This window comes from Collinsella sp. TF10-11AT (assembly GCF_003437565.1).
Lineage (GTDB): Bacteria > Actinomycetota > Coriobacteriia > Coriobacteriales > Coriobacteriaceae > Collinsella.
On sequence record NZ_QSQW01000011.1, the window covers coordinates 48,974 to 93,236 of the forward strand.

Consider the following 44,263-nt stretch of genomic DNA (forward strand, 5'->3'; position numbering starts at 1 on the left):
GCGCCCCATCTTTCATTCAGATCTATATTGCCCGTAACGGCAGCGCCGAGGTAACGCAGGCCCGAGGGCAACCTTCCTTTCCGGCGCACTCCGCAGGACGAAAGAACCTCCGCCGCACGAAGTGCGCTGCGGAGGTTCTTGCATGTCCGAGGACGCGCCGGAAAGGAAGGTTGCCCTCGGGCCGAACAGCTATGGCAGCTTACGCGACGGTGTAAACCCAGTCGTGCTTATCCTCGACAGCACCAGATTGGATGCCGGTCAGGGTCTCGCGGAGCTTCTTCATCACAGGACCGATCTCGGTGTAGCCAGCCGGGAAGGTCACGGTCTCGTCGGCTCCGTAGACCTTGTTGTCGATCTCGCCGACCGGGGAGATAACGGCAGCGGTGCCGCACAGGCCGCACTCAACAAAGGTGCCGGCCTTGACCTCGGCCCACTCGACGGGACGCTGGTCGACGGTCATGCCCAGGTCCTGAGCAACCTGAACGAGCGAACGGCGGGTGATGGAGGGCAGGATGGAGTCGGTGTGCGACTGCGGAACGACGAGGGTGCCATCCTCCTTCACGAACAGGACGTTAGCGCCACCGGTCTCCTCGACATAGGTGCGGGACTCGGAGTCGAGATACAGGTTCTCGGCATAACCCTCGCGGTGAGCCTCCATCGTGGGCTTCAGGGACATGGCGTAGTTGAGGCCGGCCTTGATGTTGCCGGTGCCGTGCGGTGCGGCGCGGTCGTACTCGGAAACGCGCAGCTTGACGGGCTTAAGGCCGCCCTTAAAGTACGGACCGACCGGGGTCACGAGAATGCGGAACGTGTACTCAGGAGCGGGAGCCACGCCGATTACGTCACCGGAGCCGATCATAAACGGACGCACATACAGGGTTGCGCCAGAGCCGAAGGGCGGAACCCATGCGGCATTGGCAGAGACGACCTGCTTGACGGCCTCGACAAACTTGTCCTTGGGGAACGGGGGCATCTCGAGGCGCTGCGCAGAGTTGTACATACGCTCAGCGTTCATGTCGGGACGGAAACAGACGATGCTGCCGTCCTCGGCGGTGTAGGCCTTCAGGCCCTCAAAGACCTCCTGGCAGTAGTGGAAGATACCACCGCACTCGGAGACATGCAGGGTGTGGTCGGTGGTCAGGCCACCCTCGTCCCACTCGCCATCCTTCCAATGAGCCTCGTAGCTGTAATCGGTCTTCATGTAGCCAAAGCCGAGGCTACCCCAATCGATATCCTTCTTCTCGACAGTCATATGTCGCTCCTTACATACACAGTTGCATACTCGCGAACCCGCACGCAAGGACCGGGGCCGACCGTGTCGCAACGTCACACGCCCGGAGCGTAGAGCCGGACGGGACACGCGGACGACATCGAAGCCGATGACACGTCGATTCGCATGCACGAGATTGTACTCCGCACACGCATCGGATAAAACGTTTTTCTTTAACTAACTAAAGTATTTTCATTTGACCGAAGCTAGAGAGGCCCGCCACCGTAAACGGTGACGGGCCTCAACGACACGATTTGTGCGCCGGCTCGAGCTACGCGTTCTTTTTGCCCAGCTTTGCCTTAACCAAACCGACCACGGTCGGAATAATCGACACGGCAACAATGCCCACGATCAGCAGCTCAAAGTGCTCCTGCACAAAGGGAATGCCGCCAAAGAAATAGCCCAGCAGTGTAAAGACCGTCGACCAGGTGATACCGCCCAGCACGTTATAGATGACAAAGTTGCGCCAGTGCATGCCGCCCATACCGGCGATGAAGGGCACAAAGGTGCGGATAAACGGGAAGAAGCGACCCAGGAAGATGGCCAGGTGGCCCCACTTGTCAAGGAAGTCCTCGGACTTTTTAATGCGCTCGGGCGTCATGGCCTTGACCTTGCCCGAGACGATGATCTTTCGGCCAAAGAAATGGCCGATCATAAAGTTGCACTGGTCGCCCAAGATGGCGGCCGTCCATGCGACGGCCAACAGGGCCACGATGTTAAAGCCGCCGTTGTGGGCAAAGAAGCCCGAAGCGAACAGCAGCGAATCGCCGGGAAGGAACGGGAAGAACACCACGCCCGTCTCGATAAAGATAATTAGGAACACGCAGCCGTAGGCCATAAGCGGGCCGGCGGCGATCCAACTGGCGATCGCGGTGCGCGGGTCCTTGAGCAGCTCGGCGATAAAGTTAATGAAACCCATGAAGTAAAACCTCTCAGTTGTGGGCGCGGACACGTCCAAGTTGACCAGTATACGGTTGCGGCGCCCCCTCGTGCGCAACCCCACAAAAGCATGACTCCATTACCAGCAAGTTTGCATAACTGACACTTGTCGCCCAAAGCAAAGCAAGATCGCCCTTCTTAATCCCTAGCGAATCGCTATACTTTATTGAATCGCATTGTCACGGCGCTGAGGGAGGGCGGCCAGTGAGCTTTATCAATACCATTCGCGAGGACATCAAGACCGTCCAAGCGCAGGACCCCGCCGCGCAAAACGGTCTGGTCATTTTTCTTTCGTACCCCGGCCTGCACGCCAAGTGGAACCACGTGCCCGAGCACTGGCTGTGGGAGCACGGCCATCGCTCGCTCGCCCGGGTGCTCTCGCAAATCACCCGCCACATCACCGGCGTCGAGATTCATCCCGCTGCACAGATCGGCAAACATTTCTTTATCGACCACGCCATGGGCGTTGTCATCGGCGAGACCACCATTGTGGGCGACAACTGCGTGCTCTACCAAGGCGTCACGCTCGGCGGTACCGGCAACGAGACCGGCAAACGCCATCCCACCCTGGGCAACAATGTCACGGTGGGCACGGGCGCCAAGGTGCTTGGCAACATCCACATTGGCGACAACGTCAAGATCGGCGGCAACTCGGTCGTCGTCAAGGACGTGCCCGACAACTGCACCGTCGTGGGCGTGCCCGGGCGCATCATCAAGCGCAACGGCTGCCGCGTGTTCGAGGAGAGCTTCGACGCCAAGCAGCATCGCGAGTACATGCCCGACGATGCCGCCGAGCAGAGCGCCCTCAACCGCCAGGGCATCAACGAAAACGCCCGTCGCGTCAAGGAACTCGAGCGAGAGGTGGCCGAGCTCAAAGCCCTCGTCGCCAAGCTCGTGGACGAGCGCTAGGGCCGTGGGCAGCCGCCACAGCATGAACGCCAGCACAAAAGGCGCGCCAGGGAATCAGCCCCCGGCGCGCCTTCTTTTCGATGCGACATGCGGGACTGCCCCTTTGTCACCTTATGCGAACTGGCTTAGGTAGAGGTCGGCGTAAGCGCCCTCGGCAGCCAGCAGCTCCTTGTGCGTACCCTGCTCGATGATATTGCCGTGATCCATGACCAGGATGAGGTCGGCATCAACAATCGTCGACAGACGGTGCGCGATCACAAAGCTCGTGCGCCCGCGCATGAGCGCGTCCATGGCGCGGCCGATGGCAAGCTCGGTGCGCGTGTCCACGCTCGACGTCGCCTCGTCCAGGATGAGGATCGCCGGGTTGTTGAGCAGCACGCGCGCGATGGTCAGCAGCTGACGTTGGCCCTGGCTGATGCTCTCGGCATCGTTAGCCACCCGTGTGTCGTAGCCCTGCGGCATAGTGCGCACAAAGAAGTCGACCTGAGCGGCACGTGCGGCCGCGACAATCTCCTCGCGCGTCGCCTCGGGACAGCCATAGGCGATGTTCTCGGCAATGGTGCCATCGAACAGCCAGGCGTCCTGCAACACCATGCCAAACTGCTGGCGCAGCTCGCCGCGGTCCATGCAGCTTGTGTCCACGCCGTCGAGCGTAATGCGGCCGCCGTCGATCTCGTAAAAGCGCATAAGCAGGTTGATGAGCGTGGTCTTACCCGCACCCGTGGTTCCCACCACGGCGATCTTTTGGCCCGGCTCGGCGGCAAACGACACGTCGCGCATAAGCGGCTTGTCGGGCGAATAACCAAAGCGCACGTGCTCAAAAGCGACGCGGCCCTCAATGCGACCCGGCAGCTTGGCGGCCTCGTCCGGCAGCGGATCGGCCTCCATCTCGGGCTCATCAAGCAGGTCGAACACGCGCTCCGCACTCGCCAGCGCGCTCTGCAGCGAGTTAAAAGTGAACGACAGCTGCGTCATGGGTTCGGACGCCTCGTAGATAAACTGGAAGAACGCCTGGAACACGCCGACGGTCATGTGACCGGCGACCAGCATGCTGCAGCCCACGAGCGCAATCACAATCTGCGCCAGGCGACCGATAAAGCGAACCGCGGGTCCGACGGCGTTAATCATAAAGTCGGCCTTGGTGCTCACGCGCGCCAGCTCGCCCGAGGCCTCGTGCACCTCGGCAGAGCTCTGGTGCTCGCGGTTGAATGCGCGAATCACCAAACGGCCCGAATAGCCTTCCTCGACCGCGCTCGTGATTTTGGACACCCACTCCTGACGCTCGCCCGTCACATCATGCGTACGGCGCGAAACCACCTTGGTCACCAGCAGCGACAACGCCGTAAAGAACAAAAAGACTAGCGTAAGCGGCACGCTAAACACGAACATCACGCCCACGGCGCCCACCACGGTGCCGATCGACACAAGCAGCTGCAGCAATCCGCGCTGCATGCTCTCGGACATCTTGTCCAAGTCGTTGGTCGCACGGCTGACGACCTCACCGGGACGATGCGCATCAAAGAAGGCAAGCGGCAGACGGTTGAGCTTTTGTGCGATGCGGTTGCGTAGACGCAGGTTGAGGCGTTCGGCCACGCTCGACATCAAAAAGCTCTGGAGCGCATAGAACGAGGCGGCGGCAGTCCAGATCATAAAGTAGACGAAGATGGTCTTGCCGCAGTTCTCCCAGGTGATGTTGAAGGTGGTTCCGTTGGCAAACGCCACCTGAATGTGGCCCCACAGCTCATCGATCACGCGGGCGCTATATGCCGGCGCGGCGGTGTTAAAGATGACATAGAACACAATGCTCGCAAACACGATATAGAAGCGCCAATGGTCGCCGGCAGCCTCGCTCCACAGGCGGCGCACCGTCGCCCAGGTATCACGGGGCGTCTCGTCTTCGTCTTCGTCATCCACGTCGCGCATGCGCTCTGCCTCGGCGCGGGCACGCTCATCCTCGGCTCGTTCGTTTTCCTCGTAAAGCGCTTGACGACGAGCCTCGCGCCCGGCCGCCGCCTTGGCGGCGTCATCCAGCTCGGTCGACGCGGCAGCCTGGTCGACCGTTTTATCGGCAGCGTCCGCAGCGGCGGCATCGACAAGGTCGCCCTGCTTCTTGAGCTCCTCGGTCATGCTACTCACCTCCCTTCATCTGCGATTCCGCGATGGCGCGGTACACCTCGCAGGTTTCCATAAGCTCGCCATGCGTGCCCAGGCCCACGACCTCGCCATCCTTGAGCACGACAATCTGGTCGGCGTGCAGAATCGTCGAGATGCGCTGCGCGATGATGAGCACCGCGGCGTCGCGCGTCTCGTCCTGCAGCGCATGGCGCAGGGCTGCATCGGTCTTAAAGTCCAGGGCCGAAAAACTATCGTCGAAGATATATAGATCGGCATGCTTCATGAGCGCACGGGCGATGGCCAGACGTTGGCGCTGGCCGCCCGAAAAGTTCGTACCGCCCTGCACCACCGGGGTATCGAGCCCCTGCGGCTGATCGAGCACAAAGGTGCTCTGGGCAACCTGCAGCGCATGAAGCATGTCCGCCTCGGTCGCGTCCTCGTTGCCAAAGCGCAGATTGCTTGCCACGGTACCCGAGAACAGCCACGCCTTCTGCGGCACATAGGCAATGCGCCCGCGAATCTCACCTTGCGAAAGCTCGCGCAGATCGACGCCGTCCAGGCGAATGATGCCCTTGGTGGCATCGTGGAAGCGCAGTAGAAGCTTTGCCACCGTCGACTTGCCCGAGCCCGTCGAGCCCACGATCGCGGTGGTCTGCCCGCGACGACAGGCAAAGCTCAGGTCGCACAGGGTGTCCTCGTCGGCATCGTCAAAGCGAAACGACATGTGATCGAACACGGCGACCGTATCGGCCCCGTCCTTTGAGTCGGACGCGGCCGCATCGAGCGTACGCTGGCCATCGACGATGCTCGGCTTAATCTCCAGCACCTGCTGTGCGCGGTTCAGACATGCGGCGGCACGCGGAAGCGTCAGCACCACCATCTGCGCCATCATCACAAAGAACAGGATCAGAAGCGCGTACTCCAGCACCGCCGAGATGCTCGCGATCTGCATGGCGTGGGCGCCCACGCGGTTGCCGCCCACCCACAGCACCGCCACCTCGGCAATGTTCATCAAAAAGAAGCTGGAGCTGTCGAGCCCCACAAAAAGGTGGTTGACCTTAATGGCGTTGTCCGCGTACTCGCTAAACACCTCGTCCAGGCGCTGCTCCTCGTGGCGCTCTTTATTAAAGGCGCGGATGACGCGAACGCCCACGATGTTCTCGCGCAGCACCACGTTCATGCGGTCGATAAAGCTCTGCAGGCGCATAAAAATCGGCGCGGCGTTAGCGACCGTAAAGACCGCCGCCACCAGCACGATCGCAACCACGACGCCCAGCAGCGTGCCCATGGCGGGATCGATAAACCAGGCGAAGATGATGCCCGCCACGGCCAAAAACGGCACCGGCAGCACCAGTTGAATCGTCTGCAGAATCGCCTGCTGGATCACGTTGATGTCGTTGAGCGAACGCGTGATCATCGAGCCCGTGCCAAAGCGCTCAAAGTCGCTGGCAGACAGCTCAAGCGACTTGTCGTAGACGGCGTTGCGGATATCGCAGGCCACGTTGGCGGCCAGGCGCGCCGAAAGATAGCAGCCCAGCACCGCGCCGCCGCTGGCCATGCCGGTCGCGATAAGCATGTAGAGGCCGTTGCGCAGGATGTAGTCGACATCGCCCGTGGTGATGCCGGTGTTGACCATGTTCGCCAGCATCGTGGGAACCAACAGCGTACCGACGTTGTCGATTAGCAGCACCAACAACGTCACCGCGACAAGCCTGCGATACGGCTTCATAAACCTCATTAAGAGTCGCACGACTCCCCCTCACCTTGATTCTCGGCCTGGCTCTCGGCAGCGATATGCTGCTTAAAGGCATCGCACTCATCGCCGAGCACCCGAGAGAATTTGCCGATCAAGCGCATAATCTCGCGCTGCTCACATGGCTCAAGCGCACCAAAGGCTCGCTGTTCGGCCTTGAGTGCCGGCAACGCATAACGCTCGGCAAACCGCATGCCCGCTTCGGTCAAACGCACAACCTTGTTCTTACGGCTGCCTTCGGCAAACTCCAACGTTGCGAAGCCCCGCGCCGTCAAGGTTTTAATTGCCGAGTTGATAGTCTGCTTGCTGTAGAACCATTCGCTTGTCAGACAGCTTACGGCAACACTGCCGCCCGCCGTGCTGGTATCGACGAGCATCCAGTAAGCGCAGTCCGAAAGACCGCAGGCGCGCGAGAACTCCGAATAGATATGGTCGAGTCCATTGAGCAACCGGTCGAAGTCGACCAGCGTAACCGCACTATTCATCTATCCCACCATTCGATTGTCCGATTTTTGACCAATTTTGTATCTCTAGATTAGTCCGAGTTTTGACTATCGTCAACAGGCTCTCCGCAAATGCTTGCACTTTTATGGCCTATCGGCAGAAAAAGACCGCCGGCGCGGGGGCAGCGCCAGCGGTCACGTGAAAATCGGGTTTTATTGCCCGTTAAGCGGCGACGGCCTCATAGACCGTAGCGCCCGAGAAGCTGTCATGCAGGCTCTTGCCGGCAATCCACGGCAGCTCGACGACCTCGCAGACTGTGTTGACCAGCTCGGAGCAGTCAGTAAAGTGGCCCTTGTCGTTGAGGGCCTCGCAATCCTGAACACGCCAATAGCCATCGGTGTGCGTGATGTAGTACTCGTGATCGTTGATCGACACGAAAGCGCGCGCCTTGGAACGCAGCAGCTTCAGAAATCCTTCGAAGTCGGTCTCGACGACATCTCCAGCCTGGAACATGATGTTACCTCCTGGCCCGGCGCCACCACGGCGCATTGATAAACGTTGGCACTCCTTTAGTAAAACCTTTATCAGAGGTTATGCGTTCGTCATTTAGGCAAGTGGTAAAAAACCGCAGGGTAGACGGGATAAAACGTTTGACCAACTCACTCGCTTCTCACATTTTGCCTGCGATTTTATGCAAACCTACTTTTCCAATTGGTAGCTAGCGTTATTTGAGGTTTCGCGCGCGATTACAGTTTTAGCTCGACGGGTAAGAACGGGGCATCTAAAACCAACGTCTGGAGGACCCATGGAGACCATCGAAGCGCTCATCCACCGCCGCAGCTGCCGCAAATACAGCGATCGTCCCGTCGAGGCCGAAAAGCTTGCACGCATTATCGAGGCTGGTCAGTATGCACCGAGCGGCATGGGGCGCCAGCCGGTTACGTTTGTCGCCGTTACCGACCCTGCAACCGTCGAGCGCCTCTCGCAGCTCAACGCCCAGGTTATGGGCAGCGACGGCGACCCCTTCTACGGCGCCAAGACCGTTGTGGTGGTGCTCGTCGATCGCAGCGTGCCCACACATCTGGAAGACGGGTCGCTTGCCATGGGCAATCTGCTCAACGCCGCCTATGCGCTGGGTGTCGATTCGTGCTGGATTCACCGCGCGCACGAGGTCTTTGACTCGCCCGAAGGCCTGGAACTGCTAGCCAACTGGGGCCTGCCAGCGGATGGCAGCCTGCGCGGTGTCGGTAATTGCATCCTAGGCTACGCCGAGGACACGCTCCCCGAAGCAAAACCGCGTCGCGACAACGTAGTGTACATCAGGTAGCTCAGGAACGTCCCCTTCTGCGGCCCTATTCAGTTGCGGTGAAATACGGACTGTTTTGGCTCTATATGAGCCCATTTAGTCCGTATTCCACCGCAACTTATCTTTATGTCTGGTTCGATGCGGCTTCGTTCTCCTGAGTCGCTTCGGTATCGTTGCCATGTTCGCTCTCGTCCTTTTGAGCATCGGCGATGGTGGAGGCCGCCGCAACGATACCACGCTGGGGCGCGACGCCCGTCTGGGTCTGAGCGCCCTCGACAACTTCTGTGCCCGCATGCGCGAGTTCGGGCGATTTAAACACTGCGTCCAAGTTGGCGCCACCGCCGGCGTAGCCAAGCGCAGCGAGTGCGATGACGATCGCCGCAACGACGGCCACAATCGGCACATAACGATGCCAACCAGCAGGATTGAGCCCACTGCGGCGAGCCGCCCCGCGGCTGATGTAACCGAGCGTTCCATCGTGCTTGAGCTTGGAGCCCACCACGCGCTTACGACCCCACAGCGACGACTCGGCCTGCATGGCCAAGCGGGCGCTTGCCGACGGATAGCCGTATTTCGTACGCTTAAATGAGCCATCGAACCCAGAGGCATGCTTGCCCCACGTCACCGATGTTGTGCGTCGGTTAACCGGCGCGGCACTCCGCCTTCTGCGGCTCGGTTTTGTAGTCTCAGCCATATGCCCTCGCACGCCGTAACCAAATCGAAACAATAACGCTTTGGACTGTAGCACACGCATCGCGCGCGGTCACGGGCGCCTCGCTCAACGGTCATCGTCCTTCAGCAAGCGCCACAGCGTTGTACGGCTTATGCCCAGCACCTCCGCCGCACGGGTTCGGTTGCCGTGGAGATGGCCTACGACCAGGTGCGCGATATCTCGTTCGGTATCGACCAGGGGTCGCAGGATATACAGATCGCTGTCGAGCGTCGGAGCGCCAAAGGTCGCGGTTTTGATCACGTCCTCTTGGGCGAGCACTTCCTCCGCCACTGCACGCTCAACCGTGCCTGCCCCCGCCAATATATACAGTCGTTCCGAGACCTCGCGAAGCTGCAGATAGTTCCGCGGCCAGCGGTAAGCATCGAGCATCTTCGCCGCCGCGGCGGACAGCGTGGGCGCTACCGTTCCAAACGCATCAGCGAGATATTCCAGATAGCGCGCAACCTTTGTCGACGCAGCTCCCTGTTCGGCAATCGCCGGCGCCACGCTCACCGCGCAGGCAAAACGATCGGACACAAAAGCAGCCTGATCGCTTTCGCTGCCGCCCGGCATGTCATTCGCCGTCAGCACCACATGACAGCGCGTCGCCAACGCGGTGTCGGCCATCGTGGAGACCAGCTCGCGGAGGCGCTGGGGGCCAACCGCATTCCAGCCCTCAATGCAAAGTGTCAGCCCCGTTTGGAACAGCGGCGATTCGGAGCTTTTGAGCACATGGCGCCAACCGCGATCGGTGAGTTCATCGAGCGCGACGGAAACAAAGGGCTGATCGGCAAAAGGACCGTCCAGATAGAGGCGCTTGGCGATCTCGATCTGGCCCGCGCCCAGCTCGCCCTCGAGCATAAGGGGCACGCCGCGCGCATAGCTCTCGGAAACCGGTGCAGCTACCGCAGCGGCACCCTCAACGATGCCGTACGCGCTCGATTCATAGCGGGCCTCAACTTCGTCGGCGTTGAGCCACTCGATGCCCGCATGCGCCGCGGCGCCGCGCACCTCGCGGACCACGACGACCCAAAGGCCCCCGCCCTCTTTGTCGGTGGGGCGAACGGTCAGGCTCAGGCGCGTACCCGCACGCCCCATAACCAGACGCGCGCCGTCTCCTATACGGTCGAGGCGCTCAGCGACAAAAGCCGCCACATCCCGCTCAAGAGCCGCGTCATTCATGGTCGAGATCGCGACGTCCCCACGCGCATCGATTGCCAATGCCGAGGCCCCGGCAGCAGCCAGGGCCTCGGTCAAGATGTTCAGCTTGGCATCGCTATCCATGATTTGCCCCTGTCCGCGGCGACATGCGGCCGCCGACGGTCGCACGACCGAGTGTTTCAAAATTGAACGATATTGCTCACCAAACACTATAGGGCAGAAAGCGCCGTCCTGCGAGTATAGGTGTTGCCCCGCATCGCCATCCTGGCGGGGCGATAAGAGCTCTTCGGGACTTATAAACCTGCGGACAAGCCATACCCGCAAGAGCTCCTATCGCTCCACCGTGAGAATGCGCCCACCAGCACGCAGCACGCAAACAAGCTACTTCTCTACCAGATTCCCAGTACGTGCTGCATTCCCAAACTCATGCACGCGATGCCAATCCAGCAGCAAAAGCCCAATGCGATGGGCTTGCCGCCCTTTTTGACCAGCTCGACGATATCGGTATTAAAACCAATAGCCGCCATGGCCATCACAATAAAGAACTTCGACAGCTCCTTGATGGGCGCCGTAAAGGACGCGGGAAGCTGAAACACCGTAGTGATCACGCTCGCCAGCACAAAGAACAGCACAAACAGGGGAAACGCGCGTTTGAGGGAGAACGTGCTTTTGGCGTCGCCGCCGGCCTTGCGCGCCAGATGCATCTGCCAGCAAGCAAGCGCCAGCGTGATGGGAATGATGGCCAGCGTCCTGGTGAGCTTGACCACCGTGGCGCTCTCGAGCACATTGGCGCCGGGATGCATGCTGTCCCAGGCGCTCGCCGCAGCCGTTACGGACGAGGTGTCGTTGATGGCGGTGCCGGCAAACAGGCCAAAGCCCTCGTTGGTCAGCCCGAGCATGCCGCCGAGCGTTGGAAACACGAGCGCCGCGATAACGTTAAACAGGAAGATGACCGAAATGGCCTGGGCAATCTCGCGATCGTCGGCATCGATGACGGGTGCGGTCGCGGCGATGGCAGAACCGCCGCAAATCGACGAACCCACACCCACAAGCGTCGCAATCTTGCCCGGCACGTTCATGACGCGGCAAAGAACAAAGGCGATGACGAGCGAGGTCGAGATCGTCGCCACGATAATCGGCAGCGACTGGGCGCCCTTGGACAGAATCTGGGAGAGGTTCATGCCAAAGCCAAGCAGGATGACCGCATACTGCAAGACTTTTTTGGACGTATAGGTGACGCCGGCGGCGAGCTGTTCGCGACGGTTCTTGGAAAAGACGAGCGCCAGGACCATGCCAAAGAGGATGGCGAATACCGGACCGCCGACCACCTCAACCTGCTTGCCGAGCAACGTTGCGGGGATGGCGATAATCAGACAGAACAGGACGCCTTTCCAGCGCTCACGTGCGATATTTGCCAGTTGCATATGGGATTCCTTCTTTCTATTTCACGTTTTCGACGGCTTATGATACGGCAACATTGAGCGCAGCCTTGCGCAAACACAGACTAAGATGCCGCAATAGTTCTCAGGCAACAGCCGAATTACCCACCGTGGAGAGCTGATTCGCGGCATAATTAACAACTGACATATGAGTTTGATAGAACAGTTGCGAGGCGCTATGGAAGAATCGATGCACGTCGGCGAGCAGGAAACGAGCCTACAGGACCAGTCCTACCACACCATTCGACGCAAAATCGTCTACCTGGACTACAAGCCGGGCGAAAAGCTGGGCGTCAAGCAACTTTGCGACGACCTGGATATGGGGCGCACCCCTGTGCGCGAGGCACTGGTGCGTCTGGCGCAAGAGGGCCTGGTGCGCACCGTGCCCCAGAGCGGTACCTACGTCTCACCCATCAACCTCACCCTTGCCGAGAGTGCCTGTTACATCCGCGAGCATCTGGAAAAGCAGGTGATTGTGGAGTGCTGTGCGCGCGCCACGTCGGCCGGCATCGAGCAGCTCGACCGCGCCATCGCGCTGCAGGAAAAGGCCATGGCCGAAGAGGATCGCATCGGCTTCTTTTTGAGCGACAACCTCATGCATCACATGATTTTTAGCATCGCATGCCGCAGCACCGTGTGGTCGTGGCTCGAAGAGACCAATGCCGACCTGGAGCGCTTCCGCTGGCTGCGCGCCGCCACGCAGGTTCTCGACAATCAGGACATCGTGAACGAGCACAAGCAGATTCGCCGTGCCATCGCCGGTCGCGATCCCATCGAAGCGAGCTTTTTGGTCAGCAAGCACCTGCATATGATGTTCCGCAACCAGACCGAGGTTCTGGACCAGTTCCCCGAGTACTTCGAGACCAGCAAGCTCCGCTAACCTGCCAAAAAGGGACAGGTTTATTTTGGCAGGTTTTATCTGGGAAAATACAACAAGGCCCGGCTCCGTCTTGATGCGGAGCCGGGCCTTAGTCGCTAGAACGGCGGAACTCGATTATTCGACCGTGACGCTTTTCGCCAGGTTACGGGGCTGGTCGACGTCGCAGCCGCGCAGGATGGCGACCTCGCGGGCGAGCAGCTGCAGAGGAACGCTCGCCGTGATGGGGCTGAACACGTCGCGGACTGCCGGCACGCGGACGATGCAGTCGGCGATCTTGTTGATCTCCTCGTCGCCCTCGGTGGCAACGACGATGACCTTGGCGCCGCGTGCCTTGCACTCCATAAGGTTCGACACGGTCTTGTCGTAGGTGGCGCTCTTGGTGGCCACGGCGATGACAGGGAAGCCCGGGTCGATCAGGGCGATGGGGCCGTGCTTCATCTCGCCGGCGGCGTAGGCCTCGGCGTGCAGGTAGCTGACCTCTTTGAGCTTGAGCGCGCCCTCGTAGGAAATAGCGGCACCCATGCCGCGACCCACGAACAGTGCGGACTGCGCGTCCTTGCACAGCAGGGCGGCCTCATGCACGGCCTCGGTCTGGGTATCCAAAATCCACTGGATCTGCTCGGCCGTATCGGAAAGCTCGCGGAACAGCATGCGCGCCTGCTTGGTGGTCAGGCGGTACTTGACCTGCGCTAGCAGCAGAGCCAGCAGCGTCAGGCTCACGACCTGGCCGATGAAGCTCTTGGTCGAGGCGACCGCGATCTCCTTGTTGGCCTTGGTGTAGATGACGCCGTCGCTCTCACGCGCCACGGGGCTGCCCACCACGTTGGTGATGCCGAAGACCTTGGCGCCCTTGATGCGCGCGTCGCGAATGGCGGCAAGGGTATCGGCTGTCTCGCCCGACTGGGACACGGCAACGACAAGCGTCGTCGGCGTAATGATGGGATTGCGATAACGGAACTCGCTGGCCGCCTCAACCTCGGTGGGGATGCGAGCCCAGCCCTCGATGAGATTCTTGGCAATGAGGCCAGCGTGATAGCTGGTTCCGCAAGCGATCACGTAGACGCGGTCGATGTCGTTGAGTTCCTCGAGCGAAAGGCCCAGCTCGTCGATGTCGAGCTCGCCGGCCGGCGTCATACGACCGACCAGCGTGTCGCGCACGACGCGCGGCTGCTCGTGGATTTCCTTGAGCATAAAGTCGGGATAACCGCCCTTTTCGGCCATGTCCAGGTCCCAGTCGATGTGGGTGACCTTGGGCTCGATAACGTTGCCGGCCTCGTCGGTGTACTCGACGCCTGCGAGCGTGAGCTTGGCAAACTGACCGTCCTCGAGCACCACGACATCGCGGGTGGCGTCGATGAGCGCGATGACATCGGAGGCGACATAGGCGCCGGTCTCGCCCGCGCCGACCACAATCGGGGAATCCTTGCGGGCTACGGCGATCACGCCGGGCTCGTCAGCGCACACGGCGGCCAGACCATAGGCACCGACCACGTGGGTGCAAGCCTCGCGCACGGAGGCCATCAGGTCGTGCGTCTCGGCATAGGCCTCTTCGATCAGATGCGCGAAGACCTCGGTATCGGTCTCGCTCTTAAAGTGGTGGCCGCGACCCTCCAGCTCTTCGCGCAGCTCGGCGAAGTTCTCGATGATGCCGTTGTGGACGATGGCGATACGACCGTCGCAGCTGGTGTGGGGATGGGCGTTAACGACGGAGGGCTTGCCGTGGGTGGCCCAACGGGTGTGGCCGATACCGCAGGTAGCGTCACTGTCGATGTTGGAAAGCTCGCTCTCCAGGCCCGCGACCTTGCCCACGCGGCGGATGACGTCGAGGTGCGCCGCGGCGCCCTCGCCCACCTCGAGCGCAACGCCCGAGGAGTCATAGCCGCGATACTCCATACGCTTGAGGCCCGTGACCAGGATGTTCTTTGCAATATCAGAGCCGGTGTAGCCGACAATTCCGCACATAGGATAAATCCCTTCGTTCGCGTGACTGCAAGACGTCCACGCACAAGGGGCGCTGAGACGTACGACGTTCGAGTATTGTACTCACGCAAACGCAAGCTGATATACCAGAAGTGGTATCTCAACTTAGATACCACCCGATGCACACATGCCCAGCCGGTCCAAACCACCACAATGGGGACAGGCACCTTTGTGGTGGTCGCGCTGGCGACGGCGTTTCCCCAGATAAAACCTGCCAAAATAAACCTGTCCCTTTTTGGTAGGTTTGGGATGCTACAATCTGGCTTGTACTTGAAACGCATCAAAGGGGCCGCTATGGCAAAGGTTAAAATCAGCGACGTCGCGCGCGAAGCCGGGGTTTCGCTGGGCACGGTTTCCAACGCGCTCAACCACCCCGAAAAGCTGCGTCCCGAGACCCTCAAGCTCATCAACGAGACCATCAATCGCCTTGGCTACCTGCCCAACCAAAGCGCTCGCCAGCTCGCGGGCGGCGCCACCAAGTCCTTTGGCCTGGTGCTCCCCCGTCTCGATCACGGTTTTTCACTCCAAATCGCCAGCGGCGCCCACAACGAGGCCCGCAAGCACGGCTACGACCTGCTCATCGCCAACGCCGATAACGATGACATTCTCGAAGACCATTACCTGCGCTATTTTATGGGCACGCAGATGTCCGGCGTCATGGTTCAGCCCATGGCGTCCCCCGACTGGCACCCGGCCATGACTAAAATGCCCGTGCCGATCGTCCATCTGGACGTCCATTGTTCAGAACCCGGTTACTACGTGGCCGCCGACAACGAGGCACAGGGGCGCATTATCGCCGAGCTCGCCATCGCCCGCGGCGCACGCCATATTGTCGTTGTGGGTCGAGCAGCATTCATGCAGCTCACTCTGCGCGTCCTTGGCATCCACAAGGCACTTGCCCTGCATCCCGATATCAAAATTGAGGTCATCGACGCCGGCGAATGGAATACCGCAGCCGACGGCTACAGTATCGGTGCCCAGATTGCCGAGCGCCCTGCTGACGAGCGCCCCGATTTTGTCATCGGCCTGACCGACGTATTGGCCTCGGGCGTTATCTCGGCGCTGATCGACAAGGGCATTTCCGTCCCCGGCCAGATTCTTGTTGCCGGCTGCGATGGCAACCCGCTTGCCTGGAGCGGATCGGTCCCCCTCACCACGGTAGCACCACCGGGCTACGAGATCGGCCGCAAGGGCGTGCAGCTGCTCATGGAACAAATCGAGGATAAACCTGCCGCCAAGACCAAACGAGTCCGCATCGGCTCCGCCGCGCGCACCGTCACCACGGTCACGGCCAGCGAGGACATTAACCGTCAGGAGCTCGTGCGTCCCTTCTTGCTCGAGCGCGTGAGCACCCAAAAGGCCAAGCCGCACCCGACGGGCCAACCCATGGTCCCGACAACCGACATCAACCTGGGCGCCTACTTGTAACAAAAAAACGCCGCAACGGGAACAGGCCCGCTGCGGCGTTTTTTACTGGCCCCATGTGCCCTCCCCGTTTAGCCGGACCTGCGGCTACGGATATTTATGGAATGTCATCCATTTTTCATTAACTTTTTTGTTAAAATAGACTCAATTCCATATTTTTAGATATTTCCTATAAGCATTGATTTTGCTCCAGTTTTTTCTCGCCAAGAAAGGGGTTTCATGAATCTGATTGATCGCAAACAGTACCTCGACTGGCTCATTTCGTGGAAAGACTCGCACGTCATCAAGGTCGTTTCGGGCGTGCGAAGGTCCGGCAAATCAAAGCTATTCGAAATCTACCGTAGCTACCTGCGCGATCATGGAATCACAGGCGACCAGGTTATATCCCTCAACTTTGAAGACCTGGAGTTCGAGTCGCTTACGTCGTATAGAGCGCTCTACGACTACATTTCCGCCAGACTCGTCCTCGATAAGATGAACTACGTTTTTCTGGACGAGATACAGCACGTCGAGCATTTCGAAAAAGCCGTCGACAGTCTTTTTATCAAGGACAATGTCGACCTCTACATAACCGGTTCCAACGCTTATCTGCTCTCGAGCGAGCTGGCAACTTTGCTCTCCGGCCGCTACGTAGAGCTCAAGATGCTGCCCCTATCCTTTAAAGAGTTTTGCTCGGCAAAAACCAATGACGGAAAGGCTCCTGCGCAGTTGTTTGACGAGTACATCACCCGGGGCTCTTTTCCCTTTATCGCCGAGACGGGTATTCAGGGACCCCAGGCGCGCGATTATCTTATGAGCCTCTACGATACCATCGTCATACGCGACGTTATCGAACGCCTGAAGGTCTCGGACGTCCCGACCCTGCGCGATATCACCAAGTTCCTACTCCATAGCATTGGAAACCGGATCTCGATTAAAAAAATCTCCGACACGCTCTCGTCCAACGGCAACAAAACCGACCAGAAAACCGTAGCCAAATACCTCAAAGGCTTAACAGACAGCCTTGTGCTGTACTTTGCTCCGCGCTATAACGTGCGCGGTCGGCAGCTTCTTTCAACAAACGGCAAATACTACGCCGTTGACCTTGGACTTAGAGGTGCTCTCGTCAAAACCCAAAGCAGCGATATCGGTCATATCCTCGAAAATGTTGTTTATCTCGAGCTCCTACGCCGTGGATACGACGTCTACGTGGGCAATATCGACGGCGGGGAAATCGATTTTGTTGCCCTAAAGTCAGACGAGACAGCCTATTTTCAGGTTTCAGCCACAACGCTCGACGAAACTACCCTCAATCGAGAGTTGGCCCCCTTTAAGAAAGTCCGAGACAACTACCCCAAGACGCTTCTTACGCTCGACACGCTGTTTGCGGACGCGAACTACGAAGGAGTCCGCAAGCGCAACGTGATCGACTGGCTCCTGGAGTAGACCGAGACTGGAGTCACAGCTCGGCCCCTGAACAGCCATAACCACCGCAAAGGGGACCGTCCCCCTTGCGGTGGTTTCTCATTTGAACGCTACAGCGTCGAGTCGTTGCGTGGTTTGGCAAAACCGCGCAACTAAACTGGCGGCAAACGACCTCGACAGGCACTTTCAAAATCTTGGCGACCTTAAGGATCGTGTCAGCCTGGCTGACCAGGCAGGCAGCCATGTGGTGAGTCGGGCCGTCAACGTCCTCGCCCTCGACAACCACAAACTAAAAGTTACCGTCACCGTCCCGCGGGATCGGGTGCGGGATATGGCGACTCACGTGCGAACGCTAGCGCACGGCCTTGACCGCGGCCGGCAGATCGAACAGCGTATCGAGCACAGTCTCGCAGCCATCCACCACGTCCTGCGGCAGCGGCACGATGTCGGGAACGGCAAAGACGTGGCAGCCGGCCGTGATGCCCGAGACGCAGCCGTTGCGGGAATCCTCGACCACGGCGCACTCCTCGGGAGCAAAGCCCGCGCGCTCGCAGGCGAGCAGGTACATCTCAGGGTCGGGCTTGCCGTGTACGACGTCCTCGCCGCAGGTCACCGTCTCAAACTTATCAAAGAGGCCGACCATCTTAAGGTTGCGCTCGGCGGTAACATGGCGCGACGACGTCGCAAGACCCACGTGATAGCCCGCAGCCAGCAGCTCGTCCAGGCACTCGGCGGCACCGCCCTTAAGCTCCAGATCAGTCTTGACCATCTCGTCGCGAATCTCCTTGTGACTACGATAGATCGCCTCAGCGGTTTCGCGGCCGCCGTAATGCCCATCAAGGATCTCCATGACATCAGGCAGCGTGCGGCCGATAAACTGATGGATCAGCGCATCATCAATCGCGAATCCCAGCTCGGCCGCGCCCGCCTTCCACGCCTTGATACCCAAACGCTCGGTATCGACCAGCGTTCCGTCCATGTCGAAAATAACGGCATTGATCATATCGGTCCCCCATCGCTTCGCGCTGCTGTACTCCCGCAACTTTACCGCACCTGTAAACTTGTATATAACGTATATAGCATATTGCACTTTCGTTACATAGATAGAAGTCTTATGACAAGCGGCTCGGTAGGATTATAGTTTTCGACCGAGTACTCAACGGCAAGGATCGATTCATGCTTTCAGACACCACCGCACCTGCAGAGGGGCTTCAGGACAAACTCACAGCGCTCGAGCAGCTGCTTTTGGCATACGGACGCGTCGCCATCGGCTTTTCCGGTGGCGTCGACAGCAGCTTTTTGGCCGCAGTCTGCGCCCGCATCATGCCCGCCAGCACGCTTCTCGTTCACCTCACCACGCCGCTCATCGGCACGCCCGAGCAGGCTTCGTTTGAGCGGGCGGTTGACGGGCAGGCCGATGAGGGGCCGCATTTCAAGCTCCCCGTGCTCAACCTCTCGGTCGATCAGCTGCAGCTCCCCCAGGTAGCCTGCAACGACGCCGACCGCTGTTACCACTGCAAGCGCGCCGGCTTTACCGCCATCGTCAACCACGCCAGGTCGCTGGGTTTTCCCACCGTCATCGACGGCAGCAACGCAAGCGACCGCGGCGACTACCGCCCCGGCATGCGCGCCGCCCAGGAGCTCGGCGTGCGCTCGCCGCTTATGGAGGTCGGCTTTACCAAGGACGAGGAGCGCGAGCTGCTACGCGCCTGGGGATACCCCGTCTGGAACCTGCCGGCAGGAGCCTGCCTGGCCACGCGAGTCCCCACGGGCGAGGAGCTCACGCGCGAGAAGGTCGATGTAATCCGCACCTGTGAGGACTACCTGCACGACCTTGGCCTGGACCAGGTCCGCGCACGCCTCGTCGGCGGCTGCATGCATATCGAGGCCGCGCCGGCAGACGTCGCCAAGATCGCCGCCCTCGGCAGCACCGCGGTCAACGACGAGGGCAAGGCCCCGCTTCCCGCCGCCATCGAATCTGCCCTGCGCAACCTAGGCTGCGGCCATATCTCCCCCGAGGTCACCCCCTACATCCACGGCAACATGAACCAGTAACCTACCAAAAAGGGACAGGTTTATTTTGGCAGGTTTTATCTGGGGAAACGCAGACAGGGCCGCGACGCCTATAGCGTCGCGGCCCTTTTCCTTGGAGAAGGATCGATTAATGGAACGGAGAGCCCGTTCTAGCCCTCGAGCCCGGCGTTGATGAGCTCGGCAATCTCGACAGGATCGGTGCTTTCGCGCACCCTGTCACGGAAGCCAGCATCCATCAGCATCACGGCAGCCTTGGAGAGCAGACGCAGGTGCGTGGTTCCCGCTTCGCCGGCGGGCACGTACAGCGCGAGCGCCACATCGACGGGCACGCCATCAAAGCTCGGCCACTCAACAGGCTCGGACAGCTTGAGCACGGCCACGCCCGGCGTATGGATCGCATCGCTCTTGGCATGCGGAACGGCAAAACCGGCGACGAGGCCAGTCTCGGCCTCGTTTTCGCGAGCAATAAAAGCCGCCTCTACAGCAGACGCGTCATCGGCAAAACCAAGCTCAACAGCCTGCTCGGACAGATAATGCAGCGCGTCCTCGCGCGAGGCGGCGGCGTAGCCAATCGTCACTTGGTTGGCAGATACAAACCCCATGGAAAGCCTTCCTTACAACACGGACCTGACCGCAGCTTCGATGCCGTCGGCGTCCAAACCGTACTTATGCAGCAAATCGACCGCAGGGCCGGACTCGCCGTACACATCGCGCACGCCGACGCGACGCATCGGCACTGGATGCTGCTCCGCGAGCACCGAGGCAACGGCCTCGCCAAGACCACCGATAATCGAATGCTCCTCGGCGGTGACCACGCGACCGGTCTTCTTGGCGCTGGCAACCACCAAACGCTCATCGAGCGGTTTGATCGTATGCATGTTGATGACCTCAGCATCGATGCCGTCGGCAGCGAGCGCCTCGGCAGCAGCGAGTGCCTCAGCGACCATGAGACCGCACGTGACGATCGTGACATCAGAGCCCTCCCGTACAACAACACCGCGGCCGATCTTGAACTCGTAGTCCTCGTGATCGTTGATGACCGGTGTTGCCAGGCGGCCGAAGCGCATGTAGACCGGCCCCTCAAACTCATAGGCGGCGCGCACACAGGCGCGGGCCTCGACATCGTCGGCGGGAACGACCACCGTCATACCCGGAATCGTACGCATGAGTGCGATATCCTCGCAGCACTGGTGCGTGGCGCCGTCCTCGCCCACCGAAATGCCGGCATGGGTGGCGCCAATCTTGACGTTGAGGTGCGGGTAGCCAATGGAATTGCGGACCTGCTCGTAGGCGCGACCGGCGGCAAACATCGCAAAGGTGCTCGCAAAAGCAACGCGGCCCGTGGTCGCGATGCCGGCGGCAAGACCCATCAGGTTGCTCTCGGCGATGCCGGCATCGTAAAAGCGCTCAGGATGGGCAGTCTTAAACTTACCCGTCTGCGTAGCGGCAGCCAGGTCGGCATCGAGCACTACAAAGTCATCGTGCTCATTGCCCAGCTCGACGAGTGCCTCGCCGTAGCTTACGCGCGTGGCGACTTTTTTGACCTCTGCCATTAGAGTTCCTCTCCTGCTGCCGCGAGCTCGGCCATGGCCTGCTCAAACTGCTCGTCATTGGGCGCCTTGCCATGCCAGCCAACCTGGTTCTCCATAAAGGAGACGCCTTTGCCCTTCACCGTCTCGGCGATGATAGCGACGGGCGCGCCGGTCACCTCGCGAGCTTCGGCGAAAGCCGCCTCAATCTGCGCCATGTCGTTGCCATCGGCTAGCTCTATCACATGCCACTTAAAGGCGCGGAACTTGTCGGCAAGCGGCATGGCCGAGTTGACTTCATCGATCGTGCCGTCAATCTGCAAGCCGTTGTGGTCGACGACGGCAACAAGATTGTCGAGCGCATGGTTGCCGGCAAACATAGCCGCCTCCCACACCTGGCCTTCCTCGCACTCACCGTCGCCCAGCAACGTGTAGACACGGTAGCTGTCGCCCCAGTGCTTAGCGGCAAGCGCCATTCCAACTGCAGCAGAGATGCCCTGACCGAGCGAGCCGGTGGACATATCGATGCCTGGGGTATCGTTCATGTTGGGATGGCCCTGCAGTCGGCTGCCAATATGGCGGAGCGTCTCGAGCTCTTCGACGGGAAAATAGCCGCGATTTGCCAACACCGAATACAGGCCCGGCGCCGCGTGACCCTTGGAGAGCACAAAGCGGTCGCGATCGGCCTTGTGAGGGTCGGCAGGATCGATATTCATTTCCTCAAAGTACAGATACGTCATGATGTCGGCTGCACCGAGCGATCCACCCGGATGTCCCGACTTGGCCGCGTGAACCGCAGTCACGACACCCTTCCTGACCTCATTGGCGACCTTCGCCAGCTCCTGGTTGGTCATACGAATTCCTCTCTTGAGAACAACCCCGGCACCGGATGGCGCGATGCCGAGGGCAACCCGGTCGTTAAGCCTGAGCGACGACCTTCTGCCAGTCAGCCTCAAAAGAGGCGAGGCCCTGGTCGGTCAGCGGGTGATGCAGGCACTTCTTGAGAGCGGCCATGGGCACGGTCGCGATGTCGGCACCAAGAAGAGCCGCCTGGGTCACGTGGTTGGGCGTGCGGACCGAAGCGGTGATGATCTCGACGGTGTCGTCGACGTTCTTGCCGGTCCAGTCATAGTTCTTGATGCATGTCACGACATTGTCGAGCTGCGAGATGCCGTCCTCGGCGATGTCGTCAAAGCGGCCGACAAACGGGCTGATGTAGCGGGCACCGGCGTTGGCGGCCATGAGGGCCTGCGTCGGCGAGAAAACAAGCGTCATGTTGACGCGCACGCCCGCATCGGCCAGGGCGCGGCAGGCGGCGAGGCCGGCCTCGCACACGGGAAGCTTGACCACGATGTTGGGAGCCAGGGCGGCAAGACGCTTGCCCTCCTCGATCATGCCCTCGGCAGTGGTCGCGGTGGACTCAGCAGACACGGGCAGGCCCTCGCAGAGCTCGGCAATCTTGAGCATATGGGGCTCAAAGTCGGCGAGCTTGCCGCCGGTCTTGGCGTACAGGGACGGGTTGGTGGTGACGCCGGCAAGGCAGCCCCAGCTCTTGGCCTCGGCGATCTCGTCAAGGTTGGCGGTATCGATAAAGAACTTCATGGTGCAAACTCCTTCTAAGGAATCCAAAACTCAAAAAATAGGACAAAGGGGATGTCCCTTTGTCCTATGTGCCGGGCCTGCAGCTGGGACATGCCCCAGGCCCGGCGTCGTGTAGGAAAAGCTACTTAGAGAGCCTTCTCGATGCGGCTCGTAACGCCCTTGAGGTTAAGACCGACGACGTACTGCTTGATCGGGCGCTTGATGTGCTCGATCACAAAGCGCTTGCCGTCAATGTCCTGGGCAGCGAGGTTGCGATAGAGCTTCTCGACCTGCTCCTTGACCTCAGGATCGTTGAACGCGTAGTGGCCGGAGACATCCAGAATCTTCAGGCTGAGCTCGTCGTCGGCCAGAATGTCGTCAACCTGCAGGTTGACATCGTCGCCGGTCATCCACTTGCGCCAGCGCTCGGTCTTGATGGCCTTGACCAGCAGCGTGTGATACAGATCGGAGGGATCGTCGCACAGGCCGTTGTCGACCAGAATCTGCTCGGTAGCGCAGAGCTTGAGGTAAGCGCGGGTCTCCTCGGTGCCGTACTGAGGGGCGACATTGGAAGCGGTCACGTGTGCCGGGATGTGCTCGAGCAGCGTCGCGTCGTCCAGGTAGTCGGCGTTGTGCTCCTTCAGGCCCACGCCGTAGCGCTTGGCCATGTCGGCGAGCTCGCGGGCATTCTTAAAGTTGTAATGACCGACCTGCTCGGTCCAACGGGTGAGCGTACCGGTCTGGCCGACGATAAAGGTGGGCATGGGGCAGCCGCGCTTCTCGAGCTCGGGCTGCAGCTGAGAAATGAACTCCTCATACTTGTCGGTGGAGGTCAGGCCGCCATTGGTCTCCTCGGTACCGACCTCATAGGCAACCTCGGGCAGGTTATGCTCGCGACGGTACTGCTCAAGATAGTCGATAAGATCGATCGTGCGGCGAAGCACCACGTCGAGCGGAATAACCTTGCCGATCTGATAGGGGTCCTTGGTGGGGTCGACCATCAGCAGGTCAAAGCCTGCCTCCATGTCGGCGACAAAGGACTTGCGGGCGAGCTCCATGGCCTCGTCCTCGGGCAGGTGGGCGTTACGCTCCTCGTCGCGCTGCCACGGACCGCCGTGATCGCGGCACAGGTAGTACGGACCGGTATAACCCACCTCGTCGGCAACCTTCTTAATGTCGGCGGCAAAGCGCGTCTGGTCCCAACCGTTGACGTAGCCGGCGCCCATCTCGTCCATATCGACCTGGTTGCGGCTAGCGATAAACATGGGCGGGAAATCCTCGTCCTTGGCAAGCTCGAACACGGCCTGAATCAGGTTGGGGCTCATGGGGCCAATGCCGACCATGGTTGCGTGATCGCCGCTGTCCTGCAGCTTGAGCATGCCCTGAACGGCCTGGCGGATGGTGAGGTTGGACATTTTGTTCTCCTTCTCCAGAGGATTTTTGACAAAAGTTCCCTGGGACCCAGATGTGGGCCCTATCAGTGCGGATGGATTTTGTTGTGTAGGGGCGGTTGTGCGGAGTCAAATCCATCCCTCCGCACAACCGGAGTCCTTAAAGGTTTACTTGGCCTGCTTATCGAGCGTGGGCTTCATGGCAATCAGGATTGCAGCGGCGACCAAGGAGCCAATCACGATGTCCAGGCAGAACAGCGCGACGTTGTTGGTGGCCAGGGCGACAATAAAGCCACCATGCGGAACATAGCAGTCGATGCCCTGGAAGGCGGCAAGCGCCGCGCCCACGGCAGAGCCGATGCAAATGCCGGGCAGGGTGTGGCCAAGATCCTTGACCGCGAAGGGAATAGCGCCCTCGGTAATACCGATGCAGCCCATGAACAGCGCAGAGATGCCCATCTGACGGTCAGCGTCATCGAACTTGTTCTTGGCGATGAGCGCAGCGAGGCCGCAAGCAATCGGGGGAATGGCGACGGCGACGCGGAACATACCGTTGGGGCCGTAGATGCCGGAGGCCATGATGGCCATGGTAAAGGTCGAAGCGGTCTTGTTGATGGGGCCACCCATATCGAAAGCGGTCATAACGCCAATGACCAGGCCCAAGACGACGGCGGAGCCGCCCTGCAGGCTGCCGAGCACGCTGGTGAGCCAATCCATCACAAAGCCAAGCGGCGTGGCCAGGATGTAGATGTAAGCCATGCCCAGGACGAGCGAGGTCAGAATCGGGATGATCAGAATGGGCATGATGGTCTGGATGGTGTTGTTGACCTTCCAGGTCTTCATCCAGCGGACAAAGTAACCGCAGATGACAGCCATGATCATGGCGCCCAAGAAGCCGGTCGAAACGCTGTTGCCGCTCGGGGTGACGACGGCGTTGTTAACCAAGTAGCCCAGGACGAAGCCGGGGGCAAGTGCGGGCTTACCGGCCATCGAGTAGGCGATGTATGCCGCAAGCACCGGAATCATCATAGAGATGCCGGCCATGCCGATAGTGTTAAGGCTCACCATCAACGGGTTGGTGACCTCCATGCCGCTAGCACCGGCAGTACCGGATGCCAACGAGAAGGCGAGGAACACGCCACCGATAACGACGATGGGGATAAAATAGGAAACGCCGGTATTGAATGCATTGAGCAGCGTCTTGCCAGGGTCGGCAAAGATGGACTGCTTGGACGCCGGTGTCGGGGCCTGCGGGGCAGCGGAGACGGCCTTCTTCTCTGCCTTGGCCTCGGCCTTGGACGCGTCAACGGCACCGCCCGTCGCCTTGATGATCTCGACAGCCTGGTCGATAATCTTTACCGGATCGGCGATTACATCCGAGGTGCCGACCTTGAGGAACTTGCCCTCGGCCATCTTCTGCTCAAAACGGTCCTCGTTCTCGACACCCACGTCGACGGACTCGAGCACCAGGTCGGCGCAATCAACGTCTTCCTGCGTGAGCTCATTCTCGATACCCAGACCACCCTGAGCCTCGACTTTGCACTCGATGCCACGAGCGGCGCATTCATCCTGAATCGCCTTCTGGGCCATATACGTGTGGGCGATACCCACGGTACAGGCGGCAACGCCTACGATCTTCATTGCTTCCCTCTTTTCATAGAGTTGCGTGCGCAAGACACCGTTTGCGGAGGCCTCCGGAGCATCCCCTGCCGTTTGGACTTGCTGTCTTTTCGACAAGACCAATATAGGTGCTCGTTTTTCTTAATGCCAGTTTATTTCGGTAAACGCGCAGGTCAGAGCGTTGGTTACGCTATTTAGTTATGCGTTTAACCAAAAATGAATCCTGCGATTTTACCATCGATTTCAAAAGTCAAGAAGTATTTGATTTTCTCGGTAGACGGCAGATGCGCATGCCGGTCACAAATTTCGACCCCACCCATATACCGCATTTGTTGCATACTCATATGAAAGGAAAAAGTCGCTCACCAAAGCGCATCCCTCACCAAGACTCAAAGTCATCATGTTGGAAAATGCTCATCTGTCGGAAGGAGTCGCTGTGGCAAAACAGCGCGTTACGATCGCAGACGTCGCTCGAGAGGCGGGAACCTCGACGGCAAGCGTCTCGTATTACCTCAACGACAAACGAGAAAAGCTTAGCGAGAAGACGCAGGCAAAGATTGCGCGCGTCATCAAGGAACTCGGATACGTTCCCAACGCCCAAGCGCAAACGCTCACCGGCAAGCAGACCCACGTCATCGCCATCATCATCTTGGATAACACCAACAAATGGGCGGGCCTCGTCCTCAACGGCATGGAGCAGGTCATGCTCCCCGCGGGCTACCAGACGGTCGTTTGCACGAGCAACTTTAACCCCGAGACCGAGCTCATGTATGTCGACAAAATGCTCTCACTGGGCGTCGATGGTTTTATCATCCAGCCCACGGCAAATTTCAAGGCAGTCCACGACCGCATCAAGCGCGCCGGCAAGCCCGTCGTCTTTTTTGACGCGGCCATCTACAGCCCAGGCACCAGCTGGATCAAAACCAACCTCTACGACGGCGTGTACAATGCCACGCAGGCGCTTCTCGACGCCGGCTACGAAGACTTCTTTTCCATCGCCGCCAACATGACCGAAATGCGCACTCGCATGGAACGTTTTCAGGGATATGCCGAGGCATTGGCCGCGAATGGGCAGCTCTACAAAGCCATCCCCATCGATCACAACAAGCCGTCAATCAACGAGCTCACCGAATACTTTAAATACAAGTTCAACCCCGCCAAGCGCACGCTCATCTTCGTACAAAACCAATGGGCGCTTCCCCGTGTCTACAAGGCCCTCCAACCCATGGCCCATCTACTTCCGCAGCAAATAGGTCTTTTGGGACTCAACTGCGAAGACTGGACCAACCTCACCACGCCGACCGTCTCCACGATCATCGAGCCCGTCGACCAGGAAGGCAGGGAGGCGGCCGAGATGCTGCTCGCCTTGCTTGATGGCAGCAGCCAACCCGGCGAGCAGCGCATTCTCGAGTGCAAGCTCAACTGGCTCGACTCCACCTCGATCTAGCCATACGTCAAATATGAAGCAAATGAACCAGTAGCGTTTGTCCCAAATCTTAAGTATTTGTTCGACAGAACGGCCTCTGCCGGCTCCTGCTAGACTGGTAGATTCCCAACCGTCCATCCAGGAGCCTCAATGTCGCGCAAGTCCGCCTACAAGCAAGCACTTTCCATCGGCACCGCCGTGGTGCTGGGGTTTGCGCTGTTTACGGGATCGCTCGACGGAGCGCCCAAGCTGTTATCACCGCAAAGTGATGAGCAGGCAGCGGCTCTGGCCGAGAAGCAAAACGAGAGTCCCAGCCGTACCGACGACGAAGCGGGCTTGGTCGCCCGGCTCGAATCGGGAACAGCGAGCTCCGAGGACTCTGGCGATGGCCCCGATTCCGCCGCAAGCGACACCGATGACGCTTCCGCGGACAGCGTCGCCACCCCCATCGACGAGGTCGAAAACCCCGACCTCAACCGCGCCCGCGGTGTATATCTCAGCAGCATTCCCGACTACGCCGGCAACCCCTACGTTGCCCTCCGCGCCGACGGCACGCATCCGCTCGGCACGCCGTCATTCACACTCGATGAATACGATCGTGCCACCGAAGAGGGCTGCTTTAAGAAATTCTCCAAGCTCGACAGCCTGGGCCGCACTCGCAAGGCGCTCGCCTGCATAGGACCCGAATCGCTCGGTCAGGGCAAGCGCGGCGATATCTCGCGTATCCATCCTGCCGGTTGGCACCAGCAGCGCTACGACTTTATTCCAGGCCAGAGCCTCTACAACCGCTGCCACCTCATCGCCTGGTCACTCTGCGGCGAAAACGCCAACCGCAAGAATCTCCTCACCGGCACGCGCTATCTCAACGAGACGGGCATGCTGCCGTTTGAAGAGCAAATTCTTAACTACATCCACGACACGGGCAACCATGTTCTCTATCGCGTCACACCCATGTATAACGAAGAGGAACTTGTCTGCCGTGGCGTGCGCCTCGAGGCGCAATCAGTCGAGGACCACGGCAAGGCCCTCTGCTTCCACGTATATTGCTACAACCTGCAGCCGCATGTGCAGATCGACTACGCCACCGGCCGCAATCAGGCCTCGGGGGACTAGGGCCGACTAAGCTGCCCCAAAACCTAACATGATCCGTTTTCCTCCGTCCCCTAGGGATCAAAAAGGGCCGCCCTGGATTGCCCAGAGCGGCCCTTGCATCGGCATGTATGTTGCAGACAAAGCCACACGCTACTTAGCGCGGCCCTCCTCATAGCGCTCGACCAGCTTGGCCTGCACGTCATAAGGCACCTGCTCATAGCCTGCGGGCTCCATGGTAAAGTCGCCCGTGCCGCGCGTAATAGAGCGCAGACGCGTCGAGTAATCCGTCAGCTCGGCCAGCGGGGCCTGGGCAATGACCACGGTATCGCCGCGCTCGTCGGTCTCCATACCCGTCACGCGACCGCGCGAGGCCGAGATGTCGCCCATCACGGCGCCGGCATAGCTCTCGGGGATAGTCACCGTAATTTCCTCGATGGGCTCCAGCACCACCGGGTCGGCATCGGCACACGCCTTGCGCAGGCCGATGCGAGCCGCCGCGCGGAACGCCATCTCGTTGGAGTCGACGCTGTGATACGAGCCGTCGTACACAGCCACGCGAATGCCCGTGAGCGGATAGCCGGCAATGATGCCGTCCCTCATGGTCTCCTGGACGCCCTTGTCCACGGCGGGAATCAGCGAGCGCGGAATGCGGCCGCCCACGACCTCGTCCACAAACTCATAGCCATCGCTCGTGCCGTCGGGCCCAATGAGCGGCTCCACGCGCAGCCAGCAGTCGCCGTACTGACCGGCACCACCGGTCTGCTTCTTGTGGCGGCCCTGAGCGCTCGCCGTGCGGCGGATGGTCTCGCGATACGGGATGCGGATCGGCACGCTCTTGGCAGCGACCTTGGTGCGGTCCTCCAGACGGTTGAGCAGCACCGAAACCTGCGCCTCACCAACGGCGGAGATAATGGTCTGGCCGGTCTCCTCGTCGCGGTCGATGCTCATGGTCGGATCGGCCTTGCAGGCCTTCTCGATAAACGTGTAGAGCTTCTCTTCGTCCCCGCGATTCTCGGCCTCAATAGCGATGCGATACTGCGAGTTGGGGAACTTAAACGCCGCAGCCTCGACCTTGCCGGTAATGGAGAGCGTGTCACCCGTCTCGGCCGCCAACTTGGGCGCCACGATGATATCGCCGGCATAGGCGTGACCGACCTCGGTCATGTCGCGGCCGCACATCACATACAGGTGAGCCAGACGGTCGCTCTTGCGGGTACGCGCGTTGATCAGCTCAAGGCCCGGCTCAAGCGTGCCCGTCAGCACCTTGATAAAGCTGATGCGACCCTGCTGCGGATCGGCCAGCGTCTTAAACACAAACGCCACCGGACGATCATCGTCACTCGAGATCTTAAGCGAATCGCCGTCGATAAGCGGCATCTCGCCGTAGTCGGTCGGCGCCGGGAAGTACGTGGCAATGTCGTCCATCAGCGAGTTGACGCCCTGCTCCTTAATGCAATCGCCCGCAAAGACCGGCACAAAGATGCGCTCGGCGATCGCCTTCGACAGCAGGCCTTCAAGCTCCTCCTGCGTCAGCGTCTCCTCGCCTTCCAGGTACTTCATCATCAGCTCATCGTCGGCCTCGGCCACCAACTCGCACAGATGGTCGTGAGCCTCCTCGGCCTGGACACGATACTCCTCGGGAATCTCCGACTCAACGGCTTCGGTGCCGTTGCAATGGCGCGCCTTCATGCGCACCAGGTCGATGATGCCGTCAAAGTCCTCGCCCTCGCCCCAGGGAAGGGTCACGGCGCCCAGGCGCGTGCCAAAGCGCTCCTGCAGCAGGTCCATCGTGGTCGCAAAGCTGGCCTCGGGACGCGACAGGCGGTTTACGAACACCGCACGCGCCAGGCGCAGGTCCTCGGCGGCATACCAGAGCTTAACCGTCGTAGGCTGCGGGCCGGCCTCGGCGTCAACCACAAACAGAGCCGTCTCGCAGACGCTCATCGCGGCAAAGGCGTCGCCGATAAAATCGGGGTAGCACGGGGCATCGAGCACATTGATGCGCGCGCCCTTCCAGTCGATCGGCGCGATGGTCGTCGAGATGGAAAATGCACGCTTGACCTCTTCGGGGTCATAGTCGAGCGTAGGCTTGGTGCCGTCGTGGCCGCCCAGACGGGCGGTCTTACCGGAAAGGTGGAGCATGGCCTCGGCGAGTGAAGTCTTGCCCACCCCGCCTTGGCCTACGAGCACCACGTTCCTTACGTTACCGGTCTTGGGAGCACCCATGATGACCTCCTTGCAGGGCCGCGCGCAATGCGCGACGCCAACGGGGAGAGTTCGCGGTCGGTGCCATCCCGGGAGCAGCATGGTCGGCAGCCGAGCCGACTCACCCTCCAAATGTCCTATGCCACCACCCTACCCTCACGGGCGGCTGTCCATGCATACCTTTCGGCGCACGTATGAATACAGGCGGCGAGAGGAAGAGACAAGCTTGTAAGGCGATTATTGAACCCCGTCGATGCAAACAAAAAGCCGCCACAGACCGTAAGACCTGCGGCGGCTTCGCCTCAATTAATAGTTGAGTAAATACCTGAGCCTACCCCTCGATACGGCTCAAGAACTCACGCGTGCGCTGCTCGCGCGGATGGCCGATAACCTGATCGGCAGGACCCTCCTCGACAATGCGGCCGCCATCCATAAAGACCACGCGGTCGGCAACATCGCGCGCAAACTGCATTGCGTGGGTCACGATCACCATCGTCATATTCTGCGCCGCCAGGTCCTTAATGACACGCAGCACCTCGGCCGTCAGCTCGGGATCGAGTGCCGAGGTCGGCTCGTCAAAGAATAAGATTTCCGGATCGAGCGCCAGGGCGCGGGCAATACTCACGCGCTGCTGCTGACCGCCCGAAAGCTCACACGGCACCTTGTTCTCGTTGCCCGTAAGCCCCATCTGCGCGATCAACTCACGCGCACGCGCCTCCGCCTGCTCGCGCGGGCGCTTAAGCACGCGGATCGGCGCGTCGATGATGTTTTTCATCACCGTATAGTGCGGGAACAGATTGTAGTTCTGGAACACCAGACCAAACCGCGAGCGCGCCTGTTTGGGCACGTCGCCTTTCGCATAGACCGCACCCGGCCCCGCGTCCGTCGCAACGGCAAGGTCGCCAAACGAGAGAGAGCCTCCGTCGAGTGTCTCGAGCAGCGTGGCACACCGCAGCAGCGTAGACTTACCGCCGCCCGAAGGTCCGATAATCGCCACGACCTCACCGCGCTTGACTTCGAGTGAGATATCCTTGAGCACCTCATTGCCGCCAAACGCCTTACGCGCGCTTTCGATTTTCATCACTGAGTTAGTCATGATAATAGTCCAGCTTCTTTTCGGCAGCGCCCAGCAGCATCTCGACCACAAAGTTAAAGACCCAGTAGATCAACGCCGCAATCGCAAACGGCACCATGCTCACTTGCGAGGCAACCAGTGCCTTGGCCGTCGAGAACATCTCGCCCACGCCAATGGCAAATGCCAGCGACGTGTCCTTGACCAGCGTGATGATCTCGTTGCCCATCGCCGGCAAAATACGCTTAGCGACCTGCGGCATCACGATGTACAAAAAAGTCTGCAGGCGCGAATAGCCCAGCACCTCGGCGGCCTCGTATTGACCGCGCGGGATGGACTGCAGGCCCGAGCGATAGATCTCTGCAAAGTAGCCGGCGTAGTTGATGATGAATGCCACAACGCACGCCGTCCATTTGGAATCGGGCGTGAGCGAGATGCCAAACACGTAGTACGGGGCAAAGTAGATGGCAAACATCTGCAGCATGAGCGGCGTGCCACGCATGACCGAAATGTAGATGCGCGCAATCCAGCGAAGCGGCGCGATCTTACTCATACGCATAAACGCCACGGGGATTCCCAGCGGAATCGACCCGAGCAGCGTCAGCACAAACAGCTGCAAACTGACCAAGAAGCCCTGGCCAAGCATCTGCATCATGACCTGGATAGACAACCTAAGCTCTCTTTCGCGACAACAGAACAGCGGGCATTAATTGAAATAGGCACAGTGCCCAAGATTGCGAGCGACAAGCCCGACGAAGCGTACTTTGGTACGCGAGGAGGGTTGGAGCCGCAAGATTCATACGGGTTTTCCAGGTGCCCGAGGTTGCCGCGAAAGAGGAGCGACGCGTACTTTTGTACGCGAGCGACGGTTTGAGCGGCAAGATCGGGTGCCTGGGAAAGCCGTTATTTGAGAACCCAGTTGTCGAAGGAAAGACCGTAATCTGCATATTTATCGCACAGGTCCTTGACCGTGCCGTCCTCATAGAGTGCCTTGAGCGACTCGGTCACGGCGTCGGCCGACTTGGTGTCCCCCTTCTTAAAGCCGACGGCGTAGTGCTCGCTGGACAGCGGCTTGTCGAGCTGCGTATAGGCATCTGGCTTGGCGGCCAGCTGATACTGAGCGATCGAGAGATCACAGGCAACGGCATCGACCGCACCACTCTCGAGCTGCATAAACGCCGTGTTGTACTCACCGATGGTATCGAGCGTGGCAAACGTCGCGGCCAGATCCTTCTGGTCGCCCTCGAGCACATCCTGCGCAGCGGAATCAGTCTGGGTAATCACGGTCTTGCCGGCAAGATCGTCCCAGCTCTTGATACCCGCGTCCTTCTTGACCACGAGCACCTGCTCATTGAGCATGTACGACTCGGAGAACGTGTAGTCGTCCTCGCGGCCCTCCATGGTAAAGCCGTTCCAGATGCAGTTGATGGCGCCGGAGTTGAGCAGCGTGTCCTTGGCATCCCAATCGATGGCCTCGTAATCGACATCCCAGCCCCGCTTATCGGCAACGGCCTTGGCAAGGTCAAGGTCAAAGCCCGTGTACTCGCCGTCATCGCCCACAAAGCCGTACGGAGGGTAGGACTTGTCAAAGCCCACCACGAGCTTTTTGGACTCCGCGGCACCCTTCGTATCCTTGGCCGCGGCAGAGCCGGCAGCAGAGCCCTTAGCGGCACCGCCGCCACAACCGACAAGACCAAGGCCGAGCACCGTGGCGAGCGAGCCGGCTAGACCAACAAACTGACGACGAGACATATCGGTATTCATGGTATTCCCCCTTGGTGGCACTTTAGTTAAGTAAAGTGAATCATGTAACGTTCAGAATCATACACTTTAGCGTGATAGAGCACAAGGCAAGTTTGCCCGCCGCGTGAGGGGTGTGGGGGTTAAGTTTCCTGCTCTACAGTCCTGCTCACGACGGAGGCCACATTAAGTGGCCTCCTGTTCGTGCGGAACTCGCGATAAACTTAACCCCCACACCCCTCACGCGGCGGGCAACCGTCGTTGGGCTTATCACTGACACGAATAAACCGCTTGTATATCGTCTGCTGGCTTGGCACGGTACAATACTTGCAGCTTTAATTCATGAATTAGTGGAGTTATTGATGGCAGAATCTCGTGCGGAGCGTAAGGCTCGTCGTGCTTTGATCGAGGCAGCTGAGGGGTCGGAGGAGAAATCTTCCACGAAATCCAAGTCTTCTAAAGCTGCAAAAAGCAAATCGACCAAGAGCAGGGCTAAGACCAAGCGTTCTGACTCTCGTCGGGGCGGGGACAAAGCGCCTCGGACTCGTTCCAAGCGTCCGCATAATGATTCGGTTCCATCCGTGCGTAAGGCCACGGACCCCAAGTCTCCTTGTTCCATCATGAAAACTTGTGGTGGGTGCACGGCGCTCAATCGTCCTTATAAGAAGCAGTTGGCGGCCAAGCAGGCTGCTATGGAGGAGCTGTTTGCTGAGCTCTGTGAGCGCGAGGGCATTAGCGTTGATCCCATTCGCGGTATGGGTGTTACCCTGGGCGACCCGGGCAAGTATCCTGCGCCGCGTGGTTTTCGTCATAAGGCTGCCACTCCGTTTGCTCCCGGCAAAGAGGGCGCTGTCCGCTGCGGCTTTTTTGAACGTGGGACGCACAGGATCGTTGCTGTTCCTGAATGCCCTGTCGAGGCGCCGGGCACTCGTCAGATTCTCAACGGCATCGCTCGCGAGGCCGAACGTCTGCATATTCCTGCCTTTAACGAAGACAAGCATCTGGGGCTGCTTCGCTATGCCGTCGTTCGCTGCGGCTGGCGCACCGACCAGATTATGGTCACCCTCGTGACCGCTCAGCGCGACCTGCCGCATGCGCAGGAGTTCTTTGAGGCTGTCGCCGCACTCGATCCGCACATCGTCACCGTCGCCCAAAACATCAACGGACGCCCCGGCAACGCCATCCTCGGCGAGGAAACTCGCATCGTGTATGGCGCCGAATGCATGCGCGACCAGCTGCTCGGCTGCGAGTTCGATATCTCCCCCACCGCGTTTTATCAGACCAACCCGCAACAGACCGAGCTGCTCTATCAGCTCGCTATCGACGGCATGGATTTGCACCAGGGCGATGTGCTCATGGATGCCTACTGTGGCAGCGGTACCATCGGTCTTTGCGCCGCGAAGGATGCCCAGAACAAGGGTATCGGCATTATGCTGCTCGGCGTGGAGCGCAACCCGGCGGGCATTGCCGACGCACGTCGCAATGCCGAGCTCAACGGCCTCACCCGCAGCACTTGGTTTATGGCCGACGACGCCACCGACTACATCCTAGATGCCGCCGACAACAACGAGCGGATCGATGTCCTTTCCATCGACCCGCCGCGCGCCGGCTCCACCCCCGAGTTCCTCGAAGCCGCCTGCGCACTCAAGCCGCGCCGCATCACCTATATCAGCTGCAACCCCGTGACCCAAGAGCGCGACCTGCACCAGCTCCTCGACGGAGGCTATCGCCTGCTCAAGATCACGCCCGTCGACATGTTCCCCCATACCGACCACACCGAAACCGTAGCGGTCCTCGAGCGCCGCTAATCCACCCCGGTAGATTTTCGGGACAAGAAAGGGGGCGGCCCGTCTGGACCGCCCCCTTCGCTTGGTTTATGAACTCCGCTACATCCCCTTGCGCAGGTCACACACGCCGGCTGCCGCCATCTCGCGCAGCAGTGTCTCGCGGTCGCGCGTCACGATCAAATCCAGCGGGAAGTGAATCTCGTCGAGCATCTTGCGCGCGTGATCGAGCTTGCCAATGGCCATGCCAATGTGGGCATCGGTCGACACGCCAATACCCACGCCCAGCTCGGCGCAGCGCTCGGCGATCTTGCGGCATACGGCCCAATGCTCAGTGTCGACACCGTGTTCAAGACTATGGTTGTTGATCTCGATGATCTTGTGCTTGGCCTTGGCCGCCAACAGCACCTCATCGATATCGAACGGCACGCCCGAGCGCCCCGCATGCCCAAGCATGAACACCTTGGGGTGCTCCAGGGCATTGATGTACATCTGGGTCGTTTGGGCGAGCGTCGCGCCTTCGGCAAACTGCGGGTTATGCACGCTTGCCACCAAATAATCCAAATTACGCGTCACCAAATCGAACAGCGAATGCTCACGACTATACGAATCGCCGGCGATATCGAGCGAAACGGGAATGTCTTCGCCAAACAAGCTGCCGTCCAGCGAAACGATATCAGCCTCGGCACCACGCAGCACCAGCACGCCGCTCCAAATGCGCGGCCAGATATCCTGGTTAATAAAGAATTGGAAACTGCGCAGGTCATTGGGACAAGGCGTAACCATCGAGCTTAAATGATCGGCGGAACCGAGCACCTGAAGGCCGCGTTCCGCCGCCCAATAGATGTTCTCCTCGATGGTTGAGTACGCATGCGCAGAGAACATCGTATGAGTATGAATATCACAAGAAAGAAGGTAGGGCATCGGGTCTCCTTGTCCAGTATGGCCGTCGCGTATATTCATTGTACGCATAGCTTTCGGCAGTCGTAAAACTGCTTCATCCCAATCACACAACGGCATAGACAACGGGGTCTGGCTTAAAACCAAACCCCGTTTCACGTAAAACATTGTAAGCAGAGCGCTTTACTTTCGACGATATTCGTCGGCCAGCTGCTTCCAGGCAGGCAGCGAGTTGACGATTGTCTCATAGCTCACGCAGTAGCCCAGGCGGAACCAGCCCGGCATGCCAAAGCTATCCGAAGGCACCGCGAGCAGCTCATACTTCTTCGCGCGCTCACAGAACGCATTCGCATCGGACTCCAGCGCTTTCACCCATAGGTAGAACGCGCCATCCGGCTCAACATAGGTGTAGCCGTACTCCGCTAGTGCATCGGTAAGCGCGGTGCGGTTGCGCGCATAGGCCTCGACATCGCGCGGTTCATCAATGCAGTCGATGATTACACGCTGGAAGAGGGCCGGTGCACACACGAAGCCCAGCGTACGGGCGGCACCGGCAACGGCGGGCATTAGACGAGCTGCCTGAGGATTCGTATTGGGAACCAGGATCCACCCGACGCGCTCGCCCGGTAGCGAAAGCGACTTGGAATACGAGTAGCACACGATGGTGTGCTCGTAGATCGAAGGCACCCAAGGCACCTCGGCGCCATAGACAATCTCGCGATACGGCTCATCAGAGATGAGCATAATCGGATTCTCGGAATCGCGCTGAGCGTTGGCCTCGCGCAGAACATTGGCCAGTCGCGTCAGCGTGTCGCGTGTATATACGGCACCGGTCGGGTTGTTGGGTGAGTCGATAATGACGGCAGCGGTCTTATCGGTAATCGCCTTGAGCACGTTATCCACGCTCAGCTGGAACGTATCTTCATCGGCGAGCGCCTCGACGCACGTGCAACCAGCTTTCTCGATCCACACGCGATACTCCGGGAAGTACGGAGCGATAACGATGACCTCGTCGCCCGGATTGGTAATCGCGTTGAGCGTGCAGGTGAGCGAAGCCGCCGCACCCACCGTCATAAAGACGTCCTTGCCCTCATAGCTCGTGCCAAAACGGCGGTTGAGCGACTCGGCCACGGCGGTACGGCACTGCGGCAGACCCGGTGCAGGCGTGTATCCATGCAGCTGGTCGCTCGGCAGCTCCAATGCCTTCTTAATGGACTCAGCCACAGCAGCGGGCGCCGGAACACTCGGGTTGCCCAACGAAAAATCGAATACGTTCTCCGCACCGATCCGCGCCTTGCGTTCAAGGCCATAGCTAAAGATCTCACGGATGATGGAGCTTTCCGCACCGCGAGCATACATAGTTTCGTTGATCATCTGTTCCCCTTTCACATAGGCGCTATTGTACGCTTTAGCTGAGCAAAGTGCCGCAGCAATGTTGATTGGGGACAGACTTAAATGCGTGAAAACGCTCATTTAAGTCTGTCCCCAATCAACATATCGCTTAAAAGAAAAGCCTCCACAGGTTTCCCCGCGGAGGCTTTCGCTACAAGAACTATTTGTCGGCGTCGGTGTTGCCGCCAGCGTTGACGACATGGTCATCGCCGGCATCGTCGGATGTGGCTTCGGCATCCTCCTGCATGGCCGCCTGCGCAAAGGCCGCGGCATCAGCCGCCAGCTCCTCCTCGCTCATACGAGGCGCGCGCTTCTTGGTCGGCATGCCGGCCGCCTTGGCATTGCGCTCCTCCTTGGCCGCCAGGATATCGCCCTCGCGCTCAAGATAGGCGTCCCACTCGTTATCGAGCAGGGCATTCACGGCATCGCCCTCGACAGTCTCGCGCTCAAGCAGCACCTTCGCCATCAGATCGAGCTGATCGCGACGGGCATCCAAGATCTCAACAGCACGACGATGGGCCTCGCGCATGATGCGCTGAACCTCGATATCAATGCGGCGCGCCGTCTCCTCGGAGTAATCCTGATGATCGGCATAGTCGCGGCCCAGGAATACCTGATGCTGCGCCTCGCCAAAGACCTGAGTGCCCAGCTCCTCGCTCATGCCCAGGCGCGTGACCATCTCGCGCGCCATCTTGGTCGCGCGCTCCAGGTCGTTGCTCGCGCCCGACGTGATGTCATCGCACATGAGCTCCTCGGCAACGCGACCGCCCAAGAACACGGCGAGCTCGTCGAGCATCTCGTTCTTGGTCTTGAGGAAGTGATCCTCCTGCGGAAGCTGCAGTGTGTAGCCCAGGGCCTGACCGCGGCTGACGATCGAGATCTTATGAACCGGATCGGAGTGCTCCAGGATGTGGCCCACCAAAGCGTGGCCGCTCTCGTGGTAGGCAATCGTGGTGCGCTCGGCTTCGGTCATCACGCGACCCTTGCGTTGCGGTCCGGCAATCACGCGCTCCATCGACTCCTCGACCTCGTCCATCGAGATCACGGAACGATGACGGCGAGCGGCCAGCAGCGCAGACTCGTTGAGCAGGTTCGCCAAATCGGCACCAGTAAAGCCAACGGTCATCTGGGCGAGCTTCTCAAACTTCACGTCCTCGTCCATCGGCTTGTTCTCAGCATGCACGCGCAAGATCTGCTCGCGGCCCTTCACGTCCGGACGGTCGACCGTAACCTGACGGTCAAAACGACCGGGACGCAGCAATGCCGGATCCAGGATGTCAGGACGGTTGGTCGCGGCGATCAGGATGACCGACTCGCTTTCCTCAAAACCGTCCATCTCGACCAGCAGCTGGTTGAGCGTCTGCTCGCGCTCGTCGTGACCGCCGCCCAGACCGGCTCCGCGCTGACGCCCCACGGCATCGATCTCGTCGATAAAGATGATCGACGGGGCCTGGGACTTGGCCTCCTTAAAGAGGTCACGCACGCGGCTGGCGCCGACACCCACGAACATCTCGACAAAGTCAGAACCCGAGATGCTAAAGAACGGCACGCCCGCCTCGCCGGCAACGGCCTTGGCCAGCAGGGTCTTACCAGTACCCGGAGGGCCAACCAGCAACACGCCACGCGGGATCTTGGCGCCCAGCTTGCGATAGCGGTCCGGATCGCTCAAAAAGTCGCGGATCTCCTCGAGCTCCTCGACTGCCTCGTCCACACCGGCAACATCCTCAAACTTGACCTTGGGGCGCGTGGCCTCGTTGGTCTTGGCGTTAGTCTTGCCAAACTGCATGTTCCTGTTGTTGGCGCCCATCATCTGGCGCATAAAGTAGAACATGATGGCGATCAGGGCGATCGTCGGAAGCACGCTCATCGCCAGGTCGCCCCAAAAATCGGGGTCATTGGTGTTGACGATGTACTTGGTATCGGGGTGCTCCGCCATAAGCTCGGCAAGCGAATCGGAGCCGACATAGGTCGAGGAGAAGCTCTTGAGCTCGCTCGTATCGCCCTTGTCCTTTTTTGTCTTCCAGTAATGACCCGCCACGCTTCCGTCTTGAACCGTATAGGTCAAATCTTCGACACGGTCCTGCTTAATGGCGTTGACCATCTCGCTCGTCGCGAGCTTAACGGTATTGCTGGAGTTGGCAAAGCCGGAGCCCATGTTAAAGAAGGCGTAGCCCAGAAGCGCGCAAGCCAAAATAAAATACAGCCAGCCCGTACGCGTGGGCTTCTTGCCTCCGGGCATCCCCGGGATCTTAGGCTCCCGGGGAGTCTGGGAATTGTTATCGTTACGGTCATCGGGCATCTTACGAATAAACCTCCGGTTTCAAAATGCCCAGATACGGAAGGTTACGATAGCGCTCGGCATAGTCGAGGCCGTAGCCCACCACAAAGGCATCGGGGCAATGGGTTCCAACATACTTGGGCGTGACGGCCGAGGTACGGTCCTCAACGTCCTTCCACAGGAAGGCGGCGACCTCCAGCGAGGCGGGCTTGCGGCTCTCGAGGTTCTTCATCAGATACTTGAGCGTCAGGCCCGAGTCCAGAATGTCCTCGACGATCAGCACGTCGCGACCGCGGATGTCGATATCCAGGTCCTTAATGATACGCACGATGCCCGAGGACTTCACACCGTCGCCATAGCTCGAAACAGCCATGAAATCGATGTTGGTCGGCAGCTCGATCTTGCGCATCAGGTCGCCCATAAAGACCACGGCGCCGCGCAAGACCGCAATCAGCACCAGATCCTTACCCGCGTAGTCGCGAGTAATCTGCTCGCCTAGGCGAGAGACGATACCGTCGATATCCTCCTGCGTAAACAGAACCTTCTCGATATCCGGATGTTGAGAAGCCATGACAACCCTTTCTTGTGCTTATCGCCCACACACCGCCGTATGGACGCGAACTACACATTCTAGCAGCGCACGGGGTATATTTACCAGCCCGTGCGCCATCAGCGCGGGAATACCGTCAACGTCGCACAGAATAGCTGGCGTGGGACGCTATTCCGCATCGACCACACGAAGCAGATACGCCACGCGCGTTGCGGCCGTGCATTTAAAACGCTCGTCCGTGCGAACGCCTGCGACCCATACTACGGCACCTCCCGGAGCCGTTCTTACCACGGGTACGCCAGAGCGCTCAGATACGGGAATACGAGCCTCGTTGAGCAGGTCGGATACCTTCTTACTTCGCCCACTCATGCCCAACGGACACATCACATCCCCCGGCGCGGGACCGTCTACCCACAGACGCGCCAAACGCGCCTCGGCGGGAATCTCCCCGCGCGAGCCGGCGAGCATCCGTTCGTTATCGCGATCGGCAAAGCCCAGCGTCGCAGCATCCACCATCGCGACCACCCCTCCGGCACCCGCGAGTTCGCGGGCACGGCGCACAATATCACACCCCGGCTCGACGGCCATCGGCTCTGCCACAAGAATGCGGCCCGCCCCCAGCGGCAATCGACCGGGAATGGTGACCCAATCGGCAACTAATCCCTCGCGCGCCGCCGGAGCCTTGAATGACAGCATGCCAAACTCCACGCGCGCATCGATTCCCGCCGGCAGCGTGACCGAACCCGAGCCTTCGGCGACACAGGCGAGCACGCGCTCCACATGCCGCATCTCCGGGCGAGCGTCGGGGTCGATACGCTTAATTGCCAGTCGCACCATGCGCCGAGCAATCACCACCTCGGCCGCGGCCAGTCGGCGAGCGTCAAGAACCAGTGCACCCGCCGCCTCCTTACGCAGGCAGCTTCGAAACGCCTGTGCGGAAAGCTGGGAAAGAAAGGCATCCTCATCGCCCAAGATCTCGCAGGCGGCGCCAATCGTCTTACAGACACTCGCGTTGCGCTGCGCCACCACCGGCATCACTCGATGGCGCACATAGTTGCGCAGGTACGAAACGTCCTCGTTGCTTTCATCTTCCCGCCATGGCTGACCGTGCACCTGCAGATAGCCCACGAGTTCATCGTGCGTGAGGTCGAGCAAGGGGCGAACCACAATGTTCCGACGGCGCGGAATGCTCGATAGACCCGCGGGACCCGACCCTTTAATGGCATTCATCAAAAATGTTTCCGCGCGGTCCGACGAAGTATGCGCGGTACAGATACGAGCCGCCGTCCGCGGTGCGCCCGATTCGGCACAAAGTTCGCGAACGTATCTCCGTGCCGCGGCATAGCGCACCTCGCGAGCCGCAGCCTCGATATTGCCCGATTCGTCATCAAAATAGGCATGCTCAACACACAGCGGCAAACCGTATTGTGCGCACAGGTCACGTACAAAGGCCTCGTCGCCATCGGATGCCTCCCCGCGCAGATGATGGTTTACATGCAGCACGTGCAATCGCTCGCGCGCAATGGGAGCGACGCCGCGCCCGTCCTGGATATCCAGCTTTGATGTGCAAGCCATAAGGAGCAGCGCCGTCGAGTCCGCACCGCCTGATACCATAAGCACTACGGGGGCAGCGGCCTGCCGCGTTGCCAGGGCGCTCTTATCCGTCCTCGGCGCGGCATGATGTCCATAGTGCTGAGATACCGTTGGCATTCGCTTCCTCCTCTATTCGTCCGCACTCATTGTATCCTTTGGAATCTTATGTCTCGCCTGCACCTTCATATCCTCGGCAGCGGCTCAAAAGGCAACTGCGCACTCGTCGAGGGACCTCAGGGGCTCATCATGATCGACAACGGCCTGTCCCGCCGCGAGACACTTAAACGCATGGCGGAGCTTGGCCTCTCGGCAGACGACGTCGCCGCTCTTGTAATCACCCATGAGCATGGTGACCATATCAAGGGGCTCGATGTATGGTGCAAGCACTGGCATGGTCCCCTCTTTGCCAGCAGGGACACCCTTTCATGCAAAGAAAACCTCGCGCGCCTGCCCGTAGAGGAATTTGACCCCGGCGACACGCTCCCCATTGCCGGCATCCACGTGCAAACCTACTCAACATCGCACGATGTCATCAATCCTGTCGGCTATCGATTTAATGCTCTCGATGATTCCATTGGGTTTGCCACCGACACCGGAGAGTTATCGAGCAAGGCCATAGGCATCCTCAAAGACTGTCGAGTTCTCGCGCTCGAAAGTAACCACGATGTAACTATGTTGCGCGAAGGAGCGTACCCCCGCTTTCTTCAGGAGCGCATCCTGTCCACAAAGGGGCACCTCTCCAACAACCAGGCCGCCGAAGCCGCGCGCGAACTTGTTACCGATCGCACCGAACAACTCATCGCCATGCACATCAGCCAGGACAATAATCGTCCAAGCCTTACCGTCAAAAGCTATGCCAACGCGCTTGATGCAAGTCTCGATGATGAACTCGGCAGTTCTGCCACCCGTCTTCAAGGGCCACGGAAGCTCTCGATACGCCCTGCAAGCCAGTATCAACCGACAACCATTCAATAGCCCCTCAAGACAACAAAGGGGGGCTGGGAATCACTTCCCAGCCCCCCTTAACTCATACTCTCGATTGAAGCAGAGCCATCGTTAGTCGATGGAGATCTTCGTAACGTTCTTCTTCTCGACAATCTTGGGAACCGTAACGGTCAGGATGCCGTCAGCATACTTAGCCGAAAGGCCCTCGCTCGAAGCGTCCTTCAGATACACGCCGCGCGTCGCGCTGTACGAGCTAAACTCCTTCTGCAGGAAGTTCTTGCCCTCGTTCTCCTCGTCCTCCACAACGTTCACGCTAATCGACAGGCGACCCTCGTTAAGCTCAACGTCGATATCATCCTTAGCGACGCCGGTCAGATAGGCCTTGACCTCATAACCATCGCCCTTGTCCTCGACATCAACGGGGAACGCCTTGGAAGCAATCGAGTTGTTTGCAAGATCGGTCATATCATCAAACAAATCGAACAGCGAGCTAGCAGAAGGACGAACGCCAAAAACCGAACGATAAGGAACCATGCTTGCCATGTTTACCACTCCTTTTAAGGACTGCCGAGTCATCTTCTAGGTGACTGAGACTTCTTTTGACGCTCTTATATATGCCCACCCAGTGCTCATATATACATCGACTATAAAGTTTTTTGAGTCCAGTACTATAAGCATATCTAAGTGTGTATGACTCAGGTCTTAGTAAGGTTAAGGTTCTTTGAACCAGAGCTTAAATAAGAAGTATGTTCGCAGCTACAAATAACAAGGGGCTTACAATGAGCGCGTACACGTTGTTGGTAACGAGCTAAAGGGCATCATGGACGACCAAAACCAGAACAATATGTTTATGCCGACGCAGGGCGAAGATACTTCTACGCAGCCGCCACGGTTCCATCGCCCCCACATCTCGCAAGAGCCCATTAATGATCCTGAGCCCGATTATGTGACGAGAAATCGATATCAAACGCTCGAGGATGCCCAAACGGGACGTAAACATATGGGCGTTGCCTCGGGAGACCCTGTATATCTGAAAGACGCACCATTATCTAAAAACAGCGCAGCTAGCGATGAGCCGATGAAAGCATCCGCCGCTCATCAACAAAGAGGGCCTCGACCCAAGCAAACCTTGACGCATTCGGCTCGCTATCTCGAAACGCCAAAACAGGGAAAATCAATCTTCGTTTCGTCAAGTAAACGACGCAAGCAGCATCAGCTGACAATTCTGCTTTTGACCATTGCGGCCATAGTAGTTGCCCTTGTTATACGATTTATTTTCTTTAAATAAAGGCTCAATACCGAAAACAACAAGATCGTCTGGTGTAATTGAGTCATTTACGCCCCGTAAATCAGAACCACCCTTAAAAAGGGTGGTTTGCTCTTAGGGTATAACC

38 protein-coding genes are annotated in these 44,263 nt (G+C 59.4%); 11 read left to right on the plus strand and 27 right to left on the minus strand.

Features of this window, described 5'->3' with window-relative positions; genetic code table 11:
* Positions 1-199: 199 nt before the first annotated feature.
* Together DXC99_RS07980 and DXC99_RS07985 are read right to left on the minus strand one after the other, a co-directional pair.
* Entirely contained in the window at positions 200-1,252 is a 1,053-nt protein-coding gene (locus DXC99_RS07980) for a branched-chain amino acid aminotransferase (RefSeq protein ID WP_089573513.1), read from the minus strand.
* A 289-nt stretch (positions 1,253-1,541) separates the two neighbouring features.
* Positions 1,542-2,189: a DedA family protein gene (locus tag DXC99_RS07985; protein ID WP_117629836.1), complete on the minus strand. Its 648-nt coding sequence runs from the start codon at positions 2,187-2,189 to the stop codon at positions 1,542-1,544.
* Positions 2,190-2,413: 224 nt separating this feature from the next.
* Between DXC99_RS07985 and cysE the strand changes: the two genes are divergently transcribed.
* Positions 2,414-3,118: a serine O-acetyltransferase gene (gene cysE, locus DXC99_RS07990; RefSeq protein ID WP_089573511.1), complete on the plus strand. Its 705-nt coding sequence runs from the start codon at positions 2,414-2,416 to the stop codon at positions 3,116-3,118.
* Positions 3,119-3,229: 111 nt separating this feature from the next.
* Here cysE and DXC99_RS07995 read toward each other — a convergent pair whose 3' ends face one another.
* From DXC99_RS07995 to DXC99_RS08010, 4 genes are all read right to left on the minus strand, one after another.
* Entirely contained in the window at positions 3,230-5,245 is a 2,016-nt protein-coding gene (locus DXC99_RS07995) for an ABC transporter ATP-binding protein (protein WP_117629837.1), read from the minus strand.
* A gap of 1 nt (position 5,246) precedes the next feature.
* Complete coding sequence (locus DXC99_RS08000) at positions 5,247-6,971, minus strand: ABC transporter ATP-binding protein (protein WP_117629838.1); 1,725 nt, start codon at positions 6,969-6,971, stop codon at positions 5,247-5,249.
* Positions 6,971-7,471 (minus strand): MarR family winged helix-turn-helix transcriptional regulator, encoded by a 501-nt coding sequence (locus DXC99_RS08005; protein ID WP_117629839.1) that lies wholly within the window; start codon positions 7,469-7,471, stop codon positions 6,971-6,973. Before DXC99_RS08005 ends, DXC99_RS08000 begins: the two co-directional genes overlap by 1 nt.
* Before the next feature lie 181 nt (positions 7,472-7,652).
* Complete coding sequence (locus tag DXC99_RS08010; RefSeq protein ID WP_199408897.1) at positions 7,653-7,943, minus strand: CDP-alcohol phosphatidyltransferase; 291 nt, start codon at positions 7,941-7,943, stop codon at positions 7,653-7,655.
* A gap of 292 nt (positions 7,944-8,235) precedes the next feature.
* On the opposite strand from DXC99_RS08010, the gene DXC99_RS08015 reads away from it, so the two are divergent.
* Entirely contained in the window at positions 8,236-8,757 is a 522-nt protein-coding gene (locus DXC99_RS08015; RefSeq protein ID WP_117629840.1) for a nitroreductase family protein, read from the plus strand.
* A 103-nt stretch (positions 8,758-8,860) separates the two neighbouring features.
* Here DXC99_RS08015 and DXC99_RS08020 read toward each other — a convergent pair whose 3' ends face one another.
* The 3 genes from DXC99_RS08020 to DXC99_RS08030 form a co-directional block, all read right to left on the minus strand.
* Positions 8,861-9,430: a hypothetical protein gene (locus DXC99_RS08020; RefSeq protein ID WP_147329356.1), complete on the minus strand. Its 570-nt coding sequence runs from the start codon at positions 9,428-9,430 to the stop codon at positions 8,861-8,863.
* 84 nt (positions 9,431-9,514) lie between these two features.
* The gene (locus DXC99_RS08025) at positions 9,515-10,732 is read right to left on the minus strand and encodes a helix-turn-helix domain-containing protein (RefSeq protein ID WP_117629842.1); all 1,218 of its coding nucleotides are present in this window, start codon (positions 10,730-10,732) and stop codon (positions 9,515-9,517) included.
* A gap of 266 nt (positions 10,733-10,998) precedes the next feature.
* On the minus strand, positions 10,999-12,033 hold the full coding sequence (locus DXC99_RS08030; RefSeq protein ID WP_117629843.1) for a YeiH family protein: 1,035 nt from the start codon (positions 12,031-12,033) through the stop codon (positions 10,999-11,001).
* Between the two features lie 193 nt (positions 12,034-12,226).
* Between DXC99_RS08030 and DXC99_RS08035 the strand changes: the two genes are divergently transcribed.
* On the plus strand, positions 12,227-12,928 hold the full coding sequence (locus DXC99_RS08035; RefSeq protein ID WP_226790702.1) for a GntR family transcriptional regulator: 702 nt from the start codon (positions 12,227-12,229) through the stop codon (positions 12,926-12,928).
* A 114-nt stretch (positions 12,929-13,042) separates the two neighbouring features.
* On the opposite strand, the gene glmS is transcribed toward DXC99_RS08035, so the two are convergent.
* Complete coding sequence (glmS, locus tag DXC99_RS08040; protein ID WP_117629845.1) at positions 13,043-14,890, minus strand: glutamine--fructose-6-phosphate transaminase (isomerizing); 1,848 nt, start codon at positions 14,888-14,890, stop codon at positions 13,043-13,045.
* A 312-nt stretch (positions 14,891-15,202) separates the two neighbouring features.
* Between glmS and DXC99_RS08045 the strand changes: the two genes are divergently transcribed.
* Together DXC99_RS08045 and DXC99_RS08050 are read left to right on the plus strand one after the other, a co-directional pair.
* Positions 15,203-16,336 carry a LacI family DNA-binding transcriptional regulator gene (locus DXC99_RS08045; RefSeq protein ID WP_233505701.1) on the plus strand — a complete coding sequence of 378 codons (1,134 nt, stop codon included), beginning with the start codon at positions 15,203-15,205 and terminating at the stop codon, positions 16,334-16,336.
* Between the two features lie 216 nt (positions 16,337-16,552).
* On the plus strand, positions 16,553-17,758 hold the full coding sequence (locus tag DXC99_RS08050) for an ATP-binding protein (protein ID WP_117629846.1): 1,206 nt from the start codon (positions 16,553-16,555) through the stop codon (positions 17,756-17,758).
* A 331-nt stretch (positions 17,759-18,089) separates the two neighbouring features.
* Here DXC99_RS08050 and DXC99_RS08055 read toward each other — a convergent pair whose 3' ends face one another.
* Positions 18,090-18,740, minus strand: a complete 651-nt coding sequence (locus DXC99_RS08055) for an HAD family phosphatase (RefSeq protein WP_117629847.1) — start codon at positions 18,738-18,740, stop codon at positions 18,090-18,092.
* Positions 18,741-18,913: 173 nt separating this feature from the next.
* On the opposite strand from DXC99_RS08055, the gene DXC99_RS08060 reads away from it, so the two are divergent.
* Positions 18,914-19,792: an ATP-dependent sacrificial sulfur transferase LarE gene (locus DXC99_RS08060; RefSeq protein WP_117629848.1), complete on the plus strand. Its 879-nt coding sequence runs from the start codon at positions 18,914-18,916 to the stop codon at positions 19,790-19,792.
* 128 nt (positions 19,793-19,920) lie between these two features.
* Here DXC99_RS08060 and DXC99_RS08065 read toward each other — a convergent pair whose 3' ends face one another.
* From DXC99_RS08065 to DXC99_RS08090, 6 genes are all read right to left on the minus strand, one after another.
* Positions 19,921-20,373 (minus strand): PTS sugar transporter subunit IIA, encoded by a 453-nt coding sequence (locus DXC99_RS08065; RefSeq protein ID WP_089573499.1) that lies wholly within the window; start codon positions 20,371-20,373, stop codon positions 19,921-19,923.
* A gap of 12 nt (positions 20,374-20,385) precedes the next feature.
* Positions 20,386-21,324: a transketolase family protein gene (locus DXC99_RS08070; protein ID WP_117629849.1), complete on the minus strand. Its 939-nt coding sequence runs from the start codon at positions 21,322-21,324 to the stop codon at positions 20,386-20,388.
* Positions 21,324-22,154 carry a transketolase gene (locus tag DXC99_RS08075; RefSeq protein ID WP_089573497.1) on the minus strand — a complete coding sequence of 277 codons (831 nt, stop codon included), beginning with the start codon at positions 22,152-22,154 and terminating at the stop codon, positions 21,324-21,326. Before DXC99_RS08075 ends, DXC99_RS08070 begins: the two co-directional genes overlap by 1 nt.
* A gap of 64 nt (positions 22,155-22,218) precedes the next feature.
* Entirely contained in the window at positions 22,219-22,902 is a 684-nt protein-coding gene (fsa, locus tag DXC99_RS08080) for a fructose-6-phosphate aldolase (protein ID WP_006235616.1), read from the minus strand.
* 125 nt (positions 22,903-23,027) lie between these two features.
* Positions 23,028-24,296: a class II D-tagatose-bisphosphate aldolase non-catalytic subunit gene (locus tag DXC99_RS08085; RefSeq protein WP_055251764.1), complete on the minus strand. Its 1,269-nt coding sequence runs from the start codon at positions 24,294-24,296 to the stop codon at positions 23,028-23,030.
* Positions 24,297-24,440: 144 nt separating this feature from the next.
* On the minus strand, positions 24,441-25,913 hold the full coding sequence (locus DXC99_RS08090; RefSeq protein WP_117582933.1) for a PTS fructose transporter subunit IIC: 1,473 nt from the start codon (positions 25,911-25,913) through the stop codon (positions 24,441-24,443).
* Between the two features lie 415 nt (positions 25,914-26,328).
* Here DXC99_RS08090 and DXC99_RS08095 point away from each other — a divergent pair, with 415 nt between their 5' ends.
* Together DXC99_RS08095 and DXC99_RS08100 are read left to right on the plus strand one after the other, a co-directional pair.
* The gene (locus tag DXC99_RS08095; protein ID WP_233503769.1) at positions 26,329-27,339 is read left to right on the plus strand and encodes a LacI family DNA-binding transcriptional regulator; all 1,011 of its coding nucleotides are present in this window, start codon (positions 26,329-26,331) and stop codon (positions 27,337-27,339) included.
* A 129-nt stretch (positions 27,340-27,468) separates the two neighbouring features.
* Positions 27,469-28,431 carry a DNA/RNA non-specific endonuclease gene (locus DXC99_RS08100; RefSeq protein WP_117629850.1) on the plus strand — a complete coding sequence of 321 codons (963 nt, stop codon included), beginning with the start codon at positions 27,469-27,471 and terminating at the stop codon, positions 28,429-28,431.
* Between the two features lie 129 nt (positions 28,432-28,560).
* Here DXC99_RS08100 and DXC99_RS08105 read toward each other — a convergent pair whose 3' ends face one another.
* From DXC99_RS08105 to DXC99_RS08120, 4 genes are all read right to left on the minus strand, one after another.
* A complete protein-coding gene (locus DXC99_RS08105; protein WP_117629851.1) occupies positions 28,561-30,636 on the minus strand; it encodes a translation factor GTPase family protein in 2,076 nt (691 codons plus the stop codon).
* Positions 30,637-30,946: 310 nt separating this feature from the next.
* A complete protein-coding gene (locus DXC99_RS08110) occupies positions 30,947-31,711 on the minus strand; it encodes an amino acid ABC transporter ATP-binding protein (RefSeq protein WP_117629852.1) in 765 nt (254 codons plus the stop codon).
* Positions 31,704-32,357: an amino acid ABC transporter permease gene (locus DXC99_RS08115; RefSeq protein WP_099432382.1), complete on the minus strand. Its 654-nt coding sequence runs from the start codon at positions 32,355-32,357 to the stop codon at positions 31,704-31,706. The genes DXC99_RS08110 and DXC99_RS08115 overlap by 8 nt, the downstream gene beginning before the upstream one ends.
* Before the next feature lie 233 nt (positions 32,358-32,590).
* Entirely contained in the window at positions 32,591-33,451 is an 861-nt protein-coding gene (locus DXC99_RS08120) for a transporter substrate-binding domain-containing protein (RefSeq protein WP_117629853.1), read from the minus strand.
* A gap of 557 nt (positions 33,452-34,008) precedes the next feature.
* On the opposite strand from DXC99_RS08120, the gene rlmD reads away from it, so the two are divergent.
* Positions 34,009-35,235 carry a 23S rRNA (uracil(1939)-C(5))-methyltransferase RlmD gene (gene rlmD / locus DXC99_RS08125; RefSeq protein ID WP_369831457.1) on the plus strand — a complete coding sequence of 409 codons (1,227 nt, stop codon included), beginning with the start codon at positions 34,009-34,011 and terminating at the stop codon, positions 35,233-35,235.
* Positions 35,236-35,313: 78 nt separating this feature from the next.
* Here rlmD and DXC99_RS08130 read toward each other — a convergent pair whose 3' ends face one another.
* The 5 genes from DXC99_RS08130 to tilS form a co-directional block, all read right to left on the minus strand.
* A complete protein-coding gene (locus tag DXC99_RS08130) occupies positions 35,314-36,135 on the minus strand; it encodes a phosphatase (RefSeq protein ID WP_117629855.1) in 822 nt (273 codons plus the stop codon).
* A gap of 159 nt (positions 36,136-36,294) precedes the next feature.
* On the minus strand, positions 36,295-37,485 hold the full coding sequence (locus tag DXC99_RS08135; RefSeq protein WP_117629856.1) for a pyridoxal phosphate-dependent aminotransferase: 1,191 nt from the start codon (positions 37,483-37,485) through the stop codon (positions 36,295-36,297).
* A 178-nt stretch (positions 37,486-37,663) separates the two neighbouring features.
* Positions 37,664-39,742, minus strand: coding sequence for an ATP-dependent zinc metalloprotease FtsH (gene ftsH, locus DXC99_RS08140; RefSeq protein WP_255413311.1), 2,079 nt, complete (start codon positions 39,740-39,742; stop codon positions 37,664-37,666).
* 61 nt (positions 39,743-39,803) lie between these two features.
* Complete coding sequence (gene hpt / locus DXC99_RS08145; RefSeq protein ID WP_055251779.1) at positions 39,804-40,352, minus strand: hypoxanthine phosphoribosyltransferase; 549 nt, start codon at positions 40,350-40,352, stop codon at positions 39,804-39,806.
* A gap of 147 nt (positions 40,353-40,499) precedes the next feature.
* Positions 40,500-42,041, minus strand: a complete 1,542-nt coding sequence (gene tilS / locus DXC99_RS08150; protein WP_199408898.1) for a tRNA lysidine(34) synthetase TilS — start codon at positions 42,039-42,041, stop codon at positions 40,500-40,502.
* A gap of 48 nt (positions 42,042-42,089) precedes the next feature.
* On the opposite strand from tilS, the gene DXC99_RS08155 reads away from it, so the two are divergent.
* Positions 42,090-42,899, plus strand: coding sequence for an MBL fold metallo-hydrolase (locus DXC99_RS08155; RefSeq protein ID WP_117629858.1), 810 nt, complete (start codon positions 42,090-42,092; stop codon positions 42,897-42,899).
* Positions 42,900-42,980: 81 nt separating this feature from the next.
* On the opposite strand, the gene DXC99_RS08160 is transcribed toward DXC99_RS08155, so the two are convergent.
* Complete coding sequence (locus DXC99_RS08160; RefSeq protein WP_055251783.1) at positions 42,981-43,412, minus strand: Hsp20/alpha crystallin family protein; 432 nt, start codon at positions 43,410-43,412, stop codon at positions 42,981-42,983.
* A gap of 277 nt (positions 43,413-43,689) precedes the next feature.
* On the opposite strand from DXC99_RS08160, the gene DXC99_RS08165 reads away from it, so the two are divergent.
* On the plus strand, positions 43,690-44,157 hold the full coding sequence (locus DXC99_RS08165) for a hypothetical protein (RefSeq protein ID WP_117629859.1): 468 nt from the start codon (positions 43,690-43,692) through the stop codon (positions 44,155-44,157).
* Positions 44,158-44,263 lie beyond the last annotated feature (106 nt).

Coding starts and splice junctions, on each gene's coding strand:
- DXC99_RS08105 (WP_117629851.1), bottom strand. CDS start 30,636: ATGGGTGCTCCCAAGACCGGTAACGTAAGGAACGTGGTGCTCGTAGGC.
- ftsH (WP_255413311.1), bottom strand. CDS start 39,742: ATGCCCGGAGGCAAGAAGCCCACGCGTACGGGCTGGCTGTATTTTATT.
- DXC99_RS08030 (WP_117629843.1), bottom strand. CDS start 12,033: ATGCAACTGGCAAATATCGCACGTGAGCGCTGGAAAGGCGTCCTGTTC.
- DXC99_RS08015 (WP_117629840.1), top strand. CDS start 8,236: ATGGAGACCATCGAAGCGCTCATCCACCGCCGCAGCTGCCGCAAATAC.
- DXC99_RS08035 (WP_226790702.1), top strand. CDS start 12,227: ATGGAAGAATCGATGCACGTCGGCGAGCAGGAAACGAGCCTACAGGAC.
- DXC99_RS07995 (WP_117629837.1), bottom strand. CDS start 5,245: ATGACCGAGGAGCTCAAGAAGCAGGGCGACCTTGTCGATGCCGCCGCT.
- glmS (WP_117629845.1), bottom strand. CDS start 14,890: ATGTGCGGAATTGTCGGCTACACCGGCTCTGATATTGCAAAGAACATC.
- DXC99_RS08065 (WP_089573499.1), bottom strand. CDS start 20,373: ATGGGGTTTGTATCTGCCAACCAAGTGACGATTGGCTACGCCGCCGCC.
- DXC99_RS07980 (WP_089573513.1), bottom strand. CDS start 1,252: ATGACTGTCGAGAAGAAGGATATCGATTGGGGTAGCCTCGGCTTTGGC.
- DXC99_RS08050 (WP_117629846.1), top strand. CDS start 16,553: ATGAATCTGATTGATCGCAAACAGTACCTCGACTGGCTCATTTCGTGG.
- DXC99_RS08070 (WP_117629849.1), bottom strand. CDS start 21,324: ATGGCAGAGGTCAAAAAAGTCGCCACGCGCGTAAGCTACGGCGAGGCA.
- DXC99_RS08130 (WP_117629855.1), bottom strand. CDS start 36,135: ATGCCCTACCTTCTTTCTTGTGATATTCATACTCATACGATGTTCTCT.
- DXC99_RS08110 (WP_117629852.1), bottom strand. CDS start 31,711: ATGACTAACTCAGTGATGAAAATCGAAAGCGCGCGTAAGGCGTTTGGC.
- DXC99_RS08075 (WP_089573497.1), bottom strand. CDS start 22,154: ATGACCAACCAGGAGCTGGCGAAGGTCGCCAATGAGGTCAGGAAGGGT.
- DXC99_RS08120 (WP_117629853.1), bottom strand. CDS start 33,451: ATGAATACCGATATGTCTCGTCGTCAGTTTGTTGGTCTAGCCGGCTCG.
- hpt (WP_055251779.1), bottom strand. CDS start 40,352: ATGGCTTCTCAACATCCGGATATCGAGAAGGTTCTGTTTACGCAGGAG.
- DXC99_RS08090 (WP_117582933.1), bottom strand. CDS start 25,913: ATGAAGATCGTAGGCGTTGCCGCCTGTACCGTGGGTATCGCCCACACG.
- DXC99_RS08010 (WP_199408897.1), bottom strand. CDS start 7,943: ATGTTCCAGGCTGGAGATGTCGTCGAGACCGACTTCGAAGGATTTCTG.
- DXC99_RS08055 (WP_117629847.1), bottom strand. CDS start 18,740: ATGATCAATGCCGTTATTTTCGACATGGACGGAACGCTGGTCGATACC.
- DXC99_RS08155 (WP_117629858.1), top strand. CDS start 42,090: ATGTCTCGCCTGCACCTTCATATCCTCGGCAGCGGCTCAAAAGGCAAC.
- DXC99_RS08165 (WP_117629859.1), top strand. CDS start 43,690: ATGGACGACCAAAACCAGAACAATATGTTTATGCCGACGCAGGGCGAA.
- DXC99_RS08160 (WP_055251783.1), bottom strand. CDS start 43,412: ATGGCAAGCATGGTTCCTTATCGTTCGGTTTTTGGCGTTCGTCCTTCT.
- DXC99_RS08005 (WP_117629839.1), bottom strand. CDS start 7,471: ATGAATAGTGCGGTTACGCTGGTCGACTTCGACCGGTTGCTCAATGGA.
- DXC99_RS08020 (WP_147329356.1), bottom strand. CDS start 9,430: ATGGCTGAGACTACAAAACCGAGCCGCAGAAGGCGGAGTGCCGCGCCG.
- DXC99_RS07985 (WP_117629836.1), bottom strand. CDS start 2,189: ATGGGTTTCATTAACTTTATCGCCGAGCTGCTCAAGGACCCGCGCACC.
- DXC99_RS08045 (WP_233505701.1), top strand. CDS start 15,203: ATGGCAAAGGTTAAAATCAGCGACGTCGCGCGCGAAGCCGGGGTTTCG.
- DXC99_RS08100 (WP_117629850.1), top strand. CDS start 27,469: ATGTCGCGCAAGTCCGCCTACAAGCAAGCACTTTCCATCGGCACCGCC.
- DXC99_RS08025 (WP_117629842.1), bottom strand. CDS start 10,732: ATGGATAGCGATGCCAAGCTGAACATCTTGACCGAGGCCCTGGCTGCT.
- tilS (WP_199408898.1), bottom strand. CDS start 42,041: ATGCCAACGGTATCTCAGCACTATGGACATCATGCCGCGCCGAGGACG.
- fsa (WP_006235616.1), bottom strand. CDS start 22,902: ATGAAGTTCTTTATCGATACCGCCAACCTTGACGAGATCGCCGAGGCC.
- DXC99_RS08135 (WP_117629856.1), bottom strand. CDS start 37,485: ATGATCAACGAAACTATGTATGCTCGCGGTGCGGAAAGCTCCATCATC.
- DXC99_RS08085 (WP_055251764.1), bottom strand. CDS start 24,296: ATGTCCAACCTCACCATCCGCCAGGCCGTTCAGGGCATGCTCAAGCTG.
- DXC99_RS08060 (WP_117629848.1), top strand. CDS start 18,914: ATGCTTTCAGACACCACCGCACCTGCAGAGGGGCTTCAGGACAAACTC.
- DXC99_RS08000 (WP_117629838.1), bottom strand. CDS start 6,971: ATGAGGTTTATGAAGCCGTATCGCAGGCTTGTCGCGGTGACGTTGTTG.